A 57,671-nucleotide genomic window follows, 5' to 3' on the forward strand; every position below is an offset into this window, starting at 1 on the left:
TGGCCAAAAAACTTCAAAACAAACTCGACAATCCCGAACTTTTGAACCTCGCAATCTTGAAAAGACAGGCGCAACGGCTTGCAGACAAAATTAGGTATTACATCAAAATTTAATCTGACAAAGTAGAATTAGGTGGTGAAAAAGAAAAAGCTTGTGCGACAAGAATTTTTCACCACCTAAGAAACCCAAGAAACTGTAGATACACCACAGGAAGAGCGACATTTTTTGCGCAATTTCTCACCGCGCTTCCACAATCGTCCGAAAAGTCAAATTCACCCGTGGACTCCCCACCGTTTTAGTCGGCGGCAAACGATGCAACCAGTACGTCTGCGTCGTCCCCTTCATCACCAGCAAACTGCCGTGCTCCAGCAGAACCCCGATCGTTTCTTTGCTCGACTTGTGTTTGAACGCAAACTTGCGCTCCGCCCCAAAACTCAAAGAACCAATCGCCCCATCCTTTTTTAAATCCTTTTCCCCATCGCTGTGCCAGGCCATACCTTCTTCACCACTGTGGTAGAGGTTGAGCAGACAGGAATTGTAGGTTTCGCCCGTTTTTTCTTCGGTGATTTTTTTCAGTTCCAGCAACTCGGGCGTCCAGGGCAAGGCGCGTTTGGTAATTTTGGAATAAGTGTATTCAAAATCTGTCTCAGCGTACCAGGCTACCTTGCGCTTGGTAGTGATCAATTTGCCAAACATCAGGGCTTCATCGTTGCGCCATTCGATCTTGTGCAGCAATTGCTGGTAGTACAGATCGGCCTCCTCCTTGGAGAAGATTTGGCCATAATAATTGACAATCCCGTCTTGTGGTAGCAGGTTGATGGTCGCATCTGCAAGATTACTGAACAAGTCCATGTTTCCATTTTTGGTATTCATTCCTCATACAATGTCCGCAAGGACGGAAGCCACTTTCGATGGCGTCTTCTACGGAGGCAAAAAAGACGCGGTTGGCCCGTTTCATTCTTTTGCCCGAGGCACAATGCAAGGTACCGTATATTTTTAATTGTTTGTTGCCGCCCAAAACGATGGCCTTACTGCGGATAGCCCGCCTCAATTCGGCGTCGTTGACGCATTCATGAAACAGCATCGGCCTCAATTTGTTTGCGTTTTTGCTCCTTCCCATCCAATCATCGCAGTTTTGCGCGTAGGCCCCCACATGTAGCCCCCAAAGGTTCCCGTTGATTGAATCACGCGGTGGCAAGGAATCAAAAAGGCCACCGGATTGCTGCCAATGGCGGTGCCAACGGCGCGCGAAGCATTTGGGTTGCCAATTTTTTGGGCGATGGCGCCATAGGTGGCCAGTTGCCCCATGGGGATTTTGAGCAGGGTTTCCCACACTTTGAGTTGGAAGTCGGTGCCTTTGAGGTGCAACTTGATTTCATGCAACTTGCTCCAGTCATTTTGAAAAATGAACAGGGCATTTTGCTGAATCATGTCCAGTTTACGGCTGAATTGTGCGTGGGGAAAATGCGCCTGAAGCGCCGCAAAGGCAGTGGGTTCGTCTTCATAAAAGCCCATGAAACAAACCCCTTTGACGGTCGAGGCCACGATCAGATTGCCAAAGGGGCTTTCGGCAAAACTGTAATTGATGTCCAGATTTTTTGCGCCGTTTTTGTACTCCGCAGGCGTCATGCCTTCGATGTTGATGAAGAGGTCGTGGAGCCTGCTGGTGCCCGAAAGCCCGGTTTCATAAGCGGTATCAAACAGGGTCGCCTGTTCTTCTTTCAAGAGTTTTTTGGCGTGCTGCACGCTGATGTACTGCAAAAACTTCTTCGGACTCGTCCCCGCCCAGTCGCTAAACAAACGCTGAAAATGAAAAGGGCTTAGGTGTACCTTCTCGGCTACTTCGTCCAGATTGGGCTGGTCTTTGAAGTGGGTGCGGATGTAGTCAATTGCCTCGGCAATGCGGGTGTAGTTGAGTTGATCTTGTGTGTTCATCGTTGGTGCCTTTTACGATACAAAGATCGTGGGAATGGGGCTGGGATAAAATCCGAAACTTGCGGAGGTTGTGGGGATGTTCATTTGAGTGACGTGAATTTTGAATTTTTCCCTTGAATACCAGGGTGTTAATAAGTTTTTTAAACAATTTATCTCGCATTTTAAATTAAACATATTTTACCGCAGAGTTTCGCTGAGTACCCACCGAGTTTCGCTGAGTTTAGGCCACCTTCGGTGGCAAAACTCCTAAAAACTAAAAACTCTGTGAAACTCGGTGGGTACTCAGCGAAACTCTGCGGTAAAATAATTCAAAGCTCACATTTGAGTAAGAATTTTTAGTTGATTTTTCCCAAAAACCAATCGTAGCCATAAATCCCTTTGTACTCTATCGGAACACTTTTTAGCCGAATTTCTTGCACGTCATCAGCGTCATATGGCTCTGTCGCTGATTTTAGATATTGCCCTTTTCGTTTTTCATCGGGGAAAATGTATTCGAGGGTGTCAATATTGAAACCATCCCAATGAAATTTGTATAAGTAAGTTGCTCCAGGATGACCATAGCCAACTCCTCTGACCATTTTTTCTTTGGCTGAAAAGGTGGGATTAATGAATTCATACCCTTTTGAAAATTTATTAGCATTTTTTTCAAGCAAATAAACATCATAAAAGTTCTTTAAGCAGCAACCAATGCTACCGTACCAATTGATGAGAAAATCTGGCTGTTGGTCACCATTTACATCTTGAATGGTATCAGAAACATATTCTAACCCGCCCTGCTCATAAAATAACGCGAGCATAGGTTTTTCCTTCGAAATGCTATAGATATTTAAAAAAACATCCATTTCACTTTTTCTTCGAATTATGATATGGCGCTGTTCGCTCGAAAATAAATGCCCAATCTCGATACTTGTGGAGATATTAGCAAAACCCTTGATTTTGGTTTCAAATGTTTCAATGAAATTCGGTGAGTTGATGTTTTGTTGTGCAAGATTTAAAGCCTTTTCTAATGCTCTCTCTTGATTTAAACTGTATATATCTGTACTTGCCTCATTTTGGATGTGCTCTTCTTTTTTGTCTACAGAGGTTGCCGAAATGTGATCCTGAACAGCCCTTTTACCACAAGAACAATTGGTGATAATTACAAACCCGGTTATGGCCAATAACTTCAATCCGTTAACCATTGTATAGATATTTTTCAGGCATTCAAATGCAATTAGGCACCTTGTTTAAACGCTCTTAAGCTCCCTGAATAGTTCTTTTTTACAAAACAAATCTATGCAGTTAGGCACAAAAAAGCTACTGCCACCGTGCGATCTCCAAATTTCCCCAAAATCCTTAACTTACCACCCGAAAAGAAGATGAAAGCCCTGCCCCTTTCATCTTTCATCTTTCATCTTTCATCTTTAATTAATGCAGTACACCGAGTCTTTCCTTCGCGAGTTAGAAAAACTCAATCCTGCCCAGCGTTCCGCCGTTGAGCAGATTGAAGGGCCGGTGATGGTGATTGCGGGGCCGGGCACTGGGAAGACGCATATTTTGGCCTCGCGGATTGGTAAAATCCTGATCGAAACCGATACCCAGGCGCAAAACATCCTTTGCCTCACCTTTACCGATGCCGGGGTGACCGCCATGCGCGAGCGCCTGTTGCAACTCATCGGGCCAGATGGGCACCGGGTACACATTTATACCTTCCACTCCTTTTGCAACGCGGTCATCCAGGACAACCTCGAATTGTTTGGCCGCCAGGATTTGGAGCCATTGGGGGATTTGGAAAAGGTGGATCTCATCCGTGGCTTGCTGGACCAATTGGACGTAGAGCACCCGCTCAAACGTGGCCAAAGCGACATCTACTTCTACGAAACCCACCTACAGGATTTTTTCCAGCGCTGCAAAATGGAAGACTGGACTGCCGAGTACGTCATCCAGCAAATCGATGCCTGGCTAGCCAGCCTACCCGAACGCCCCGAATACCGTTACCAGCGCAACCAGGGTGCTATGCGCAAGGGCGACCTGAAGGAAGCCAAAATCAAGGAAGAGCAAATCCGCATGCAACGCCTGCGTGCCGCCGCCGAACTCTACCCACGTTACGAAGCCGCCAAACAAGCCGCCCGCCGCTACGATTATCAGGACATGATCCTTTGGGTGCTCCGCGCCTTTGAAACCCACGACTACCTCCTGCGCAGCTACCAGGAACGTTACCTCTACGTGTTGGTCGACGAGTACCAGGACACCAACGGTTCCCAAAACGAAATCCTGCTGCAATTGATCAACTACTGGGAGACCCCCAACGTGTTTTTGGTGGGCGACGACGACCAGTCGATTTTTGAATTCCAGGGTGCCCGCCTCAAGAACCTCACGGACTTTTATACCCGCTACGAAAAGGATTTACACACGGTGGTGCTGGCGGAAAATTACCGTTCTGTCCAGCCTTTTTTGGATAGTGCCGGGCAACTCATCCAGCACAATCAACTGCGGGTTATCCAGCAATTGCAGGCACTGGGTTTGAATAAAAACCTCAAAGCTGCAGCCGCCAAAGGACAAAACCTGCCCCACATCGTAGAATACCCCAATCGCATCAGCGAAGAAAGTGACATCGTGCGGCAGATCGAGGAGCTGCAAAAAAGTGGCATTCCACTTCAGGAAATCGCGGTGATCTACGCCCAGCATCGTCAGGTACGCAATTTGCTGGGTCTATTGGAAAAAAAAGGCATCCCTTACCTCACCCGGCGGGATGTGAACATCCTGGAACTGCCACTGATCCAACGGCTGCGCAACTTGTTGGACTACCTGCACCACGAAACCTTGCAGCCGCATTCGGGGGAACAGAAGTTGTTTCAAATCCTGCACGCACAGTTTTTGGGCATTCCACCCGTGGAACTGGCGCGGTTGAGTACCCACCTGTCGCGCTTCCCTACCGATGCCCGCCCGCCCTGGCGCGAGCTGCTGCTGGATCAAGGTGCCCTGGCGGAACTGAATCTGGAACATGCCAATACCCTGAGCAACTTCGCCATTTTGCTGGAGGAACTCATCTCGGATAGTTTGAATGAACCCTTGCCGGTTTTATTGGAAAAATTGCTGAATCGCTCGGGCTTTTTGCAATTCATCCTGGCGCAGCCCAATCACGCCTGGCAAATCCAGGTGCTGCACACCTTTTTCCAATATGTGCGGGAAGAATGCCAACGCCAACCCCACTACAGCCTCAGCGAACTGCTGCACAACCTGCACCGCATGGAGGCCAACCGCCTGCCCTTGGCCCTGAGCCGCCTGAGCGACGATCAGGTGGGGGTACAACTCCTCACGGCGCATGGCGCGAAGGGCTTGGAGTTCAAGGCTGTCTTTATGTTGGATTGTGTAAAAGACTACTGGGAGCCTTCCAATGGGCGCAACAGTTACCGTTTTTCCTTGCCGGAAACTTTGACGTATTCGGGGGAAGAGGATGCCACGGAGGCGCGTCGCCGCTTGTTTTATGTGGCGATGACCCGGGCCAAAAGCTTCCTGCACCTGTCTTACGCCCGGCAGGACGATACGGAGAAAGAATTGCAACGGGCCTTGTACATCGACGAGTTGTTGAGCACCGAGGTGCTGAGTTTGGAACAAAAGGTGCTGCCCGCTGCGGATATCCTGGGTACTCAGTTGCTGCGCTTGCAGGAACAGGAAAAGCCAAAAATTGCCCCTCAGGATCGGGGCATGGTGGAGGCGCTGCTACGCGATTTCCGTATGAGCATCTCGGCCTTGAATACCTTTTTGAATTGCCCCCTGGCTTATTATTACGAGTACATCCTGAAGGTGCCGGGCTTGCACAATGAGGCCACGGCATACGGCACTGCGGTACACAATACTTTGCAACGATTGTTTTTGCGCATGTTGGCCTCCCCACAACGGCTCTTCCCCTCAGAAAAAGAACTGCTCTACTTCTTCGAACAGGAACTGAACCGCCAACGCCAACAACTCTCCAACGCCTCCTTCGAGCGCCGCCTGGAACTGGGCAAACGCCAACTGAGCCGCTACTACAACTATTACTACGGCCGCTGGCACAAACGAGTGAAGGTGGAATACACCATCCGCCAGGTGGAGGTCGACGGGGTACCGCTCACGGGCACCATCGACAAAATTGAATACTACGACCAGCTCCGCGTGGGCATCATCGACTATAAAACGGGTAGCCACGATACCAGCAAACTGCGCCGACCCAGCGATACCAACCCCCACGGCGGCAGCTACTGGCGGCAACTGCTTTTTTACAAACTGCTTTTTGAACATTTCGACCGCTCGTCCCGCCGGGTCACCTTCGGCGAAATCGCTTACCTGGACCCTACGCCGGATGGGCAATTCCCAGTGGTACAATTGAGCTACACTGCGGATGATACAGCCTTTATGCGGCAAATGATCCGGGAAGCCTACACGAAAATCCGCAAGCAGGAGTTTTATGAGGGCTGCGGGAAGCCGAATTGTGCCTGGTGTAATTTTGTGAAACGGGAAGGGGGCGTGGATCGAATTGAAAGGGTTGTGGTGGGGGAGTTGGATGATGAGGGGTAGGGGGGGCTAATGACCAAATCTATACTTTGCTAAATCTATCTATTTTTACCTGCATTTAGCAGAGTATAAATTTGTATACTTTGCTAAATCTATCTATTTTTAACCACATTTAGCAGAGTATAAGTCGAAATTATGCAACAACTCATTGGCAGAATCGAGGAGCAAAAATCATTAAAAAACCTGCTGCAATCACCAGAAGCAGAGTTGGTTGCGATAACGGGTCGGCGGCGTGTTGGCAAAACGTTTTTAGTGACGCAGTGTTACCAAACTCAAATTGTTTTTGATCTGGTGGGTATACAGGATGGAGCTTTGAATGTACAATTGCAAAACTTTGCTGACCAGTTTTCGGCGTATTCACAAAGTGAGCACCCGATTAGTACGCCCCAAAGTTGGGCCGAAGCCTTTAAGATTTTGCGCAATTTTCTCCAAAAAAGACTCTCATCAACCGAAAAGAAAGTTGTATTTTTTGATGAACTGCCCTGGCTGGCCACCCAAAAATCAAGTTTTTTACAAGCTTTCGGGTATTTTTGGAACAGTTGGGCTTCTCGTCAGAATTTAATCATTGTGATTTGTGGCTCTGCCGCCTCGTGGATGATTCAGCGCATTGTGAACGACACAGGTGGTTTGCACAATCGCATCACCAAACGCCTGCACCTGGAGCCTTTCACCCTGAGCGAAACCGAAGCTTACTTAAAAACGCGCCATCATTCCTTTAGCCGCTACCAAATCACCGAATTGTACATGGCAATGGGTGGCATTCCTCATTATTTAAAAGAACTCAATTCAGCATACAGCATTGTTCAAAATATTGACCGCATTTGTTTTGCCAAACAGGGCTTGCTGAGCGATGAATTCAATCGGCTTTATTTTTCGCTATTTACGCATGCAGAAAGACACATCCAAGTGGTGCGTACTTTGGCCAGCAAAAAACAAGGCATGACGCGTAGCGAATTGGCACAGCAGGCCAAATTAGAAGCAAGTGGTGGTTTGACTAAGGTGTTGAATGATTTAATCCAATCCGGTTTTGTTGCTGAGTATTACCCTTTTGACAAAAAGAAAAAAGATAAAATTTATCGGGTCTGCGATGAGTATTCCTTATTTTATCTTCAGTTTGTGGAGCAAAATCGTTTTCAAGGGGGCAATATCTGGCAGCATTTGAGCCAAACTGCGGGCTATAAAACCTGGACGGGTTATGCCTTTGAAAACATCTGCCTTAAACACATTGAGCGCATCAAACAAGCGATGAGTATAGCGGGGATTTACAGTCGGGCAGCATCGTTTTACAAAAAAAGCACCAACACTGAGCAAGGCCTGCAGATTGATCTCGTCCTCGAACGCAATGACCATACGATCAACCTGTTTGAAGTCAAATTTTACAACCAGGTTTTTACCCTGAGTAAAGAATATGCCGATCACCTACGTCAAGTGATGGGGCGTTTTCAAGAGCTTACGGCTACTAAAAAACACGTAGCCTGGGTGTTAATCTCCACTTTTGGCCTGGCAGAGAATATGCATTCGCGGGGTTTGGTGAGTCAGTCTTTGAGTTTGGATGATTTGTTTTGAGACGACTAAATTGTAGCTATTTCACTCCATAAAAATTTTATTTCGATAGATGATCCCCTAACTCAAGAATTGCAGCCCTTATTTTTATTTTCTGTATTTCGATTTCTTCTGGCTTCGCAGTTCCCAACCTTTCCTGTCTTTCTAGTTCATTGAGTCTGGCTTTTTGAAGAATAACTTCTTTTTCAAGTTTTGAGTCATCTTGAGTTTCATGTTCAGCTAATTCTAATGCTTCTTTTAACCTGTTTTCAATAATTAGAGCATTTAGATTACCTATAAATGCTTTTTTAGATTTGGGAGTATTTTGACTAGATGCAGCTATTTCTAAGGATAGCATCCTTTCTAATGTTTCCATTCTAACTCTATCAAGGATATTTTTTAAAGCTGCTACAGGAAATTTAAAACATTGAATTTCAATATTAAAGTACTGTTTAAGTAGATATGATGCATCATAATTTATGATCTGAATGAAACCCGTTGACTCCTTTCCTAGTGCTTCAATTTCGGATATACTGTTCCTTAATCTGGTTTCATTAATAAATGAATATTTAGGGTCGTTAAGAATCAATGGATTCCCGAACTTGTCGTAATAAATTCCTGCAACAGTTCGATATTGGGGTACTTCATCTTTGTCAGTCATTTCTGGATTTGTACTGAAATACCCATGAAGTTCTAACTTCAACCATTTTATAAGTTCCTTTTGATTTAATTTCTTCGCAATCAAAATTGCTTTTGGGAGTAAATCACTGATTTTATGTCCAGAACTCAACTTGTCTATTAATTCTTCAAGTTCTACTTTCATCTACATTGTTTTCGACCTTATAAATATTGCTGATTGCTTGCATGTTGTGATTGTTCGTAGGGCAATTTAAGGTGTTTTGGGCAAGAATCAAAGTGGTAAGCTGCAGTTTGTTTTTTACCCTGGCGATCTTGAATAAAGCAGCGGAGTCTAAGGAAACGACCAGCGGCAGCGCCGCAAAACGTCATTAGGGAAAATGGTAAGATGTTAGGTCAAAGGTGCAGCACCGGAACCCACTAAATGGATCTTGATATCATTGAAGAATCTTCCGGTGCGCACCTTTATTCAACATTTGCACATCACCTCTATCGACGTTTCGCGGCTATGCCGCTGGTCGTAAGCCTGGAATTTGGGCAATGAGTACAAAAATCGAATGCCCCAATTCCCCCCTTTCCTCCAGAAAAGTGTATCACGCCCCATTTTTTCGTACGAAAAAATGTAAAAGCCCCATGCCATGCTGGGAAATGCCCACCTGAAAGCCTTCAAGCGCCATTCGTACTTCGATGAGCCGTTTTCGAGCACAAGACTGGATGATGAACATCCCACGCTACGGGATTGTTGGAATCTAAACCGAATGAACATTTAAGCGATGAATCGACACAAAACGCTACTGTTGCTGGTACTTTACGGGATCAGCACTTGTCTTTTTGCCCAAGACAAAATCAATGCCTTTTACATTGGGCATAGCTTGTCCGATCAGATTCCGGATATGGTTGCTTCCCTGTCCAATCAGGCTAAACCGGGCAGCTTCAACTGGACCTATCAGGGCATACCCGGCGCACCATTGCGCTGGCAGTGGCAACGCAAAACGGCCAGGGATTACACCCCCATCCCTCCACATTATCACGGCTTTTACGACAACTCATTTGGATTGTCCACGGGCAAATTTGATGTGCTGGTGCTGACAGAAAGTGTACCCAGGTACCAACGAATCATTGATGAGACCTACCAGTATGCCGACAGTTTTTATGTGTACGCTACCCGGGCCAATCCCAATATCCAGGTGTACTTGTACGAAGATTGGCATTGCCTGGATAGCGGCACACCTACTGGCTGTGACTACGACGTAAATGCAGCAAAATGGCGGCAGCGCCTCAGTGATGATCTGCCCATGTGGGAAAGTGTAGTGAGTTATTTGAACAACAAATACAAACCCCGCAAGCCTGTTTGTATGATCCCGGCGGCACAAGGTTTGGCTCGTTTGTACGATCTGATTCCCAGTGGCGCCTTGCCAGGGATTGGCAAAATTGATGACCTGTTCAGCGATCGCATCCATTTGAATGACGTGGGGAAATATTTCGTTGCTTGTGTGCATTACGCGGCCATTCACCGCAAAAGCCCGGAAGGTTTGGGGAACCAACTTCAGGTATGGTGGGGTGGAAATTTTACTGCACCATCACCCGCTTTGGCCGCTAAAATGCAAAGCATCGCCTGGGAAACGGTGAAAAACTACCCAAAAAATTGCTTCAATCAAACGACGGTGGCAGTGAATTCTCCCCAAATAGGTGCCGTTCCCCTGGAAATTTGGCCCAATCCAGCGAGCGATCAAGCCGAGCTGCGTGGATTGCCTGCTGGCGAATTTTACCACTTATACAATGGCTTGGGGCAGGTTGTCTACCATGGCAAGGACAAAATGCTGGATGTAAGCAGGTTGGAACCGGGGCTTTATGTGCTTCGCTCCAGGTACGGGAGTGTACGGTTGGTGAAGCAATGATAGGAAGGGGGATAGCAGTGATTTCAACCTGGTTTTTTACAAACTAACCTCACCTACCGAAACCAATCATTATCCCTCGTCTCCTTTTCCCGCTCCGATTTCGTTTTCAAAAACGCATCGCGGTTCAAAAAGAACTGTTCCTGGTTGTAAGTCGGGTCATTCTCCCAGGAGGGAATTTCCCGATGCTCATCCCGTTCAATGGAGTTTTTGAACACAAAGGAAGCAAATACCCCAACTACTGCGCCCAACAAATGGCTTTCCCAACTCACGCCTTCCTGGCCGGGGAAAACGCCATAAATCATCGAGCCGTAATAAAAACCTACGATCAGGGCGAGGGCGATCGATTTGAGGTTGCGGCGGAAAATGCCATTGAATACCACAAACGCGGCCAAACCATAAATCACCCCGCTGGCACCAATATGGAATACCGGGCGGCCGAATACCCATACCGCAGCCCCAGTGAGCAAATAGATCAGCGAGATGCTGGAGATGGCCACCGAGCGGTAAAAAAACAGCACCATTGCGCTCAGCACAAACAAGGGCGGGGTATTGGACAACAAGTGTGGAAAATCGGCGTGGATCAGGGGCGCAGTGATGATGCCCGGCAATCCAAAGGTCTCCCGGGGGTAAATGCCCCAACTGCCCAGATTCAAATGTAAAATGCTCTGGGCAAAATGGATCAGCCAAATGCCCACCACAAATTTAAAGGGAAGCGAAAGGCTTTCGTATACGCGCTGCTGGACTACTTTTTTTGATGACATGATTTCCTGTTTTCAAATGACATTATGAACAGAAGCTGCATTATGCAGATTTTAACGGATAGATGCAAGGAAAAGTTTTTGGGCATAGCCCGTTCGGGATTTTGGATCAAAAAGGGATTTCAATAGACGACTTTAGCATTTCACTGACAAAATCTTAAGCTTTTCTTTTCACCTCCAAAATGAGAATTGTCGTTTTTAAGTCTAATCAACCCATTCTCCTCACCAATCTGAGTACATGGCTCCATGCTTTACCCTTATTCCATTGTTTGATTCACCCGGTAAAAAAGGAAATTATGTCAAGGGTAACTTATTTAGCAGTGCTCATGCTGTTGGGTTTGTGGGCTTGTACCCCCGATGCAGACGACAGTTTGACGACTACTCCAGCCGAACCCGATGATTGTTTGGTCAAAGCTTCGGCGACCAGTGGAGCCATCATTGTGGATACCTATATCGTAGTGATGAAAGAAGGTAGCCTGCGCAGCAGTGCCAGTGCGGCATCAGTACAAGCCCAAGCCGAAGACCTGATGCAACGCTACAGCAGCACACAGGAAGAAAACATCGAAAGTAGTTTTCACGGTGCTGCCATCGATGGCTTTGTGGCCCAACTCAGTGAAGCCACCGTTCAACGTTTGCAAAATGACCCTGCCGTTGATTTTGTTGAGCCCGACCGCATTCTGGGGCTTTGTGCCTGTGTAGAACTGGTGAGTGCCCGGCAGGTGGTGTGGAATGTGCGCAAAACGGGCTACGGCAACGGCCTCAATTTCAGCGATAAAACCGTCTGGATCATCGATTCTGGCGTCGATTTGGACCATCCCGACCTCAACATTGATATTGAACGCAGCCAATCCTTTGTTTCTGGCGAAACCACGGTGGATGATGTGAACGGACACGGCACCCACGTGGCGGGTATCATCGGGGCACTTAATAACAACCTGGGGGTTTTGGGCGTCGCTTCGGGTGCCCACATGGTGGCACTCAAAGTTTTGGACAAAGACGGTGAAGGCCGGGTTTCGGATATCTTGCGCGCCGTGACTTATGCCAGTCAGAATGGCCAGGCGGGCGATGTGGTCAACATGAGTCTGGGGGGCGAAGGCACCTCTCTGGCCTTGGAACGCGAAATCCGCGCTGCTGCCGAAAAGGGTATTCTATTTGCCATTGCCGCCGGGAATGAGGGGGAAGCTGCTTCGGCATATTCGCCTGCCCGGATCAACCACAGCAACGTTTTTACAGTATCGGCGGTAGATAGTACGGATACTTTTGCCAGTTTTTCCAATTTTGGCAATGATGTGGTGGATGTGGCGGCTTATGGGGTGCGGATTACTTCTACCTGGTTGAATGGGCGGTATGCGATTGCTTCGGGTACTTCGGCGGCAGCGCCACATGTGGCGGCCTTGTTGCTGATTCGAGGGGTGGGGATACCAAGGCGAGGAACGGCGAAAAATGACCCGGATGGGGTGGCTGATCCTATTGCGAGAGAATGACTCGCTCCTGAAGTGCCCCTTCAGTGCCTTAGGTTTCTTAGGTGGTGAAGAAAAAAATTTTTCACCACCTAAGAAACTAAAGGCACCGAAGAGGCACCTCAGGAGTTATTTTCTTTGAGTTCGTACCCTGATTTTAAAAGCCTCCTGCGGATTTTTCACCAACATCAAATCAAGTTCTTTTTCCGAAAAACCCCGCTCCCGCAAAACCGGCAAAAGGTGCGTAAAAATCAATGTATACGGCTGAAAGCGCCCACCGCCCGGCACCCCATGCGTATACCAACCCGCATCGTGCGACAGCAAAACCCGCTGCAAACAACCCGCCGCCCTCAATCCCTCAATGGCCTTGACATAACTCATCAAAGCCGTAGAATCCCTGCCTCGTTCAGCAGGATCCACCCAACCCAGGCCATCCAACGAAATCCAGGCTCCTTTTTTGGCAAGGGCAATCCGCGTAGGGTCGGTGCCTTGCTGCGCGTGTGTCCATACCCAGGCATTGAGCGCTACGCCAGCTTGCTCCAGGATTTCTACTTGCCGTAAAGCCAATGCATCAGGGCCTGTATGGGCCACAATCGTCAGGCCGCTACGCAAATGGGTGAGTGCTGCAGCGCGTACAATTTTGGCATCAATCTCGGAAAGGGTTGATTCTCCATCCACGCCAATTTTGATGAAACCGGGCCGAATTGAAGTGCCGTCAATGCCGTTTTTGAATTCATCCAGCCAGCGTTCGGCAATTTGTTCCACTGATTCAGTATAGGCGCTGGCTGGAATGTGATTGTCCCAACGTGCCCCATAATACCCCGTATTGCTCAAAAACTGTAGCCCGGTACTATCCGCCAAACGCGCCAGCAATCTGGGGTTGCGGCCTATGAATTTAGGGGTGCATTCCAGGATGGTTTTGACTCCATATTTTTGGACTGCCCGCAAGTAGGGGAGGATGACCGCTACTGCTGAGTCGTTGTTCCAAAGTTCGGGTCGAGTTTTTTCGGCTCCTGACCAATCGAGAAACACGTGCTCGTGGATGAGGGTAAGGCCCATTTTTTCAGGGGAAATGCTACCAGCAATGGTTTGGATTTTTTGTGCATTCAGCACAAATCCACTTTGGAGGAAAAGCAGAATAAACAAGACAACGCGACTGGACATGGTGAAATTTTTACGTTTGGATGATAGATATTATGCCAAATTGCATCATTTTTTTAGAATCGTTCAACCATACTGGAAACTTTTTGCCCCTATTTTTGGCTTTTGATCAAAACTACTTTAAGCAATGGACACCATCCTGGAACAACTCCACGCCACCCGGCAGGCGGCCCGCAAACTGAATCAACTCAGCAATGCGGACATCAATACCATCCTCAATCGCCTGGCCGATGCCTGTGTTGCCCAAACGCCCACCCTTTTAGCCGCCAATCAACAAGACCTGGATCGTATGGACCCCGCCGATCCCAAGTACGATCGCCTTTTGTTGAATCCCCAACGCCTCCAGGACATTGCCAACGACATTCGTAAAGTAGCTCAATTGCCTTCACCGCTGGGGCGGGTATTGGAAGGAAAAACCTTGCCCAATGGCCTGGAGATCAAAAAAATCGCGGTGCCCATGGGTCTGATTGGCATCGTATACGAGTCCCGGCCCAATGTGACCTTTGATGTGTTTGCTCTTTGCCTCAAATCGGGGAATGCCGCAGTATTGAAAGGTAGCCGTGATGCCCATTTTTCCAACCTGGCCATTGTTGAACTGATCAAAAACATCCTGGCTGATTATCAATTGGAACAAACGGTGTACTTCGCCCCCAGCGAGCGGGAAGCCCTTCTGCCGATTCTGACCGCCAACCAATACATTGACCTGGTGATTCCCCGGGGCAGCCAGGGGCTGATCGATTTTGTACGCAAAAACGCTACGGTGCCTGTAATCGAAACCGGGGCGGGGATTGTCCATACCTATTTTGATGCCAGCGGAGACCTGGCCAAAGGCAGTGCCATCGTAAACAATGCCAAAACCCGGCGGGTCAGTGTATGCAATGCCTTGGACACTTTGATCATCCACGAAGCCCGTTTGGGAGATTTAGCTGCCTTGGTGCAACCTTTGGCCGCAAGCCAGGTGGAATTGTTTGCAGACGAAGCGGCACTGGCGCAACTGGAAGGTCATTACCCTGCGGAATTGTTGTCCCTGGCCGGTGAGGAGCATTTTGGGACCGAGTTTTTGTCCTACAAAATGTCGGTAAAAACGGTGGCCAACCTGCAAGCTGCCTTGGACCACATCGATCAGTACTCTTCTCGACATAGCGAAACCATTGTAGCGGAAGATCCCGAGGTACAAGCGCAATTTTTGCGCGATGTGGACGCGGCGGTGGTTTACACCAATGCTTCTACTGCCTTTACGGATGGTGCCCAATTTGGAATGGGTGCAGAAATTGGCATCAGTACGCAAAAATTACATGCTCGTGGGCCGATGGCTTTGCCGGAATTGACCAGTTACAAGTGGGTGGTGAAAGGGGATGGGCATATTCGGGCGTAGGTTCAATCAGATCTTAGGTTCAGCGCTGCGCTGGTACAAGTCTCCAGACTTGTACCATTATCGGCACGTCTCTGACGTGTTTTTTCCCAGTGTTTCCGCGTTGATCGTGCGTCAGAGATGCGGAAATAATGGGTTCAAGTCAGAGACTTGAACCAGCGAGCCCTACCTTAGGTGTTTACTTTAGTGCCTTAGGATTCTTAGGTGGTTAAATCCTTTTTTCTTCACCACCTAAGAAACTTAAGGCACTAAAGCTACACCTAAGCAGCGACAAGGTGAAAAAGTACCTTATCTTGTTTTCTTTTCCTAGGTAGCCCATCAAATTTTTACCATGCAAAATCCCTTCCTTACCGCCGAGTGGCGTCGCCTTCTAATGTTCAATTACGCTGTTGACCCAGCGGTATTGGTGCCATACATGCCAGCCGGAGTGGAACTGGATTTGTGGAATGATACCTGCTACGTCAGTTTGGTCGGATTCCGTTTTGTGAATACCAAGGTGCTGGGTATGGGTTTCCCGGGGCATCGCCATTTCCCAGAAATCAACCTGCGTTTTTATGTACGCTACCAAGACCCGGAATTGGGTTGGAAAAGGGGCGTAGTATTCGTTCGCGAGTTGGTGCCTGTACCCACCATCACCTGGGTAGCCAATACCCTCTACCGCGAACGCTACAAAACGGTACCCATGCAGTACCAATGGAACGAAACGCCCGAGCAACTACAAGTGCAATATTCCTGGACGCAAAAAGGCCGACAGCACCAATTTTCTGCCACAGCCCAGGCTCAAGGTGTGGATTTGGTGCCCGGCAGCGAAGCCGAATTTATTACTGAGCATTACTGGGGCTATGCTCGCTGGGATGCACAACAGACAATGGAATACGCGGTGGAGCACCCGCGCTGGCAAACCTATGCGGTACAAACTTTTGATTGTGGCATCGATTTTGGCGATGCCTATGGTGCGGAATTTGCCTTTTTAAATAGCCTCGAACCCAAATCGGTGTTTTTGGCCGAAGGCTCGGAAATAGCTGTAGGTAAAGGGAGTTTATTGAAAAAATAGTGGGCTTGAATTTTTTTTGAAAAAAACTGCGCAAACGAGCGTAAGAAACAAACGGCTTTGGAGATGAGTAGATGAAGCCTACTTATCAGGCTTTAAGAACAGAAGCTCACTTGGCCAGAACGAGGTCTTTTTGAGCTACTTTTCGGCTATTTTTTCGTCCGTAGCGCTGCTACGCACTCAAAAATAAGCCTCAATTAGTTCAAAAATCCCTTCGTTCTGCCTCAAGCAGCTTCTGTTCTTAAAGCCTATTTCGTCCAAATTTTTAATTCTATGAACATGAAAAAGATCCAAAGCCGTTTGATGTGGACATTGTTGAGTGTCCTTTTCCTGAGTTTCTCGGGCCAATTGTTTTCCCAAAATCAACCAACTGTAACCAATACCGCTACTGCCAATGGTTTTGCGGTGAAAAAACAAGTCAGCAACTCTACCGTACCTTCGGGCGTCGTTTTTACCTACACCATTTTTTACACCATTCCAGCTGGTGCCACCAGCATTGCCATCACCGATCAGGTGCCAAGTAGTTTGGTGATTGATGGAGTGATTCCCGGTTCCGGTTGTGGTACGCCAGTGGTAAGTGTGAGTGGCAACCTGGTCACCTACAGCCTCGCCTCGGTAAGCTCCGGTTGTAGCGGCACTTTCCAAATCAACGTTCACTTCCCGGCGGGCACCACTTGCCCCGGCACAACCGCGCGCAACCAGATATGCCTGGAAGCCAAAAACCAATCCAAAATATGCACCGAATTTATCTCTACGACCGCTACTGCAAATAATCCCTTTGCCGTAAGTAAGGGAGTAACAGGTTTGTCCTGGAACCCTCAAAACAACGGCTGCCAATACATCATGGCGCTCGGTGGCAATGTCACTTACAACCTGATCGTGTACAAAGCGAGCCCTTACCAAGGCAACGACGATGGCCAAATCAACCTGAACAGCGCCGTTGTAACTGATGTACTACCTGCTGGCGCAACCTTGGTATCCAGCACTTGTGGCATCACCCAAAGTGGCAACACCCTTACCTGGAATGTGGGTAACCTCAACGCCGCCAACCCCTGGGTGTATCAGGTTTGTCAAGTGACGGTGAATTACCCGGCTGCTTCCTTTCCCGTAAATACTCAAATTCCCAATACCGCTACCCTTTCTGGCACCAATGTTTGTAACCAACAGTTCAGCGCCACCAGCAACACCACTTGTGTACAGGTAGCCGCGCCCATCAGTTCTGGCACTTTTAGCAAAGGTTTGTATCTTAACAACAAAATGCCCGGCTGTCAAGGCATTTACTACCTGACCACCTGCAACAATGGCAATACCCCACTTACTTTTTCGATTCAGGACGTTTTGCCCGCCGGAGTTACCGTTAACTCAATTGTATTCAATGCTTCTGCTCCAGTTACTGCCACCGCTACTTTGGCCAATAGTTCGGTTTCTACCATTGCCAGCAGCCAAACGGGGAACATCAACTGGACCGCCCCGATCAGCAGCCCGGTTGCAAGTTTGAATTTTAGCCAAACTGGCCTGGCCGCTTCCGCTTGTTTACAAATCCAGATTTACTTCACCATCAATGCCAACGTCGCACCCAATACGACAATTACCAACTGCGCCAGTTTGACATCAAGCCAAATTTCTAATCAACAAAGCTGCGTGAGTTTTGTAACTTCTACTCCAGCACCAGATTTGTGCTTGTACAAAGAAATTTGCAGCCCACAGGTGGCTTACCAACCCGGAAATACCTTCCGCTATCGTTTGCGGGTGCAGAACATCGGTTCCCAAAATGCCACGAACTTCAACCTCAGTGACATCCTTGATCCCAGTCTGGCCTATGTCGGCAACCAAATTGCCTATTCCAGCAACAATTACAATCCTGCCTGCGGTGGGGTAGGAGCGACCCCCTGGGCAATCAGCAGCCCTAGTGTAAGTGGCCAAACCCTGAACTGGAACAACCTGAATATCGCCGCTGAATGCCAGGACTTTTACTACGCCAATTGTGGGGTGTACGGCACCCAGGGTGTGACTTTTTACTTCATCGAATTTGATGTACAAGTATCGGCCGACGCAGCGAGTGGCATTGTTCCCAATACCTTCAAAGGTTCTGGTGGCAACCTACCCGTAGGTGAAACCTCCAACGTGGTGTACACCATCATCAACGTAACCCACGGCACCGAGTTGACCAAAGAAATCAGCAAAGACAACGTGACCTGGGCAAACAGCACAACGACCACTGCTGGTGGCAACCTTTGGTACCGTTTGAACCTCAAAAACACTGGCACCGGCCCATTGTACGATGTACGTAAGGTTGACCTGCTGCCCATGAATGACGGCACCAATGACTGGAGAGTGATGAACCGCTCCTTGACCCGTGGCTCGCAGTTTGGCGTGAGCAACCCAACTGGTTACGCTTATGCAGTTGTGGCTACACCTCCGGCAACGGGTACCGCAGGCACCATGGCCGGCAACAACCTGAGCATCCTGAACTCGATGGGCATCAACATCGGTAGTACTGCCGACGCCTGGCCTTTCACCGGATCCGGCAACAATGTTGGCATCGGCTACGGCGCGGCTTATGGCCTGATCAGTGGAGGTACCTTGCGCTCCAGCTTCAAAGTGACTACAGCGGCCAATGCCCAAACCAACCAGCAAGCCTGCAACGATTTTGTGTCCCGTGGTTCGGGCAAATACATCATCAACGGCAACCTGACTTATACCCCGCTGACTCCGGCTGCTTCCAACACCGTTTGTGCTTCAGTGGTATCCAGTGGATGTTGTGAAAAAACGACCTTGCAAGCGATTCAGGGCAAGTGCTGCCTGAAACTGGTAACGCCTTGTGAAGTCAAACTGATTCAAGTCACAGTACAAGGTGGAGTGATCAGTAGCGCCAACTGGAACTGCGCCGCGAGCCTAGGTGCTTATCAGGGCCAAAGCAACTTCAACTTTATCCCCAATGGTTGTGCACCAACGATGGATATGTGTTTTGACGCCAGCCCCAACAATACCACCGGAAGTATGGTGGTCATGTTCAGCATCACGTTTGCCAATGGTGAGCAGTGCTTCAAAGAAATCAAACTGGATGGTTGCAAACCACAAAAACCTAGTGATTGCTGCGGCGAATGGGACTTGAAGTTCAAGAGCTCTCATTTCAAAAAGACGGGCATTTTCACTTACACCAATCCTTCGACCAAGCCAATTTGCTCGGTGAATATTTTGGCGGCGGCTGGTTTGAGTGCCGGAAGTTACACTGTGGATGGTGGCTTTGCTCAGCCGATGACTAGTAACAGCCTGATTACCTTGAGCCCTCCTGCCTACAATAGCCTGGTATTTTGGATGAGCGCAAGTGTGGTCTATAACAGCAACATCGTGTTGCAAGTGAATTACTGCGATGGCACTTTCTGCCGCGATACCCTGAAATGGAAGGGCAACATCATCAACCACGATGTGCCTACGCTGAGCCATGCCATCCAGTCTAAATTGTACGCAGTGCGTTTGCAAGCAGATCCAAACTCAAAGTACCACAGCGAAATTGCCGCCATGGCCGTGAGTCTGGATCAAGCCGATCCTGGTACTGGTCGCTTGTCTTCTGCACCCTACATTTTTGCTGCGAATGCTGGCAAAATTGAAGGTGAAGGCCTGCGCGATGATCAAAACTGTGCAGTCAGCACTTCGATGGGGACAGATTATGTGTACAGTAGCTTCCCATCCGTTGAAGATCTGGAATACTGTGGAACGGCCATCGAAAAAGGCATCTCTCTGGTGATTGCTGATAACAGTGGTGCCAAAACCGCGCCTACCTTGCTGATCACTTACTTCGATGGGGAAGGCAATATCCTCAGCACCCGCAAGTTCAGCAACTACATCAGCGGCGACATCAGCACTTCAGCAGTCGATCTTAAGAACAACGAAACGGACTTCGTACAACTGAGTGTATACCCCAACCCGGCTAAAGAACAAGCTACTTTGACTTATGCTTTGGGACGCTCTCGCACCTTGAAAATTGACCTTTACGATTTGAATGGCAAATTGGTTCAAACCCTGGATCAAGGGCAACAAACCGAAGGTTTCCACAAATTGAATGTGAATACGAGCACTTTGCCAGCAGGCATGTACCTAATCCGCTTGTTGAGCGATGGATTGGTGCAGACGCAAAGGTTGAGTGTGGTGAAATAACCCATGATAACCCACGAACCCACGAATGAATTCATGGGGTAGGCTGGGTTGGGACGAAAAACCCTTCGGGGTGGATAGGTAGGTAAATTGATCCCGCAGCGCGAGGGGCGCTGCGGGATTTTTTAGTTTAACCATTACTGAACCAAGTAAATGGTTGGCTAGCTAGGAGGACCGTGTCAGGTAAGAATTTTGGTTTATGTTTATTACTTTGTGTTAATAACTCAACGCTGCGAAGCTGCTTGCTGCGTAATGTGTGTTACTAATGAAGCGTTATGCTAACTTGTTGTAAGCCTTGCTCTTTTGGTTTTATTGGCGTTGTTGCTAAAGTCTTTTCCTATTTGATCACGGCTCTGATTTTTTCCCAAAGTGCATCATCAAAACCGGATACAGCAAAATTGGGATTTGTAGGGTCTGATGCTTCACCCATTCTTATGACCACCATTTTTTTACTCGGAACCACATAAATGCGTTGATCATTGGCGCCCATGGCAGCGTACATATCCGCTGGTGCATTTGGCACTAAATATCCTGGATAGACGGTTTGTTCGCCAGGAATCATAAAACTCGCTTTCCCGTTTAGCCACCATAAGTACCCATAAGAAGGATTGATGTTTTGAGAGGTGGAAATGCTTTCGTTAAAAAATGCCTCATTGATGATTTGTTCACCATTCCATTTTCCTTTATTCAAAGCCAAAAGGCCAAATCTTGCCATACTTTTTGTGGTACTGTGGTAAACCGTGAAAATTGTCCCAAAATTCCAATATCCGTCCATTCCTATTTTGTGCTTCAATTTTTCATTGAAATAGGGTTCAAAGGATTTCTTGCTTGACTTGGCAACTACATCTGTCAATTTCTGGAAAACATTACTATAAGCCCATCTGGTTCCTGCATCAGCGACATAGGTCAAATTTGATTTAATCACATATTGCTTTGTGTCATCATTACCTGAGGTCATTGTTAGCAAATGTCTTACAGTGATTAAATTTTCTTTTGGCAATGGCATACTCGTCCATGCTGTTCCCAGATAATCAGATGCTTTGTTGTTAATATTCAGCAATCCTTCTTGTTGCGCAATTCCAGTAGTTGTGGCTACCAAGGTTTTTCCAGCACTATTCCATTCCCAGTTACTGCTTGCCGAGTGTCCATCGAAATACTCTTCCATTACAATTCTGCCATTGACAAGAATCATAAATGATTTTGTATTTTTTTGAACAAGGAAATTTTTTAATGCTTGAACAGCATTTTGGTCCCAACCCAAACTTGAAAGGGATTTGGTTTCCCAAGAAGAATTTGTGTTGGAAGGAAAATACATAGATTCAGTTGGTGCTGGTTGGACATTAGCATCGTCTTTACTGCAACTTACAACGGATAAAAAAAGCATCAAAAAACAAGCCCAATTTTTCATGATTAATTTTTTGCATTGGACTTGTTTTTTGTCAAATGGTTTAAACTATTTCTGTCCATTAGACCATCAGAACAACATCGGTGCAAATAGGCTCAAATAAGTCCGCCAATTCGCCCAGGTATGTCCACCCCCGTTTTCAAAATACTCATGCTTGATTCCGGTCTTATTCAGCATATCCAAAAGGCGTTTATTGGATTCCATAACAAAGTCATCTTTTCCGCAGGCGACCCAGTATTTGTTGAAGCCCGCCTTTTTAAGCGCCATAAATTTGGCCTCTTGATCCGGGCTTGGCTGAAAAATCCCGCTGCTAAACACCCCGATGTACCCAAACACCTCCGGATATTCAATGGATGCAGTGATGGTATGCATGCCCCCCATCGATAGGCCAGCAACCGCCCGGCTTTCCTTGGCGGCTTTTACGCGGTAATTTTTTTCAATGTAGGGAATGACATCCTTGACCAGGCTCCCTTCAAATAGTCCTGCGTATTTCATAAATGTTTCACGAGTCATTACGGGTGCGTTGGGTGCAGTACGCAGAGATGAGGTCTGAAAAGCATTTCCATTGGTCATCACCACAAGCATTGGCTTGGCTTTGCCCTGGGCAATGAGGTTATCCAGGATATAGTTTGCCCGTCCCAAGGAAGTCCAGGCATCTTCATCTCCACCGCCGCCGTGCAAGAGGTACAATACAGGATATTTATCCTTGCTGCTATCGTATCCGGGCGGCGTATACACGTACATCCTGCGAGTAAGGTTGAGCGAAGGGGAGTTGTACCACACTTGTGATAAGGAGCCATGAGCAACATCATTCACCTCAAACAATTTTGAACCCTCGCCAGGTACAAGGAGCATGCTTGCATAACGAACCCCATCCCGCAGTGCATGGGCATTTTTGGGGTCAATGGTACTTACACTATCAATAAAAAAATTGTAGTGGTACATACTGGGCTCCAGCGGACCAACGGTGACAGACCATACATTATCTGCACCCTTGATCAATGGAGTGGTCTGGCCAAATCCCATCCAGCTTCCATTGATCGTAACCGACTGGGCCTTCGAGGAATGAACTTTAAAGGTTACTTTGTTACCTGCCTCCACTACAGGGGAGTTGAATTGTGGGCCACGTTGTTGGCCAAGTTCCTGAGCCATTATCAAGCTACAGGTAAGCAAGGAGAGCAGAAGCAAACTGATTTTTTTCATGACGACGATCATTTTGTAGGATTGTAAACAACAAAGGTGGGAAGAAATATAGTTTTCTGCGAGCCCCTAATTGTTTGATCCATCGACTATTTTGCCTGATTTATCTAATATCCCTTGAATTGAATTTTTTAATTGAGAAAACAGGGAGCCTGATAAAGACTTTTCATGTTTATAGCTTTCCAAAAAAACTGGAAAAATGCCTTGGAGAAAATGTAAACTTAACTTTTATTTTTGTTCCCAGCTTTTACCCAACCATAAAACCGGAAGTATGAAAAACCTGCTACCTTTTTTTACGCTGCTGCTCTTCCTTTTGGGTCAAACTTTTTCCCTATCTGCCCAATCCTACGTGCCCATCGCCCAAGAATCCAAAATAAAGGTCAAACCTGTCATCGCCCTGCAAGCCTATGGCTTTCCATTGGAAGATGTACGTCTGTTACCCGGCAGTCCATTTTACAATGCAATGGAAAAAGATGCGGCTTATTTGCTCAAAATAGAGTCCGATCGCCTTTTGCATCGTTTTTATGCCAATGCAGGTTTGCCTACCAAAGCTCCAGTGTACGGCGGTTGGGAAAGTGAAGGCCTGTCGGGGCATACCCTCGGCCATTACCTGTCCGCTTGCGCATTGATGTATGCGGGCAGCAAAGATGAAAAATACAAGGAGCGAGTCACTTATCTGGTGCAGGAACTGGCGCGTTGTCAGGAGGCTCGCAAAACGGGTTACGTGGGGGCTATTCCGAAGGAAGACAGCATTTTTGCTCAGGTGGCGCGTGGAGACATCCGTTCCTCCGGCTTCGACCTCAACGGAGGCTGGTCGCCCTGGTACACCATCCATAAAGTGATGGCGGGTTTGGCCGATGCCTACCTGTACACCAACAATAACCAGGCCTTGCAAGTGCTCAAAGGTATGTCAGACTGGACGGGATCAGTGGTCAACAAACTCGACGATGCCCAACGCCAAAAAATGCTCAAGTGTGAATATGGCGGCATGAATGAAATCCTGGCCAACGTGTATGCTTTTACGGGCGAAAAAAAGTACCTCGACCTCTCCTACAAATTCTTCGATGACTTTGTGATGGAACCCCTTTCCAAAAAAATCGACCCACTGCCTGGCAAACATTCCAATACCAACGTACCCAAAGCCATCGGCAGTGCCCGCCAGTACCAGCTGACTGGCAATACCCGGGATCAAACCATTGCCTCCTTTTTTTGGGAAACGATGGTGCACAAGCACAGCTACGTCATTGGTGGCAACAGCAACTACGAATACTGTGGGGAAGCAGGCAAACTCAACGACCGCCTCAGCGACAATACCTGCGAAACCTGCAATACCTACAACATGCTCAAGCTGACCCGGCAACTCTTTTGCCAGGAGCCTACAGCTGAGTTGGCCAATTATTACGAGCGGGCTTTGTACAACCATATTTTGGCTTCACAAAACCCGGAAACGGGCATGATGACTTACTTTGTCCCTTTGCGGATGGGTAGCAAAAAGGAGTTCAGCGACGAATTCCGCACCTTCACCTGCTGTGTGGGCAGTGGGATGGAAAACCACGTCAAATACAACGAGAGCATTTATTACCACAGCGCTGACGGCCAAGGCCTTTACCTCAACCTGTTCATTCCTTCCGAATTGAATTGGCAGGCCAAAGGAATGACCGTTCGCCAAGAGACCAACTATCCACAAAGTGGGAAAGTAAGCGTCAAGTTTAGTGGCAAAAAAGCCCAGAAATTCAGTCTGCATCTGCGCCGCCCCTGGTGGATGAACGCCAACTGGCAACTTAAAATAAATGGCAAACCCGTCGAAGCCATTGCCCAAGCCAATGGGTATTACAGCATCAGCCGCAAGTGGAAAAACGGCGATGTGCTCGAACTGGACATGCCCATGCAACTCTACACCGAAAGTATGCCCGACAATCCCAACCGTATTGCCTTCCTCTATGGACCCATCGTTTTGGCGGGTCAATTGGGCAACAAAATGCCCGACCCCTTGTATGGCACCCCCGTGATTTTGAGCGCCGAGCGCAAAGCGGATCAATTGGTACAGCCCGAAGACCTTGCTACTTTGAAGTTTCAGTTGAGCCCGGCGGTAGCCAAACCCCTTGCACCAGTGTTGATCCCATTTTTCCAAAGCAATAAAGAATATTACAGCGTATACTGGGATTATTTCACCCCCGAACAATGGACGGCTCGCCAGGCCGAATACGAAGCAGAAAAACAACGCCAACAAAAAATCGAAGCTCAAACCCTCGACAATTTCCGCATCGGCGAAATGCAACCCGAACGCGACCACAAACTGGAAGCCAGTGAGCGCTCCTATGTAAGTGATGCCCTGGGGGTCAATGGCCGGGAAGCGCGCACCGGGCACTATTTTGCTTTTGAAATGAAGGTACAGACCAGTGGTAAAAACCGCCTGCTGTTCACCTACATCGGCGACGACAAAGACCGCAAGTTCGACATTAAGGTAAATGGGCAATTGCTGCTCACCGAAACCTTGACGGGTGGGCAAACCGGGCGTTTTTACGATCGGGAGTATGCGATACCCGCCGAAATGTTGACCACCGGGGATAAAATTGTGGTGCGGGTAGAAGCCAATTACGGAAAAACGGCGGGCAGGGTCTTTGGGGCCAGGATATTGCGGGATTGATTTTTTAAACCTGATTTAGGTGGATTTCCAAAGATTTTGTACTCTTGCCTTTCCAAATTCGTAACTACACAGCCATGCGCAACTATATTTATTTTACTCTGGCTCTGGCCTATGCTCTTTTTTCTTGTACAAGTGATCAAAGTAGTTCAGAAGTGCAAAGTGCTCTGGATGAATGGTTTCCCAAGCAGTACAAAGTTGTGGGGGGAACCGAAGTGAATACTGCCGACTCCCTGGTGTTGATTCCCATTGCATCAGTTGCTGATCCCAAAATTCAGTTTACGGTCGATTATCAGCCCAAAAAGGAAAAAGGCGGCCTGGTCAAAGAGGCTATTCAAAGCGCTTTTGAGGCTGCCAAGGTAAACGCTGAAGCGGCGGGCGATTTATTGGACGCCTTGCAAAAAAATGGCTTCAAAAATGTGGTAGTAGGGACCAATCTGGCCCAAAACGCAGTGGAGATTCAACTGTATGAAGAGCCTTTTAACTCGATTTTTACCTCCCGCATCAAGCAAATTCAGAAAGCTAGTGCAGCCTGGGCAGCTCAACGCAACATGGTACCCTGCCGCTTGAATTTAAAGGTAATGGACCCCAAGGCCTGGGGAAAAAGGTTTGATAAAATTCTGGATGCCCGCTTTGTTAACCGGCAGGATTCCTGGGTTTTCGAAAATACAATCGCTACTGCCAATGCTGATTTGGCTGACCCGGGATCAGCTGAATTTTTGCCCGGGAGCCTGAGTTTGAGTGGAAAAAGAGAAATGGAAGTCCGCAAAAAAATCCACGCTGATGTGGTGGACTTTTTACGGACTTCCAAAAAACTGGACTTCCACGTTGAACTAATCGCCATGGTCAATACCGAATGGGATTTGCGCAACATGGAAACGATCCGTTACTATTTTCCTTATTGCCAACAGAGCGAAACCACCAAAACCAACGGAAGTTGTATGGGGAATTTTGATGGCCGTATTTCTTGTGTCTACGATTTTAAAACGGGGAGGACGCAGGTGGATTTTTAGTTCAATAAATTCGGAAACTGCTCTTTCAACTGATCATCCAGCGTATCAGCCCAGTGCTCAAAATCACTGATGAAAGTGGAGAGTTCATTAAAATCGATGCCTTTGATGTCGCGCTCAAAGGTGGCCCACACCTTATTGGCATTGGGTAAGACGCTGAATTTGATGCCGAATTTTTCATCGTTCAACTCCAACAAGCGGCGGTAAAACGTAAGCAGTTGATTGGTAGCTGGCACATCCATTACCGGGCAGAAGATGCGGATGAAGTCCCGCCGTGACCCATTGTCGTAATTGAGCTTGTGGATCATGATCTGGATGGTTGCACTACCTTTGGTCCAGGTCCAAAAAAGCTTCTCCGCATTGTATACGGTATGCCGATCCAGGCCAACGGACTCTGCATAGCAGTGTACCATTTCTACTACTTTGTTGTACTGCACATCGGCAGGGTGGGATGGGTTTTGTGTGTTTTCCATGGGTGTCGCAATTGGATTATGAAATACCCACAATATCGGAGTTTTTTAAAAATTATCCCAATTTCACCGAAGTCATTGTCAAAGACCCACCCACTGCTTTATCGTTAAAAAACTGCACTGGATCATTTTTATCCTGCAAGCCCAAAATGTACAACAATGGATAATAGTGATCAGGCGTAGGAATGGCCAACTTGGCCGATTTGTTCAAATTTTCATAATTGATCAGCGGCTGGTGATTGCCATCGCTGATGTGTTTTTTAAATACCTCGTTCATCTCAATGGCCCAATCGAAGCCGTAAGACTCTTTTTGCAGGTGCTCCCAAGCGACCATACGCAGGTTGTGCACCATATTGCCACTGCCCACAATGAGTACGCCTTTTTTGCGCAGTTCCGCCAACTCCTGAATCAGTTCGTAATGGTACTGGGGTGATTTGTAATAATCGATGCTCAGTTGCAAAACCGGGACGTTGGCCTCCGGATACATGTGCCTGATGATGGTCCAGGTGCCGTGATCCAGGCCCCACTCGTGATCCAGTCCTACCTCGGTTTTGGTGATCAGTTTGCGGGTGTTTTCTGCAAGCACCGGGTCGCCAGGGGCAGGGTATTGCACGTCGAACAAGGCTTGGGGAAATCCCCCAAAATCGTGAATGGTTTTAGGCGTGGGCATCGCTGTGACATGGGTACCCCTAGTAAGCCAGTGCGCCGACACCACCAAAACCGCCTTTGGCGTGGGAATGTCTTTCGCCAGTTGTTTCCAACTTTGGCTAAACTGATTGTCTTCAATGCCGTTCATGGGTGAACCGTGGCCCAGAAACAAAAGTGGCATTTTTACGTCCTGTTCTTCCAACTCGTCGCGGAAGTTTTTGAAAGATCCCATCGTCATCATAAGCGCAGCTCCAGATACAGTTTTGATGAATGTTTTGCGTTTCATGCGCAAGTTTTTGGTAAAAACGCTGCGAGATGAAAAATAGTTGTATATACATTGAATTTTGAAAAATTGTCAATTATGCCGCTCTAAAGTGAATCTACAGCCGTTTTGATCCAATCGGCATGGGCTAAAATTTTGCCCCGTTCTTCGGCATCCATTTTGTCCCAAACCTGATAAGCCATACCAATGCGGGGATTGCCGCGCAGTTTGGGGGCGTGGCGATCATAAAAATCCCAATAAAGGGCATTGAAGGGGCAAGCCTGGTGGCCATAACGCAAGGACTTATCGTAGTGGCATTTCCCACAGTGGTCGCTCATCTTGTGGATGTAATTGGCACTGGAAACATAAGGTTTGGTGCCAACTATGCCACCATCGGCAAATTGACTCATGCCCCGGGTATTGGTAATTTCAACCCACTCTATCGCATCGATGTATATGCCCAGGTACCAGGCGTCTACCTCATCGGGATGCACGCCAAGTAACAATGCGAAATTGCCCGTAAGCATCAAGCGTTGAATGTGGTGGGCGTAAGCTCGGTCTAGTGATTGGCCGATGGCATGGGCCAGGCAACGCATTTTGGTTTGGCCAGTCCAATACCAGTTGGGCAGCTTTGCTTGATGATCAAAGTAGTTGAGCTGAGCAAAATTGGGCATCTCCGCCCAATAAATTCCGCGCATGTATTCCCGCCAACCGATGATTTGTCGGACAAAACCTTCCAGTGCTGCATAGGACACATTTTGCTGATTTTTTTGCCAATAATTGATACAGGCATCCACTACTTCGCGGGGATGAATCAACTTCACATTCATGGAGAAGGACAAGCGGGAGTGAAACAACAACCAATCCCGATCGGTCATAGCGTCCTGGTAAGCGCCAAAAGCCCGTAGGCGGATTTTGATGAAATGATCCAGCAAGGACAAACTCTCAGCTCGGGTGATGGGCCAGTTAAACCGTGTGGGATCAACTGACCCGATGGTTTTTACCCCCGTTTTTTCCAAAAGAGTAAGTAGTTCCTGCACATCCCGGTATTGGGCCAGGGTTGGAGGGACAACCTGGGTTGCAGGCATTTTTTTGCGGTTCTCTGCATCGTAATTCCAGCGTCCGGTAAGTGGGGTTTTGCCATCTGGCTCCATCAAGATTTGGTGTTTCTCCCGCATTTTGCGGTAAAAACTTTCCATCAGGTAGGTCTTTTTTCCCTTGAATAAATTGGCCAGTTCGTAGCGGCTACTAAAAAAATGTTCAGTGTCATGAACCTCGTGGGGAATGGGCAGGCTTTGGCAAAACGATTGCAGCAATTGATCTACTCGCCATTCGTCTGGTAGCTGGTATTCAAATTTATGGATGGAATGGGTTTCAATCAGTGCCTGACAATTCACCTCAAAACTTTGTTGGTTATCGCTGTCGTCCAGTTGGAAATATTTTACCGAATGGCCTGCTTCCTGTAGATTTTCAGCAAAAGCCCGCATGGCGAGGAAAAAGGCACAAATTTTTTGGACATGATGCTGAACGTATTGGGTTTCAGGCAAAATTTCCATCAACACGTACAAAATAGAGGGGTCTTTTTTCTGTAACCAGGAATGTTGGCCATTGAGTTGGTCTCCCAAGATGAGTCTTAAAGTATGGTAAGCCATTGGATGTGGTTCGATGAGTTGCTGGTTCTAAACAAAGCGTCACGAAGTTTGTTCTTAGCACCATATCAAAAGGATTGAGCCATGTCAAAACATTACCTGGTAGTGGGTGGAAGCCACGGAATTGGATTGGAAATATGCCGAAAATTGGTGGAACAAGGTGATGAAGTCACCGTCATTTCACGTACCCTGGGCGAATTGAGTGAATTGCCAGGGGTGACTCATCATGTGCTGGATGTGAGTACGGAAGAGATTCCGGTTGGCATTATTCCTGAAAATTTACAGGGTTTGGTGTATTGCCCGGGCAGCATCAATCTGCGGGCTTTTGCCAGTCTGCCACTTGGAGCTTTCAGAGAGGACTTTGAGATCAATGTGATGGGTGCCATCAAAAGTATTCAGGCTGCACTCAAAGCCCTGAAAAAGAATCCGGGAAGCAGCATTCTGTTGTTCAGCACCGTAGCTGTAGGTCAGGGTATGCCTTTTCACAGCAGCATCGCTGCGGCCAAGGGCGCGGTAGAAGGATTGACTCGCTCCCTTGCGGCCGAACTGGCTCCAGGTATCCGGGTGAATTGTATTGCTCCTTCTTTGACCGACACTCCGCTGGCCGCACGCCTGCTGAGTAGTGATGAAAAACGGGAAGCTGCCGCCAATCGCCATCCCCTCAAAAGAGTAGGAGCCGCCAGCGAACTAGCGGCCCTGGCTACCTTCCTGTTGACTGCAGATGCTGCGTGGATAACGGGTCAGGTCATCCACGCAGATGGGGGGATGAGCGCAGTAAGGGTATAAGCTTTATTGGTTGACAATGGGGAGGCTTAAGCTGGCTGTATTGTTGTTTTCGGATATTTCTGCTACAACACTTGTGGCGTCTATTTTGAAACTCAGATTGACATTGGGCGAACCGTAGGGGGCATTGCGGTGGATCAAATTATCGGGCACCACAAATTCTACTTGTACTTGTTGGCCAGCAGCCAATGTGCTGATGTTTTGGGTTCTTTTCAGGCTTTGGGCAGTGAAGGATTCATGATCTACCCGCCAATTGTAGGTTACTTCCATTACAAAGCTAGCGGTGGCTATGGGGCCGGTATTGCGTACAGTGAGCAGCACCACTCGGGATTGTGGTGAGCGGTAAATCTGTTGGGGTTCACCATTGAAGTTCAACTCGGGTTTGAGGCTTAGGTCGACTGCCCGCACTTTGGGTTGAACTACCAACTTGGGCGACTGAATGGGCTGGCTTTGGGCTTGTAAACTTTGAACAGCGCAATAGAACAGTGTGATGAGCAGGAAAATGGGTCGCATAGCTAGTTTGTTTTTGTTGGAACAAAACTGCGGCTTTGCAGCAACAAAAACATCCTCATAAAGGGGGATAGCTGGAAAATCCTGTCAAATAAGGGCTAAGCAGTCTGAGTCCATTTTACCGTTTACCCAATCCCTTAATCCCCCACACAATCAGACCAATCACACTCCCTCCGATGGTCGCAAACACCAGTATCCACTTGAAGAAGGTAAAAATACCACCCAGTTTTGCTACACCCATCAATTGTGTTGGATAGGCATTGAGCAGAGCAATGATCGACGCATTTTCTGCGTAGTCAAATACTACCGCAAGCAGTGGCAAAAAAGCCAGATAGGGCAACCACTTGTTACTCGGTGCAATTTTGCGCATCAAAAAGGTAAGCAACAAAGCAAAAGCAATGCCATAGATAATCGGGTAAACCACATCAGCGGTCAGATCTATGATTCGATACAAGGATCGACCAGTGTCGCCGTAAGATTCAATCAAGGCAAATCCTTGCTCCGGCGTCCAGGTGGGAATACTCAGGTCAATGGGGACGACTGGCTTTCCGGCGGCCTTGGACATTAAGGATTGCATGTAGGGCATTACGCCCATCATAAAAATGACATCCAAGATGACAAAGATGATGACATTGCGGCCTGTGGCCCATTGTTGCAGTTTGGCAAGCATGGTTTCGGGTTTTGGTGTTTGTTATTGCACATGTGTCCAAAATATAGATATTTGTGCCTTCAACTACAAAAAAAATGGCAGCATTTATCTTTGACATGGACGGTACGATGGTGGACAACATGATGGTACACCACCGCGCCTGGCAAATAAAACTGGCTGAATTGGGCCTGGAAATGGAGTTGGAGACAGTCCGACAAACGATTCACGGCAAAAACGAGGAAATTTTGGCCAAACTTTTCGGCGACCGCTTTACCCCCGAAGATTTTAAACGCATCGCCTGGGAAAAAGAAAATGCCTACCGCAGGCAGTTCATCTCGGAACTAAAATTGATTGACGGATTACCCGATTTTTTACAAAAAGTCCATTCCAAAGGTATCCCGATGGGAGTTGGCACTGCAGCACCCGCCGAAAATGTCAATTTTGTGCTGGACAACATCTATGGGTTACGCAATTATTTCCAAACGGTAGTTCATTCAGGAATGGTTAGCAAAGGCAAACCTGATCCTCAGGTTTTTCAAATGGTGGCTCAGGGCATGGGCGTGCCCATTGAAGAATGCCTGATTTTTGAAGATTCACCAACGGGGGTGGAAACGGCGCATCGGGCCGGATGCCAGGTGGTCGTGGTGACTACGACTCATCGTCAGGAAGAGTTTGTTAGGTTTCCGAACGTGTTGCGCTTTATTGACAACTACCTCGATTTAGACGACCTACTGTAGTGAAAACACCACTCTTTGGTAGTCAAATGACTTAAAAGTGTGAAAATCAACGATGAGCAACCGAAACACCTCGTTTTGCTGCGTATTTCTATTGTTTGACTGCGGTTTATCGAAATATTTTTCCTGAGTTTCCATTAAACGAAAAAAATTTCGTCCTTCGCGTGACTTTTCGAGGCGGGGGCGTCAAAAAAAGCATACATATTGATGAATGTGTATTTTTGACACAATGAAAAGCTTTGAAGGCCAACTTTAGAAATTTTTTTAGCAAGAAAGAAAAAAAAATCATTCTAAATGGGTGACTTCAAAATGCAACTGCGTCAAAAATACAAACAAGCGAAAAAGCAAAGGCTTGATTAGCTTATAGATAGACTTAAGTTTTTCATGATAGGTTATGGGTTTAGGTGTTATGGTAGGGGAGGATTTAAATTCTTCCCCTTCTTTTCAACCTTGCTCAAGTGAAGCGCGATCGATGGACACTTTTGAACTATCCAGCTTGACAGAGAATAAAAAATAAGAGTTTTTTCATGAGATAGGGTTTTTAGTGCTTAGTGGGGGAGGAATTCCCCCTTTTTTCCTACTCAGGTCACAACTCTACGAATTTGTAATATGGGTTTTAGGTGTTTTTCGAGGGGGAGTTTTTAAGCTCCCCTTACTTTAAAACTGCCCAAAACCACAGGCATAATGCACGTTCACAGGCTTAGTATAGCCTTTCCTGTGATTTGTTTTGCAAGGTTTTCATGATATGAATATGGGTTTTAGGTGTTTTTTATGGGAAGTCACTCGACTTCCCTTTTTTATTTCCACTCTTTTGCTTATTTTCTCAGCCGATTTAAACAGGTTGCAAGGGCATAACTTCATACCCTTACCTCCTACTCTTTAGGTCTCAACTCTTGCCACATGATGATTGAATTATTTTTTGCCGTATTGGGTGCCCTTTTTTCAGTGGTCAACCCCTTGGGTGCAGTTCCGGTGTTTTTGGCGATGACTCCAAATTACACACCGGTAGAGCGCAACCAAACTGCCCGCAGCACCGGGATCTATTTTACCATCATTTTATTGTGTTTCTTTTTTGCCGGAACCCTTATCCTTGAATTTTTTGGCATCCGCATCAGTGCCATGCGTATTGCGGGTGGAGTGATGATTTTGAGTTCGGGTTATGGTTTGATCAGCGGCAAGTTTGCTGAAAATCGGGCAGTCAATAAAGAAGTGGAAGAAGAAGCCCTCCAAAAACAGGACATTTCTTTTGCACCATTGGCCATGCCCCTGCTGTCGGGCCCTGGCTCCATTTCTTACCTCATTACCCAATACAATGAAAACAACAGTTGGGAAGCGCACCTGGTAGTCGCTGCCGTGATCGTCTTTTTGGGTATCCTGGTGTATTTGATCTTACGTTCGGCGCCTTACTTGTATCGCCTGTTGGGAGAAGCGGGATTGAATGCACTTTCCCGCATTATGGGTTTTATTGTTATGTCTTTAGGGGTTCAATACATCATTTTTGGCATCATCCAATTGATTGAAGGGATGAAGTAAACCTCTTGTCATGATTGCTTGTCCAAATTTGGGGAGCGAAAATAGGCTGTCTGCAACCGAATTCCCAAAATTTGGACAAGCAATCAACGCATTGCGATTACCCTTGCAAAGCATATACCTCTTCGCCCCGATGCAACACCTTTTTAAGTTTGCCTTCTTGCTCCATGGTGCTTAAAATGGGCTTTACAACTTCTGGACTCATGCCCAATACTTTACAAATGGATTCGATTTTTTGCAGTGGATATTTTGCAAAAGTAGCAGCTATCTTTTCCTGAGGACTACGATTGGCCGTTACGGGCATATTTTCGAAAATGCTGCGGGATTTTAAATCTTCGGTAGCCAATTCCGGAACGTTTTCCGGCTCAGGAGTGACTTGTGCGGGGTCTGGGATCTGGGTATCCAACATCATGTCGGTTTTGTCGGCAGTTTCATTGATTTTCACTTCCTGTTCCTGCACGGCAGCACTGGTGCGGTCCACTTTTTCCTGTAAATTTTGAATGATTCGGCTGGACAGGCCTTCTAGAAACCTGGCTGAATAGAAAGCAGCTACAACACAGCAACCAGCGTAAATGAAATAATTGAGGATATCACCTTTGGTGTCGTTCAGGATATTGCTGTCCACTACTTTGAGGAACAAAGGAATGGCAATGGTGGCGACCAGTCCCATAAACATACTGCGCCAGAAATTGCGTTCTTCTTTGGGTGAGTTAAGGAAATTGGCAGTTCCTCCCAAGATACCCGTTACCAGCATAATGCCAAGTAGGGTAAAAACGTAATTCCAGTCAAGGGAGGCCGCTTCAGATTGGCTTTCAATAGCAGGCTGAACGCGCTCTAAAGAATCGTTGATGCTTTGTGAAATAGAATCGGCTATGGTTTGGCGTAAGGAATCTATCAATAAAGATAAAGAATCTGGCATGGCTTGTAAATTTTGGTGTTTTTTACGAATATAGCAGGAAAAAACGACAAGTAAGTACTTTGAACAACATATTTAAACTGTAGCAATGGACACCCATGGAGATATAACACCTTTTACCCTGGTTTTTCCTACCGAATTCTAAAAAAAACTGCTTAGAAGGTTGCATGCTAAACAAAAAAGTCACATTTTTGTAAAAGTTCTATACAGGCCATTCCCCTTAGGTCTGCTCAAATACGTGTCAAACGAATCAAGTCTCGGAACGACTGTTGTTTAAGAAACAGTTGAAAAATCAGTTAACCGAATAAGTATGCAAACACCTATTACTTTTTGTGACTTTCTACGTCTAATGTAAAGAATACAAAGGAGCAGAATTTGTAATTGAAGGTGCAACTGAAAACAACCATGAACAAAACCTATACGGCCACGCTGTGTAGAGAGTTAAACACGTAAACATGAGAAAACTATTTCTTGCGATTGTTTTTTTAGGTTCCATTGTTGTCGCAGGATCCGCACAAGAGTTTCAAATCGCCTGTACCAATGGGTACACCAACAACAACACTTTCTGTTGTGGTTACACCAAATCTAATCAAGCCAATGTCGGCGTGATCAAGTTCCCAAAATTTGCCCCCCCTCTGAATGTAGGAGTTGTCTACACTTGGTACGCACTCCATCCAGATGGCCCCAAAACATGGGATACACCGGTTTCTTCCCGGATGGTTCCATTACCTTGGTCCGGGGAGTACAAGGTCTTCGTCATGATCCATTTTATTGACAAAACAACCTTGCGGAGGGTAAGCAGTTATCGATCCAATACAATAACTGTAAAGGCTGTGGCTTGTGAGGAAACCAAAGACGGAGGAACGCATTAAGACCTAACCAAGCTTCAATGAAAAACAGTATCGCGGAAGGAGCAAAATGCATTCGCGATACTGTTTTTATTTTCCCTATCATAGATTGGATTCACTGGCTTTTTCCAATCCTTTTTTTGGAAAGCCATAATCCTGCATGCGGTTCAGGGTGAAAATTAAATTTTTCGTCAACCCAATAGTAGATCTGCTGATTTTTTTACCTTTATTTTTCTACCTGTATAGGGCAAAAGAACAACTATAAATGAACAAATACAGCACATTAGCCTGTCTGCTGTTTTTAAGCGGCATTTCAAGCTCTCTCCTTTTTGCTCAGGATCGGGCACTGTTGACTTTTACCGTTGCGAGTGGCGATTTTGAGCGCCAAAACAGCCCAATCAGTTTAAATCTGGACGGTGTTGCCCTCCCGGCCAGTACTTTTCAGCTTCTGGAATTGACTCCAAAAGGCAAAATCTCCGTTCCTTTTCAGTTTGAACAGGGGACAACGAAACAATTGTGCTGGATTTTAACGGGTACAACCCCAGCCGGAACCAAGCGGGTATTTGAACTACGAACGGGTACAGCTAGTGCAGCTGCTTCCCCCATCGTAGCCATCCGGGAAAAAGGAGCCATCGTTTTTCAACGCAAGCAACGCAATCTCTTGCGGTACCAATACGCCGAAGCCAACGTGCCCGAAGGCAAATCCGAGCTTTTTCGCCGTGGCGGCTTCATCCATCCCTTGTGGTCACCGAAAGGTGAGGTATTGACCCGCGTACAGCCCCCTGATCACATCCACCATTATGGCATTTGGAATCCCTGGACCAGCACGGTTTTTGAAGGTCGTAAACTGGATTTTTGGAACCTGAACAAAGGGGAAGGCACCGTAAAAGTTCCTTCTTTGCCCGCAGTTACCCAGGGCCCGGTACTGGGCACCCTCAGCACCCAACATGAACACGTTGACCTGACTGCCCCCAGTCCAACGGGTTCCAGGGTTGCGTTGGAGGAAGAGTGGAACATTAAAGTGTGGAATACAGGGCCGGACGATGGTCCCCAATTGGTCGATTTTCAATCCATTCTCCATTGCGCCAGTGACAGCGTTTTTACCATCAAAGCCTATACTTATCAAGGTTTTGGCTTTCGGGCCACGGAAAAGTGGGATGATAAAACTGCCCGCTTGTTGACCTCAGAAGGTAAGAGCAAAGGCGATGGCAACGGTACCCGTGCCCGCTGGATCGATGCGCGTGGGGTATCGGGTTTTGGCAAATCGGGCATCCTCTTTATGACTCACCCGTTAAACCACAACTACCCCGAACAACTACGCCTTTGGGCAACCGGGGCCAATCAGGGCAAGGAGAACGTTTTCCTCAATTTCAACCCGGCTCAGGAACAAGATTGGGTGCTTCAGCCCGGCAAGGCTTACACCCTAAACTACCGAATGTTGGTTTACGATGGGGAAATTAGCCAGCAACAAATGGAGCAATACTGGCAGGATTACGCTCACCCGCCTCAGGTCGAAATCATCCTGCGCCAACTCGACACCAACAAAAAAGTGTTGCTATACACCAAAAACGGCAAGGGCTATGTGCACGACAACATCGCCAGTTCGATCGTAGCCATTCGTAAATTGGGTGCCGAAAACGGATTCAGTGTGGATACCAGCAGCAATCCGGCCCTCATCACCGAGGCCAACCTCAACAAATACCACGCAATCATCCTTTCGAATACCAACAACGAAACTTTTGATACCGAAGCCCAAAAACTGGCCTTCCAGCGCTATATTCAGGCGGGTGGAGGTTTGGTGGCCATTCACTCCGCTTCGGGATCGGAGCGACAATGGCCTTGGTTCTGGCGCACCCTTGGTGGCAAATTTAAACGGCACCCACCATTGCAAAAATTTGAGATTCAGGTGATCGATCCTCAACATCCCTCTACCTTACATTTGCCCAGTACCTGGGCCTGGGAAGATGAATGTTATTACCTTGAACACCTGTATCCGGGCAAACATGTCCTGCTTGCCGCAAACATGAATAGCGTTGTTGATGATAAAAAAGTGGAATACCCGGGCATAACCTTTGGGAAACTGTTCCCACTCTGCTGGTCAGAAGAACAGGGCCTGGGGCGTAGCTGGTACACTGCTCTGGGGCATAAGAAAGAATACTACTCGGATCCAACTTTTACAACTCACCTGCTGGGCGGCATTCTGTGGGTGCTGGATGGCAGTGATAAGTTGGACTACAGCAAAGCGACAGATAAACTCATTACGGAATAAAAGTTGAAGAGTTTAGGGTTGAAAAGAACCGTCACTTCGACGGCACTTCGACTACGCTCAGTGACCGACTCAGTGATCGTTCTTTTCAACCCTAAACTCTTCAACTCCTTAACCTACAACCATGCAAAATCACAAAAAGCGCGGCATGACCCGCCGCGAATACCTCAAAACCACCATCACTGGTTCGCTTGGGGCGATGGTATTGCCTACCATTGTTCCCGCTTCGGTCTTGGGCAAAAGTGCACCGAGCAATAAAATTCAAATTGGCCAGATTGGTTTTGGCCGGATTGCTATGGGGCACGACCTGCCGGATACCATGCGTTTTGACCAGGCCAGGGTGATGGCGGTATGTGACATAGACAGCAATCGCAAGGAGTTTGGCAAAAAATGGATCGAAAAATGGTACACCGATAAGAAAAAAACCAGCGTCAATGTCAAAATGTACGACGACTACCGTCAAATGCTTATGGATCCAGAGATCGATGCAGTAATCGTCAGTACACCCGATCATTGGCATGCTCAACCCGCGATTGAGGCGGCCTATGCAGGCAAACACATTTACCTGCAAAAACCGGCAGCCTTGACCATTGCCGAAGGGCGCAGTATGAGTGATGCTGTGCACAAATCCGGAGTGGTTTTCCAAATTGGTAGCCAGCAACGCTCTCAAAATCCCTGGCCACAGTTCAAACGCGCCTGTGAACTGGTGCGCAACGGCCGCATCGGGAAATTGCATACCGTTAAAATTGGCTTACCCGGCGACCCTGGGGGGGAAGTGGAGCCAGAAATGCCCATCCCAAAAAACCTGAATTACGAGATGTGGCTGGGTTCTACGCCATATGTGTACTACACCGAAAAAAGGGTACATCCACAAGTGGGATTTGACCGTCCGGGTTGGCTGCGTTGTGAACAATTCGGAGCGGGTATGATTACAGGCTGGGGTGCGCACCACATCGACACTGCCCACTGGGGCATGGGTACCGAATACACAGGCCCAATCGAAATCAAAGCGGACGCGAAGTTCCCCACGAGTGGACTTTGGAATGTCCATGGCGACTTTTTGGCCGAAGCCAAATACGCCAATGGTGTAAACATGCAAGTTAGCGGTGCATTCCCGAATGGGGTGCGTTTTGAAGGCAGCGAAGGCTGGATTTTTGTATCGAGGGGTAACGTGGGTGTAACGGCCAGTGACCCGGGCAGTGCTAAAAACTCGGATGCCTTTAGTGCCAGCGACGCCAAAATTTTACAATCGGTCATCAAGCCCGAAGAAATTCACCTGTACAACTCCCCAGACCAACACGGCAACTGGTTGGATTGTATTCTAAATGGCCAACAAACTATTGCTCCGGTAGAGGTGGCGCACCGCTCTACCTCGGCTTGTTTGCTCATTCACGCGGCCATGAAATTGAAGCGCACTCTGCATTGGGATCCAGTTCATGAACGTTTCAAAAATGACGATGAGGCAAATGCGTTGCTGGCTCGGCCACAGCGTTTTCCATATGGGACTGAGTATGTGAAATAAGTCACATTAAGTAGTAAGCAGCTCCGCTGCTTGTTTTTTTTGTAACCGCGACGACGCGACGGCGCGACGGTACGTATGCTTCGCACACTTTTACGTCGTTTTACGTCACACATTTGGCGGAGCCAAATGAATCGTCGTGCCGTCGCGCCGTTGCGGTTATAAAATATTTGGCGCAGCCAAATCAAACAATCGTTGCCTTTGCTAAAGAAATAGATAAATGAAAAAAATGCACAAATCATTCCTTTTTCTCCTCCTCGCTGGCCTTTGCGCCTGTTCAAATTCTCAAACCCAAGAGAAAACCAGTAGCATGAAACTCAGTGGTGCCGCCAACGAAATCAAGCTGATGACCCTCGATCCCGGGCATTTCCATGCGGCCTTGGTGCAAAAAAACAATTACACCCAGGTTGATTCAACCGTTTATATCTATGCGCCAGATGGACCCGAATTGAAAGCCCACCTGGCGCGCATCGACAGCTACAACAAACGCCCGGAAAACCCGACACATTGGAATTCCAAAGTTTATACCGGGCCGGATTATTTGGCTAAAATGCTCAGTGAAAAACCTGGAAATGTAGTGGTGATCTCTGGGAACAACGCCCAGAAAACGCATTACATCCAATCCTGTATCGATGCCGGTGTAAATGTACTGGCCGATAAACCGATGGCTATCAAACCTGCTGATTTTCAGCGACTCAAGGCGCTTTTTCCGTTGGCTGAAAAAAAAGGGGTACTGCTCTACGACATCATGACCGAACGCTACGAAATCAGTACCATTCTGCAACGAGAACTTTCTCAAACGCCTGCGCTGTTTGGTACACTGGAAAAAGGAACGCCAGATAATCCCGCCATCACCAAGGAAAGTGTACACCATTTTTTCAAATTCGTATCGGGTGCACCGCTGATTCGTCCAGCCTGGTTTTTTGATGTAGAGCAGCAAGGCGAAGGGGTGGTAGATGTATCGACTCACCTGGTGGACCTCGTGCTCTGGGAATGTTTCCCTGAACAAAGCATCAGTTACACCAAAGACATTCAGTTGCAGGCCGCCAAACGCAGTGCCACTGAGTTGACGAGTCAGCAATTCAAACAGGTAACCGCCCTGCCCGGCTTCCCTGGTTTTTTGAAAAAAGACCTGACCAAAGACTCAACAGTAAAAGTGTTTGCCAACGGCGAAACCCATTTTAGTGTAAAAGGTGTCCACGCCAAAGTATCGGTGATTTGGAATTTCCAGGCTCCAGATGGCGCGGGTGACACCCACTTCTCCATCATGCGGGGCACCAAAGCCAATCTGATCATCCGCCAAGGAGCTGCGGAGAAATACCGCCCAGTGCTGTATGTTGAGCCCCTGGCCAATGTGGACCGCAGTAGTGCAGAAGCCGCGCTAAAAGCCGCCATAGCGAGCTTGAACAGTGGAAAATTCAAAGGACTAAGCTACGAAGCAACCGATAAGGGTTGGAAAATCATCATTCCCGAATCCTACAACGTTGGCCACGAGGCACATTTCGCTCAGGTAACCGAAAAATATTTGCAATATTTGACGCAAGGTAAATTGCCCGAATGGGAAGTACCCAATATGCTGGCGAAGTACTACGTTACGACTAAAGCGTATGAGTTGAGTAGAAACAAATAGCATAATCATGGACCCTTTGGACTTAAACAATGCTTCTGAAACCCATCCGCTCTTTCCCAGCGGGGAATGGGAAGGTTTTTATACCCACGCTCAAGGCCCAGGCGCGGAACAATTCAAGATGTATTTTTCGCTCAATTTTGCCAACAATGAAGTCAGCGGTGGTGGGAGCGACAACATCGGGCCATTTGTGTGGAAGGGCATTTATGACACCGAAGGACTTTGGTGCAAAATGACCAAATACTACGCGACCCACACCGTTTTTTACGACGGCAATGTGGATGAAAACGGCATTTGGGGCAATTGGGAAATCACCCCAAGTATGACGGGTGGGTTTCACCTTTGGCCTAAAAAAAATGAAGAAACTGCGCAGGTGGAAGCGGTGGATAGTTTGGTGTTGGAGAATTTGGTAAGGGTGCCGAGTGGGGTGCAATAGGCAAATCGTAATATTCAAGTACCGAAATTCTTCACAATGTTGTTCAAAAGATACTTTGCCCGACTCAAACTCCAACAAAAAATTCGTTCCTTATCTCCAGATGAGCGCACCCAAATCCTGGAAGCTTCGCCCTATGAAGCTGTGCCTTTCCAGGGGGAAGGATACCACGTCTTTTTAAAATCTGAACCTGATTTCCACAAAGGATACGTCAACTCCCTAGGCGAAATCTCACCGGTGGAAGCAGAAGATTGGATCATTCAACAGTATTTGGAAACCAAGCCATGATCAGCCTCCAACGCCTCAACCAAGACACCACCTGGAAAATCGCCATCGCCAACCGGACTCTTCTCCTCGATCCCTGGCTCACAGGCAGTGAAATTGACGGCTTTTCCTGGTTCAATGAGCAATGGCATGCGACTCCACCTGTGCCCATTGAGGACTTGGGGAAAATCGATCACATCATCATTTCCCAACCTTTTTCCGACCATTGTCACGAAGAAACTTTACAACTACTCTCTCCTGAAATCCCCATCGCCGCGGTACCCGCTGCGCGTAAAAGGCTGGGGAAAACCTTTGGGCAAAGCCGGGCATTCCAAACGATTCCTGAATACAAAAATGGCTTTTGGAATTTGGGTGAGCTGCGCTTTGCCCAGTTTCGCATGGCTTCTTTATTGGACCAGGTGCACAATGCCTTATTGATCTTGAGCCCGAACGAGGAGAATGTTTTTTACGCGCCACATGGCTTTGTACCCAACGCCAAACAAATCGCAGTACTGAAACAATACCCGATTCATGTGCTCATCACTACTGTTTCGGAGTACCATTTGCCTTTTTTTCTGGGTGGAACGGTCAATTTAGGGCTAGGCGTTTTGCAAAAATTGGCACAAATTCTGAACCCCCGACACATCATCAGCACCCACGATGAGCAAAAGTATGCCAAGGGTTTAGTTCCAAAGATTGCCCGTACTTTTTATCCTGGTGCGGCCACAGTATTGGAAAAGCAGGCCAATTACATGGCTGTTGAGGATTACGGAGTAGTTGAGTTGTAAGGCAACCTTTTGGCACCTTTGTTTAACACCTGAATGCCTGGGACATGAAAATCTTATTCGCCCTCTTCCTCTGCATTGATGCCATTATTCTATTGATGTTGGGCCACGAAGCCTTTGTGGTGAAATCCAACAAAAGACGAATGTACCGCCAAAGGTTCATGGGCTTACTTGGGCTGATGGTGGCTGCCATCGTTTTGAGTTTTTATCGGTTTAATCTGGCCTTGTGGTTGGCGGGGGCACCGGCAATAGGGGTTTCACTTTTTGCATTGTTGTTCTTCATTGCCATGATTACGCACAAGGGACCCTGGCATTAGGCCCGATTTGCAACTGCTTAAAGATTGGTTGATGGATAACGTTGCTTGAGGTCGCCATAAATTTTGTCTCGGGGCAACAACTCCGTTCTATCCCCAAATTGAACACGAAATAGTAATGGGTCTGACCCGATTTTTTCAAGTACAATTCCCAAATTATCAGGATGAAATCTTAAAGGCTTTTCGCCGATGAGGTAAACCTGATCACCCACCTTTACGTCCAGCCAGCAACCTGGGCAAAGCATTTCTTTTTCCTGATGAGGCTCATCTGGCCAGACAGGAGTGTCTTTTATGTGTAAATGAAAACCTTGACCACAATTTGGGCATTTGGCAAATGGCATTTAAGTCAATTTTAGTCCTACTCATCAAAGATAGGTCAATCTTTTTTACGACCAGAATTTCAACGTCATTGATGGCAGTATTCATTGCGTTTACACATTTGAGGGTAGGAATTTGACAAGGGTCGTTACCCCTCCATCGTCCTGAATTTCAACCCGCCCATTGAGTTGAATGGCCAATAATTGGATCAAACGACTGCCGAAACCAGTTCCATTTTCATTCCCATGATCCTGAATGCCCAGCCCATTATCGGCAACCCGCAGGCAATACTCTTGGTCGTCCTCCAAAATTAAACTCACCTCAATCTTGCCCTCGCGACCCTCCAGGAAAGCGTACTTCAGGGAGTTGGTGATCAGCTCATTGGCAATCAAACCTAGCGGAATGGCCGTATCCACATCCAGTTCCAGCTCAGTCATTGGGAAGTGCAGTTTTACCCGCCCCTCCATATTCCCGTAGGTATCCAGCAGGGTTTGAGCCAGGGCTTCCAGGTAGTCTTTCATTTCTACGGTAGCTAGGTTTTTGTCCTGGTACAATTTTTGGTGGATGAGTGACATGGAGCGCACCCGGTTCTGGCTTTCCTGCACGGCCTTGAGGGCTGCGGGGTCGCTGATGGTAGCCGATTGGAGGTTGAGTAAGCTGGAGATGGTTTGCAGGTTGTTTTTGACCCGGTGGTGAATTTCTTTGAGTAGCAATTCAATTTCCTGGTTTTTTTTGGCGAGTTCCTGGGTACGCAGGTTCAGGATGCTGTTTTCCTCGATGGCCTGGTAGGAGGTTTTGAAATGCTCGACAAATTGTAGCGTTTTGGATAAGGTGTTTTCAAAATCCTCAAAATCGATGGGCTTGCCAATGAAGTCAAAAGCACCTCGGTTCATGGCCTGCCGGATGTTGGCCATGTCACTGTAGGCTGAAATCATGACCGTACGCAACAAGGGGTTGACACTGTTGATTTCGCGGAGCAGGCTAAGGCCATCCATTTCCGGCATGTTGATGTCGCTGAACACCATGTCCAGGTCGGGGTGTTCCCGGAGTTTGTTAAGGGCTTCGATGCCATTTTGGGCATAGACAAACTCGTATTGATTGTCCCGGATTTGGCGCCGGAACCTGTTGCGGATGAGCAGCTCAATGTCTGCTTCATCATCTACGATCAATATTTTGCGTTTGTTGCTCATGGGCTATTTGGGGGCATTGGGTGGGTTCAGGTGGGGAGCTAAAAATTTGTAAATCTCTATTCGGGACTCTTTGGCCAACTTGGTGTCAATGCGGTTAAAAATGTGCCCTCCCGGCGCATCCTGGTAAATTTTGTAGTCAAATTTTTTACCATGGGCTTTTAAGGCATTGATCAGGGCTTCCACTTCCAGGGAGTTGACGTCTTCATCGTTGGTATTGGTGTGAATCAGGAGGGGCGTTTTGAGCTTTTGGGCATTCCAGACCGGAGAGCGGCGGCGGTATTCGGCCACATTGTCGTTGGCATCCTTGCCGATGTGGTAAGGGGCCGCAAATTCATCGCGGTAGCGCTGTGTTTTGTAGCCCATGCGGGCAATCAGATCACTGACGGGTACTCCGGCATAAGCCACCTTGTATTCTTCGGGATGTTCAAAAATGTTCATCAACGTAATCATGCCCCCATGGCTCCAACCCATGATGCCGACACGAGCGGGATCGACTTGGGGCAGGTTTTCTACGGCCCATTGTTTGCCCGCCAGCACGTCGTCGTTTTCGTAATCGCCGTAGTCGATTTGGCGGTAAAAACCCGCGCCATACCCAGTGCTGCCTCGGTATTCTGGCGCGATCACGATGTACCCCTGATCAATCAATTCAGCAACGATGTGGGCATTGAAGGTATTGAAGTCGCCATGTACGCCCCCGTGGATCAGTACCATTAATGGCAACTTGGTGGTCGAGGGGAATTTTTTGGGAATAAAGGTGTAGGCCTGGATCACCAGTGGGTTTTTGGCCCCTTGGCCCGTAGGGTTGCTCACTACGTGAGGTGGTTTGCTGGTGTACCGCACTTTGTCGATGGTGGCGATGTCGCCCAATTTTTGGTGCCACATCAGGTCGTCTACCTGTTTGGATAAACCTTGTTCCAAAAATTGCAAGCGGTCTTCGAGGGCTTTGATCTGCGCGGAAAGGTCGGGGGTTTGGGCAACGCCGATTGAGCTGATCAAACTCAATACAAAAATGAAATTCAATGCACGCATGTGTTGGTGTTTTTTTGTCAAAATAAACATTTTACGGTAGAGTGGGAAGGCTTAGGATAAAATTGCTGCCTTCACCTTCAGTAGAGTCGACGTTGAGAGTCCCCCCATGCCCCTTGGTCACAATGTCATAGGCTAAACTCAGCCCCAAACCGGTGCCTTGCCCAGTAGGCTTGGTGGTGAAAAAGGGCTGGAAAATTTTGTCGCAGATGCTTTCAAACATTTATTCTGTTTTTTGATGATCGCCTTCTTCACTGCGCAAGGTATGGTTCACCAGCGCAATCAAATCAGCTTTATCTGGCAAATACAACTGATATTTACTCACAAATAACTGACTGCTCATGCCATAAGTAGCATATTCGATCAGTAGTTCATCTTTGTGTTTGGTCAGGATGATGCCAATGGGCGGGTTGTCACTTTCGGTGTTTTCTTCATTGGCGAAATAGCCGAGATAAAGGTTCATTTGGCCGATATCACCATGCTGCACTTCATTTATTTTGAGATCGAACAGTACAAAACAGCGGAGTATCCGGTGATAAAAAACCAGGTCAACCCGGTAATGCTTGTTGTTGATGGTCATGCGGTATTGCCTGCCTACATAGGTAAAACCTTTACCGAGTTCCAACAAAAACTGTTGTAGGTTGTTGCTCAAGAGGTTTTCAAGTTCCTGCTCTGAAGGGAGTTGTTCTTCAGGGATTTTGAGAAACTCAAACACATAGGGGTCTCGCAGAATATCAGTGGGTTTGGATATTTGCTGACCTTCGGCTGAAAGGTTTAAAATTTCTGCTTTATTTTTGCTCAGCGCGATTCTTTGGAAAAGTGCAGTATCTTTTTGTCTTTTCAGTTGTGGAACCGACCATTTTTCAGCGATGCTTTGATTTTCGTAAAATTTTCTTTCCAGGTCATCATCTATTTTTAACAACTCCACAAAATGTGACCAACTCAATTGGTGAGAAGGCTTCTGACTTATTGGGGAGCGAAGGTACAACAACCTCATGTACACGATGTTGCTTCGACTGAATCCTTTACCATGCAATAAAGTCAAATCTCTGGACAAGGTGCTGATTAATGCTTTACCATAAGTTGCCCGCACATTACCGCCTTGTTCAAACTCTACAATGTGTTGACCAATTTGCCAGTAAGTTTCGAGCAACTGAACGTTTACAGCATGGGTTGCTTTTACCTGCCCATATGTATAGGTTTCCGAGATTTTGCCCGGCAGGCTTTTATACGCCGGAGTAGCATCTGGATCACTTACTGGAAAATTATCGTCCATGACTGTTGATTTTGTTTACCCTGAAATTGGTTCTTGTTTATCGAGACAACAAAATAATAAATTCCGATCCTTCGCCTGTTTTTGAATTCAGGTCCAAAGTCCCGCCATGCCCTTTGGTCACAATATCATACGCCAGACTCAGCCCCAAACCTGTGCCTTGCCCGGTTGGCTTGGTGGTGAAGAAGGGTTGGAAGATTTTGTCGCGGATGGCTTCGGGTATGCCATTCCCATTGTCTTCAACCCGAATTTCAACGGCATTTTCCAGCTTTCGAGAGCCTATCGTTACAGTAGGTTGATAGCCTTCAATTCCTTGTTTTGCCCTTTCCGTTACAGCATAAAACGCATTGTTGATCAAATTCAGCAGCACCCGGCCAATATCCTGGGGGATGATAGAGACTTTGGGCAAGTCAGGATCGAAATGGGTTTCCATCGTCGCTTTAAAACTATTGTCCTTCGCTCGCAAGCCGTGATACGCCAGTCGCAGGTATTCATCCGCCAGTGCATTGAGGTCGGTTGGCTCTTTTACCCCCGTACTCGCCCGCGAATGCTCCAGCATGCCTTTGACGATGGCGGAGGCGCGCTGGCCGTGATGGTTGATTTTCTCCAGTTCAAAATCGAGTGCGTTGCTGTCTATGTCGATGTTCAATGCCAGTCCGTCCTTGTCGGTAGAGGGGTTCAGGTCGTAAGCAGGGCTGAGTTTCCAACCATTGGGAGACAACAAAAAACCGTGGTTACGCAAGTGGTCGTCGGCATTGGAAACGGCAATGTGAAAGACGATCCGCCGCCACAACTGCTGCAAATCGGCTTTGATATTTACACCAGAAAACCGGATGAACTCTGCCAGGTCGAGGTAACTCGGGGTATAGGTTTTTAGGGATTCTTCGTTGTTTCCGGTCATGGTCATCGCCGAGGCAAAGTGGATGCGTTCACCTTGCGCCCGGTCAAAACGTTTGGTTAAAAAAGTATGGTGTTTGCCGCTTACTTTCATGATTTGAGATTCGGCCATCACAATCCCGGCAGCCAGGGCCAACTTATAGAGCAGGAATTCCCAGGCACCTTTGTCCACTTCATCGTGTTGCGAAGGAAATTTTGCGATCCAGGGATGGCCTTGTTCATCCCGCACATTGGCCTTGGGGCGGGCACCGCCCAGAGATGAACCCGGAGCAACCAGAATGGCCAACCATTTTTTGATCTCCTTGTTTTCTGCATCCGACTCAATGATCTGGGCAGCCTGTTGTAACTCCCGGATCGATGAAATGGGGGGGGATTGGGTAGTGTGTCGCATCGCTCAAAAAAGGGCCATCAGGATCAGTTTTAAAGCGCAAGGCACCCATCCGGCTCTCATCTTGTACGCCGAGTAAAAAATCAATGTCGTAGAGGGTTGGAGTGGGTTTACCAGCCTCTTTTGCCAATTGTGCAGCCCTCCGTTTCATGAGGGTGCGCCCCCAGCGGTCGGGCATGGAATCAAGAAAAACGCCGAAGTTTTCTTTCCCATTGGGGAATTGTGGTCCGGAAAACCATCCGATGTCAGGGTCGAGCAGCAATTGTTCTTTTGATTGTACCCAATCCCGGGCGTATTCAAAGCCAAAAGCTTTTTTGCCTTTCGCCTGATGTGCCGAAAGTATACCCACCATTTTGGGCGTTTTCATCCCCAACCAATGGGCATACACCCAAATATCCGTTTTGTTTGCACTCATTTCTCTTTGCTAAGTAGTGGGGCAAAATGAACACTTATTTTTTTATTGCCCCTAATAGCTCCAAATCCTGAAGTTTTCGACCTAATTCATCGTCCGCAGCCAGCTTTAAAAAGTCATCCTGTAGACCCAGTACCCGCATCACATTGAAATAAGCACCCATGGACACTCCTGGGTTCCCTTTTTCTATTTGATAAAGTGTAGCACGGTTGATGTCGGCTCGTTCGGCTACCTGAATGGTGGTCAGTTTCCGTCTTTTCCGAGCCAACTTGATGTTCGCCCCAACTTGTTCGAAGATTTTTAAATGCTTTGGAAAAAGTACTTGTTTTTTACTTTTCATAAAATGTTGTTTATTATTAGCAAATTTAATCTTTTTGCATAAAATACGCAACATATTTTTTCTCAATTTTGACCCTTAACGATTATTTACAGGCAAGGAAAGGATGAGTTTTGAGCCTACCTGGTTTTGACTTTCGACGGCTAAAATACCCCCATGTCCCTTCGTCACAATATCATACGCCAAACTCAGCCCCAGGCCCGTTCCTTGTCCAGTCGGTTTGGTGGTGAAAAAGGGTTGGAAGATTTTGTCGCGGATGGATTCGGGAATACCATTGCCATTGTCTTCCACTCGGATTTCAATGGCATTTTCCAGTTTTTGGGACCTTATGGTTACAGTAGGTTGATAACCTTCTATTCCTTCCTTTGCCTTTTCTGTCACCGCGTAAAAAGCATTGTTGATCAAATTCAGCAGCACCCGCCCAATGTCTTGTGGAATGACCGAGACTTTGGGCAAATCTGGATCAAAATGGGCCTCCATCACCGCATTGAAGCTACTGTCTTTTGCCCGCAGGCCATGATACGCCAGGCGCAAATATTCATCGGCTAGTGCATTGAGGTCGGTGGGTGCTTTCACACCTGAGCTGGTTCGCGAATGTTCGAGCATCCCTTTGACGATGGCGGAGGCGCGTTGGCCGTGGTGGTTGATTTTGCTGAGGTTTTGCTCCAAGTCATCGGCGATAGCAATAACTTCGGAAGTATTGCCAGCCTTTATTTCTTCTTTCATCTCGTCCAGCATTTCTACGCTCACTTCGGCGAAGTTGTTGACGAAGTTCAGCGGGTTTTGTATTTCATGGGCGATGCCCGCGGTGAGTTCACCGAGGGAGGCGAGTTTTTCGGATTGGATGAGTTGGGCTTGGGTGGATTTGAGGGTTTCGAGGGATTGGTTGAGCTCGGCCGTGCGAGTGGTAACCTGGCGTTCGAGCGTTTCGTTTTGGGCGATTAAAATCTCTTTTTTTTCCTGTTCTTGTTCTAAGTTTCTTTTTGAAAGTTCGTGTACTTCTTTCAATTTAAGTTTGAGTACCTGGTTGGTATAAGCAAAATCAAATCCTAAAAAGATGGCAGTAGCGAGGGGAAGACTGGCGTAATACAGGATATACAGTATGGCGGAAACAGCTGGAAAATTTGTCAATAAATTTGCTGTCCATACAAATAGAAAATAGGTGCTGAAATGAATCAAACTGGCTACTGTAATTGGCCAAGCCCCCTTTTTTTTGTCGTGTACAGCTTGAAAAGTAATGTGTATAATCTTTAATTTTACAAGAACTCCGAAAAATGACGTACCAAAATGCCACCCCCAATTATACCCTAGATTGAGAAATTCTGCTGGAAGTACTAAAAAAAATAAAAACCAAAAACTCCAGTCTTTTTGGCTCTTGAACAATTCATAGATCGCAGCGATCAAGCTAAGATTGGAAGCCATATTTGTGATAAAGGCTAAATTGAGTGAATAAAAGCGTAGACTTAGTTGTTTTTGATCAATGTAGACCTGAGCAATAAAAAAGCACAATTGAAACAAAAAAAACAAACTTAAATATAGACTGGTTTTTTGATCCTTGTAAAAGAAAAATATGATAAAATAAATTATGCTCAATAGTGAAAGCACGCCAACTGCGATCCCAAAATACCTGGCAGCGATATTGGTATCTTTGGTATAGTCTTCAAAAGCTAGATCGAATTTTTTAATACTTGCTGAAAAGCATGGATTTTTGGTATTGAAAATAGAAGTATACTTTATACTAGATTGAAGTGCAAACCTTACAGCCAAAACTTGGTGTTCATTTTTATTAATCGGGAACAATATGGGTTTTAAATTAGGATCAAAAGCTTTTACTTTTTGTGGATCATCATCCAAAATGCCAAATGTTTGAATCTTTGTATCGTTTAGATAAATTTCAGTCGCACCAGATTGTTTAACCAACAATGCAAGTATGTCCTTTTGCACTTTACTGTCTACCGAGAAGCGAAGTCGCATCCAGCATATACCAGATTTAGGTATCTGGACTAAAGAATTCTGAATGTCTAAACCTGGATTTATTGATGGCCAATTTGCATCATCAAACTCAACCTTCGCCCATTCCGGATTATCCCCTGCATGCCATTTCCAGCCCTGGTTCAGCAAAATCCCTTCTTTAGGCAGGCTGTCGATGCGAAAAACTTCCCTTTTTTGAGCAAAGGCAAGCGAGGGAAATAAAAACAAACAAAGCAGTGAAATTCGCATGGCATAGGGTTTTAGGGGGTGGATTATCGGAGTAAATGCCATTTGCAAAATACACAAATAATGCCGTTGATGGTACAAAGATGCCCCGTAGTAAGGAGGGATACAAGGCGGGTCTTCCGAATGACAGGAATCTGTTTCCGGATGGCAGGAAATGGCCTCCGAATGGAATGGAACAAACAGTAATTATTGATCCGGCACAAGGCAGTCACGCACCCACACTTACACACTCACACTTTCACACCCTATTTTCCCCATTCTCGCCATTGGTATACTTCGCCGCCCAGGAAAACCACATAAAAGCCAAGCACATCGGGGCGCGAAAAACGTTCGCTGCGCATGTATTCCCCTAGTTGACTTTCGGCTTGCTCGATCACCTTTTCCAGGGTGTTTTTAGCTGATTTTTTGACGTATTTCAGTTCCAGAACAATGTCGTATTTAATGGGACGGTTGGGCATTCTTTCCAGGAAGATGTCGGGATAGCCTTTTTTGCTTTCGTATTCACTATGGATGTAATAGGATTCATAAGGGAACAGGAGGCCAATCATCAAGGTTTGTAAATGTTTTTCGCCGTAGGACAATTCATCCCGGTTGGAGTGGTTTTCGGCTAAAACGTATTCTACAATTTTGAAGAAAGGTTCAGGATTGCCTTGACTGATGAGAGCTGAAATGGTTTGGGCAATCGGTCTTTTGGTTTTGGCGAAGCGGGTTTTGGCTAAAAAAATGGCCGTGAAATACTCAAAGTAGAGTTTTTTGATGACATAATTGGGCACTTCGAAGCGCCAGCCGATGTCGGACACCTCTCTAAAACTGAGCATGCCCATATAAAAAAGCAAGCTTAAAAAATCGTCTTCCGTAAATTCTGCTTCCAGATTATACAAATGGGTTAGGGGGAAATCAATGTATCCTTTTTCCACTAGCGTTTCCAATATCTCATATTTAGCTTCCTCCTCGCCGCCTATTTTAAAAATATTTTTGATTTTTCGATAATCTGAGATCACGTTGGTATCCAGCATGACCGCAGGATATTTGTTCATAATGCCGTATTCTCTCAAAAAATAAAGCACCATATCGGGGTTAAACAACAAGGTATGGGCATCTTCTGTAAACAAATAGCCGTCATACCAAGCTGCTAAATCCGCCATCATTTCGGGTATTTTCTCGCTTGGAATCGACGATTTGTGTAAAATGGCTTCCACTTCAGGATGCGTAAAGCCCATCATGTTGTGAAAAATGGGATTCAGACTAATATTGCTACTGATGTTAAACCCACTGGTCAAAGAATCTAAGGTGATTGGAGAAACGCCAGTGATAAAAATCCGGTCAATAATTCCTTCCCCCGTTGCTGATTTCAGGCTTTCATAAAACTTTCGAACAAAACCATTTCGACTCACATCACGCTTGAAACGGGATAGATCAAATGACAATAGTTCATTGGCAAAATGGTCGTATTCGTCAATCAACAAATAAACTTTATGCTTTACATTATTGGTTTTTAGTGTTTTAAAAATAGACTTAAGGATGGCTTCAGGGCTTTGTTCAGCTAAAATGAGTTGCTTATCGGATTCACTAAAGAAGGAAGCATACGCTGCCAAAAACACCTGTGTGCCATAAAGTACATTCGTCAAAAAACCTTGATAAGTGCTTTTATGCGATTCTGTATTGATTCCACTAAACTCAAAGCGCAAGACCAGATAACTATTTGCGGCTTCGGTTGGATGTTGTCCAATGTACAAATTGCCAAAAAGGTTTTGAAATTCGTCTTTATGCTCCAATCCATAATAGTGATGTAAGGTACTAATAAACAAACTTTTACCAAATCGGCGTGGGCGTAAAAAAACGGGATATTTAGAATTCCATTTTTCGAGCTGCTCCATAAATTGAGTTCGATCCTGATAGAAATATTCACCTGCTATCAAGGTTTTAAAATCACTTTCTCCGTATGGAATCTTGATCATCGATTGAGTATTTATTTCGTAAAAGTACAAAATGTTGGCAGAGCTTGCAAATTTACACTAAACGAATAATGAAGGTAGTGCCTTCTCCAACCTTACTTTCTACATCCAAACTCCCGCCGTGGGCTTTAATGATGTCATATGCCAAACTCAAGCCCAGCCCCGTTCCCTGCCCAGTCGGCTTGGTGGTGAAAAAGGGCTGGAAGATTTTGTCGCGGATGGATTCGGGGATGCCGGGGCCATTGTCCTGGACGCTGATGATGATTTGATCGGCTGTTTTTTGTGTGGAAATGGTGACCGTGGGTTGGTATTGGGGTTCCTGTAGAGACGTTGCATGCAACGTCTCTACGTCGCGTTGGTGTATGGCCCAGAAGGCATTGTTGATCAAATTCAACAGCACCCTCCCAATGTCCTGCGGAATGACTGAAACCAGGGGCAAATCTGGATCAAAATGGGTCTCCATCGTCGCATTAAAGTTATTGTCCTTCGCGCGCAAACCATGATAGGCCAGGCGCAGGTATTCATCAGCCAGTGCATTGAGGTCGGTAGGCTCTTTTACCCCTGTACTCGCCCGCGAATGTTCGAGCATCCCTTTGACGATGGAAGAGGCGCGTTGGCCGTGGTGGTTGATTTTTTCCAGGTTTGTTTTTAGATCAGTAGCAATGGCAATGGCCTCGGTAGTATCGCCTTTTTCCAGCTCTTCGTGCATCTCATCCAGCATCTCAGCGCTGACTTCGGCGAAGTTGTTGACGAAATTCAAAGGGTTCTGAATTTCGTGGGCGATACCTGCGGTGAGTTCGCCGAGGGAGGCGAGTTTTTCGGATTGGATGAGTTGGGCTTGGGTGGCCTTTAAGGTAGTAAGGGTATGTTCTACCTGGAGTTTGGCTGTTTCAAGTTGAGTAAAGTCCTGGTACCGAGCATAGGCACCAGAAAAAGCATTGGCCAACTGTTGGACAACCTGGATTTGCTCCTGATTCAGGGGTGTACTGTTTCCAACATATATCATCCCCTGCAAGAAGGGTACAAAATGCAAGTACAATTGTTGGGGAGGAGCAATTGAGAGAAAATTTTCTGTGGATTGGAGCAAACCTTGCGTGACGAGGTTTTGAGCCCAGGTGCGGAACTGCTCCTCACTCCAATGATCCAGAAAAATGTGCTGACTGCGCCAATGTTTGACCAACCCAGGGGTAATGCCCTCGCTTTCAAAGGCTAGATGAAAAGAAGCCAAAGCTTCACCCTCGGGTGTGGAGAGATAAGTATACACTTTTTGGCTGTCCTCCTCTACGATAAATACGCCACAACGGATGAAGGGCAGTTTCAATGTGATTAGTTCTTTCCAGATTAAGGGGGTGATGCGTTGCAAGTCTGCGGGTGTGCGCATGGAGGCGATTTCGGCGCGTACCCTTTCCAGGGAAGCTTCGAGGATGGCTTCCTGGGCTTGTTTTTCCGATTTTTGGAGGTCGAGGAAACGGGTGTAAGCCTGATCAAAAACTTTAGCAATACGTTTTAAAGTGTCTAATTTTTCAGGGCTGTAATTTTGCCCAAACCAATTATCGGCAAACAACGCGGAGTGTTTTTCAAGGATTAGATTGCAAACCTGATTGGGTGCTTCTCTAATAAAATCTCTTGCTACTTGTGGTATTGCATCCAAATCATTATGGGCAAACACATAGTCAAACCATTCGTTTTTCTGTTCGTAAGTATAGTGTTTGTTAATAATGTTTTCACCTTTATTTTTGGCCTCCCAGCAATCCACCATGTAATTATTGCCGCTCATTATTTTTGCATCGTAAGGTTGCTTAATTTTACTAATGTGTTGGATATCGTTGCTCACCCAAAAGTCGCTGTCTTTGGTTTCATCATCAAAAAATTGGATTGCAATAGAGCCCATGGCGACGTCTAATTCTTTCGTTTTTTGCAGCATAACCTCCATCACTTCTTTAAGCTCCTCACTTCGAAACATGGCTAGGGAACGGCTTCGGATTTTTTCCAAAGCTGCTTCAATCAGTGCTTCCCTTGCCTGTGCTTCAGCTTTTTGAAGGTCGAGGAAACGAGTGTAAGTTTGCTCAAAAACCTTGGCGAAGCGTTGTAGAATATTTGCTTGTTCATTACTCAGCGGGGATGGCGACCAGGATAAAGCACCAAATTGCATGTAGGCCATTGACCATTTAACGGCTTCATACTGCATCATAAATTTCTTGGTTTGTTCGGGTACACGGGCAAAATCAGTTTCATTGAAAATGAATTTGTCAAACGTCTTCTTTTCGTCTCCTGAAACTTCTATTACTGCATAAGGAATCCCTTTTCTCCAATGCTCCAATTGCTCCATATGACCTGGATGGTCAAAGTATTTGACATGATATTTTTCCAGAAATTGATATTCAACTCCAAATCCTTCTAACCACCATTCCGTATCGCCTGTATCAGCATCCATTAAAGTGATAGAAGCTGCCCCAAAATTGAAACCTAAGTTTTTTAACTGCTCATAGAGTACCAAGGTTACTTTTTGTAATTCTTCACTCTTTTGCATAGCCATGGTTCTGCTTCTCACTCGCTCCAAAGCTGCTTCGATTTGCGCTTCCTTTGCCTGTGCTTCGGCTTTTTGAAGGTCGAGAAAGCGGGTATAAACCTGCTCAAAAACCTTAGCGAAACGTCGAAAAATCTGTGCTTTTTCTTCTGGAAGTGGGATTGAAAGTGGAGTAGCTGCTCCCCAAAGCAAAACACCATATTTCATGTATGCCAAAGAGAAGGTGACGGACTCGGTAGCGATCATTCGCGCTTTAACGTCCTCTGGCATCGTTCGATAGTCAGAATGGGTAAACATAAAATCGTCAAAATCCTTTTTCTCTGATCCTGTCAACTCATACACCAAATAGGGGGTTCCATTTCGCCATGCTTCGATCATCCTTTTTTGATACGGATGGTCAAAATAGGGGATGCTGTAACTTTTTGGGTAGTTATCTTGACCAAACCCAGCTACCCAGGTTTCCGTCACACCAGTTTCCCCATTAATAAAATTTATCCCAATGATTCCATAAGTGAAATCCAATTTTTGTAACTCGTCGTAAAGGGTAGCTGCTACGTTTAGTACTTCATTGCTCACTTGCATAGATAGGGTCCTAGCGCGTACCCGCTCCAAAGCCGCTTCAATTTCCAGTTCCCGGTTTTTACTGCTTAGTTCAAGTGTGCGCTCGGCAACCTGGCGTTCGAGTGTTTGGTTTTGTTCGGCCAGAATTTTTTGCTTTTCTGTTGAAAGCATTTCGTTGTGTGAAATTTCCTTTTTCAGACGAATTGCCATTGTGGAGAAATTTTTTGCTAAAAAAATGGAAATCGAAACAGGCAAAGCCAATGCATGAATGATATAATAGATCATTCGCTGAGAATCGAGCGAAAGCAAAAAATTGTTATTGTGGAAAGTGCCACTTGCAACAAATAAGGCAAAAAATATAAGCGTTATAAAAGCTCCAAGTCCAATTACTGTAGCATCCATTTTATGGACTTTTCTATGCAAAATGGCGATTCTCATTAAATTAAAAATAATGAGTACTTCGAAGGCAGCGGCAATTCGCCAGCCGTTTGGGTACATCAGAAAAATACAGGCTATCACAGGAAAATACAGTGCAATAAAAATTTTATCTATCCAATCTAATTTTCGTTTTAAATAGTAAATAGCGGAAACCATCGTTAAAATAAAGGACAGAACAAATACCGCAAAAGCTATATTGCCGATCCAATATTTTTGCTCTACCGCTCCCAAGTAAAACCAATAAGTGTTTTGCAATACCGCTCCTGCAAGATAAACGATCCTGGATAAAGCAAAATAAAGGTTGGCAATGGCCTCTTTGTAAAGCAAATAAAAAGCGATATGAATGATAAAAATAATTAAGCAAATACCCGACAAAAGGTATTCAAATCGATTGTAATTCACCAAAGTAGATGTATAAAGTTGTTGCCCTTTATTTGCGTCATACAAATAAATGGATACCAATGGATTCGCGGTCTCAAATACGGTTGTATAGTGAATATCAGGCTGAACAGCAAAGTGTACCTCTAACAAATTTAGGGTATCGCCTCTCAGCGGAAAAACGATAGGTTGCCAATAAGGGTCTTTGGCGATCACTTCATTTGGATCTTGACTTAGCTTACCAAACTCAGCTATTTTCTGTCCATTTAAGTAATACTGCCCGGCCACGGAATGCTGAATTTGGATGATTAACGGAATATTTTTTAGCTTTTGGCTTAATGAAAGGTATAGCCGGATAACCCCTACTTTTTCTTTTACCATTAAAGGGATGGAATCCTGGATGTCTTTGGTTGGATCAACAGATATCCAACTTCCATCAGAAGCTTGCCACTGCCAACCCTTTTGAAGCAAAAGACCTTCTGGAGACAGGCTGTCGATGTAGACTACCTGCCCAGGTTGTGCAAAAGCAGCATGAGCAAACAAAATCATTAGCGGGATCAAGAACTTCATGATTGGGTTATTTTTAGGGACAAATAAATGATAAAGGTACTTCCTTCGCCCTCTACACTTTCTACCATTAAACTCCCACCATGTCCTTTCGTCACAATATCATAGGCCAAACTCAGCCCCAAGCCTGTGCCCTGCCCAGTCGGCTTGGTGGTGAAAAAGGGTTGGAAGATTTTCTCGCGGATGGATTCGGGTATGCCGTTGCCATTGTCCTGTACGC

47 protein-coding genes (1 of these 47 running past the window's edge) are annotated in these 57,671 nt (G+C 46.6%); 20 read left to right on the forward strand and 27 right to left on the reverse strand.

The window, feature by feature from the left end; all coding sequences use genetic code 11:
- Positions 1-237: 237 nt before the first annotated feature.
- The 4 genes from SFV55_RS24130 to SFV55_RS24145 form a co-directional block, all read right to left on the reverse strand.
- Complete coding sequence (locus tag SFV55_RS24130) at positions 238-852, reverse strand: alpha-ketoglutarate-dependent dioxygenase AlkB (protein WP_320032133.1); 615 nt, start codon at positions 850-852, stop codon at positions 238-240.
- Complete coding sequence (locus SFV55_RS24135) at positions 836-1,084, reverse strand: Ada metal-binding domain-containing protein (protein ID WP_320032134.1); 249 nt, start codon at positions 1,082-1,084, stop codon at positions 836-838. The genes SFV55_RS24130 and SFV55_RS24135 overlap by 17 nt, the downstream gene beginning before the upstream one ends.
- A 5-nt stretch (positions 1,085-1,089) precedes the next feature.
- Positions 1,090-1,935: a methylated-DNA--[protein]-cysteine S-methyltransferase gene (locus SFV55_RS24140; RefSeq protein ID WP_320032135.1), complete on the reverse strand. Its 846-nt coding sequence runs from the start codon at positions 1,933-1,935 to the stop codon at positions 1,090-1,092.
- Between the two features lie 335 nt (positions 1,936-2,270).
- Complete coding sequence (locus SFV55_RS24145; RefSeq protein ID WP_320032136.1) at positions 2,271-3,116, reverse strand: hypothetical protein; 846 nt, start codon at positions 3,114-3,116, stop codon at positions 2,271-2,273.
- A gap of 229 nt (positions 3,117-3,345) precedes the next feature.
- Between SFV55_RS24145 and SFV55_RS24150 the strand changes: the two genes are divergently transcribed.
- Both SFV55_RS24150 and SFV55_RS24155 read left to right on the forward strand, forming a co-directional pair.
- Positions 3,346-6,471: an ATP-dependent DNA helicase gene (locus SFV55_RS24150; protein ID WP_320032137.1), complete on the forward strand. Its 3,126-nt coding sequence runs from the start codon at positions 3,346-3,348 to the stop codon at positions 6,469-6,471.
- A 132-nt stretch (positions 6,472-6,603) separates the two neighbouring features.
- Positions 6,604-8,034 (forward strand): ATP-binding protein, encoded by a 1,431-nt coding sequence (locus SFV55_RS24155; protein ID WP_320032138.1) that lies wholly within the window; start codon positions 6,604-6,606, stop codon positions 8,032-8,034.
- A gap of 37 nt (positions 8,035-8,071) precedes the next feature.
- Here SFV55_RS24155 and SFV55_RS24160 read toward each other — a convergent pair whose 3' ends face one another.
- Positions 8,072-8,833 carry a hypothetical protein gene (locus SFV55_RS24160; RefSeq protein ID WP_320032139.1) on the reverse strand — a complete coding sequence of 254 codons (762 nt, stop codon included), beginning with the start codon at positions 8,831-8,833 and terminating at the stop codon, positions 8,072-8,074.
- 586 nt (positions 8,834-9,419) lie between these two features.
- Between SFV55_RS24160 and SFV55_RS24165 the strand changes: the two genes are divergently transcribed.
- The gene (locus tag SFV55_RS24165) at positions 9,420-10,544 is read left to right on the forward strand and encodes a hypothetical protein (RefSeq protein WP_320032140.1); all 1,125 of its coding nucleotides are present in this window, start codon (positions 9,420-9,422) and stop codon (positions 10,542-10,544) included.
- A gap of 53 nt (positions 10,545-10,597) precedes the next feature.
- Here the strand turns inward: SFV55_RS24165 and SFV55_RS24170 are convergent, their stop codons facing one another.
- Positions 10,598-11,305, reverse strand: coding sequence for a rhomboid family intramembrane serine protease (locus SFV55_RS24170; protein WP_320032141.1), 708 nt, complete (start codon positions 11,303-11,305; stop codon positions 10,598-10,600).
- 293 nt (positions 11,306-11,598) lie between these two features.
- Here SFV55_RS24170 and SFV55_RS24175 point away from each other — a divergent pair, with 293 nt between their 5' ends.
- Entirely contained in the window at positions 11,599-12,786 is a 1,188-nt protein-coding gene (locus SFV55_RS24175; RefSeq protein ID WP_320032142.1) for a S8 family serine peptidase, read from the forward strand.
- Positions 12,787-12,891: 105 nt separating this feature from the next.
- On the opposite strand, the gene SFV55_RS24180 is transcribed toward SFV55_RS24175, so the two are convergent.
- Positions 12,892-13,926: a hypothetical protein gene (locus tag SFV55_RS24180; RefSeq protein ID WP_320032143.1), complete on the reverse strand. Its 1,035-nt coding sequence runs from the start codon at positions 13,924-13,926 to the stop codon at positions 12,892-12,894.
- Positions 13,927-14,050: 124 nt separating this feature from the next.
- Between SFV55_RS24180 and SFV55_RS24185 the strand changes: the two genes are divergently transcribed.
- The 3 genes from SFV55_RS24185 (at position 14,051) to SFV55_RS24195 (ending at position 20,504) form a co-directional block, all read left to right on the forward strand.
- Complete coding sequence (locus SFV55_RS24185) at positions 14,051-15,298, forward strand: glutamate-5-semialdehyde dehydrogenase (protein WP_320032144.1); 1,248 nt, start codon at positions 14,051-14,053, stop codon at positions 15,296-15,298.
- A gap of 328 nt (positions 15,299-15,626) precedes the next feature.
- Positions 15,627-16,349 (forward strand): DUF2071 domain-containing protein, encoded by a 723-nt coding sequence (locus SFV55_RS24190; protein WP_320032145.1) that lies wholly within the window; start codon positions 15,627-15,629, stop codon positions 16,347-16,349.
- Positions 16,350-16,625: 276 nt separating this feature from the next.
- Positions 16,626-20,504, forward strand: a complete 3,879-nt coding sequence (locus tag SFV55_RS24195; RefSeq protein WP_320032146.1) for a T9SS type A sorting domain-containing protein — start codon at positions 16,626-16,628, stop codon at positions 20,502-20,504.
- 334 nt (positions 20,505-20,838) lie between these two features.
- On the opposite strand, the gene SFV55_RS24200 is transcribed toward SFV55_RS24195, so the two are convergent.
- Both SFV55_RS24200 and SFV55_RS24205 read right to left on the reverse strand, forming a co-directional pair.
- Positions 20,839-21,909 carry a serine hydrolase gene (locus SFV55_RS24200; RefSeq protein ID WP_320032147.1) on the reverse strand — a complete coding sequence of 357 codons (1,071 nt, stop codon included), beginning with the start codon at positions 21,907-21,909 and terminating at the stop codon, positions 20,839-20,841.
- A gap of 66 nt (positions 21,910-21,975) precedes the next feature.
- The gene (locus tag SFV55_RS24205; protein ID WP_320032148.1) at positions 21,976-23,109 is read right to left on the reverse strand and encodes an esterase; all 1,134 of its coding nucleotides are present in this window, start codon (positions 23,107-23,109) and stop codon (positions 21,976-21,978) included.
- A 268-nt stretch (positions 23,110-23,377) separates the two neighbouring features.
- Here SFV55_RS24205 and SFV55_RS24210 point away from each other — a divergent pair, with 268 nt between their 5' ends.
- A complete protein-coding gene (locus tag SFV55_RS24210) occupies positions 23,378-25,753 on the forward strand; it encodes a beta-L-arabinofuranosidase domain-containing protein (RefSeq protein ID WP_320032149.1) in 2,376 nt (791 codons plus the stop codon).
- 74 nt (positions 25,754-25,827) lie between these two features.
- A complete protein-coding gene (locus tag SFV55_RS24215) occupies positions 25,828-26,763 on the forward strand; it encodes a hypothetical protein (protein WP_320032150.1) in 936 nt (311 codons plus the stop codon).
- On the opposite strand, the gene SFV55_RS24220 is transcribed toward SFV55_RS24215, so the two are convergent.
- From SFV55_RS24220 to SFV55_RS24230, 3 genes are all read right to left on the reverse strand, one after another.
- A complete protein-coding gene (locus tag SFV55_RS24220) occupies positions 26,760-27,233 on the reverse strand; it encodes a YbjN domain-containing protein (RefSeq protein WP_320032151.1) in 474 nt (157 codons plus the stop codon). The two genes, SFV55_RS24215 and SFV55_RS24220, sit on opposite strands and share 4 nt — an antisense overlap.
- Positions 27,234-27,285: 52 nt before the next feature.
- Positions 27,286-28,119, reverse strand: coding sequence for a 4,5-DOPA dioxygenase extradiol (gene ygiD, locus SFV55_RS24225; RefSeq protein ID WP_413776734.1), 834 nt, complete (start codon positions 28,117-28,119; stop codon positions 27,286-27,288).
- A gap of 128 nt (positions 28,120-28,247) precedes the next feature.
- Positions 28,248-29,792 (reverse strand): cryptochrome/photolyase family protein, encoded by a 1,545-nt coding sequence (locus tag SFV55_RS24230; RefSeq protein WP_320032153.1) that lies wholly within the window; start codon positions 29,790-29,792, stop codon positions 28,248-28,250.
- 81 nt (positions 29,793-29,873) lie between these two features.
- On the opposite strand from SFV55_RS24230, the gene SFV55_RS24235 reads away from it, so the two are divergent.
- Entirely contained in the window at positions 29,874-30,575 is a 702-nt protein-coding gene (locus tag SFV55_RS24235) for an SDR family oxidoreductase (protein WP_320032154.1), read from the forward strand.
- A 3-nt stretch (positions 30,576-30,578) separates the two neighbouring features.
- Here the strand turns inward: SFV55_RS24235 and SFV55_RS24240 are convergent, their stop codons facing one another.
- Both SFV55_RS24240 and SFV55_RS24245 read right to left on the reverse strand, forming a co-directional pair.
- A complete protein-coding gene (locus SFV55_RS24240; protein ID WP_320032155.1) occupies positions 30,579-31,085 on the reverse strand; it encodes a CARDB domain-containing protein in 507 nt (168 codons plus the stop codon).
- A gap of 115 nt (positions 31,086-31,200) precedes the next feature.
- Positions 31,201-31,752: a hypothetical protein gene (locus SFV55_RS24245; protein WP_320032156.1), complete on the reverse strand. Its 552-nt coding sequence runs from the start codon at positions 31,750-31,752 to the stop codon at positions 31,201-31,203.
- 74 nt (positions 31,753-31,826) lie between these two features.
- On the opposite strand from SFV55_RS24245, the gene SFV55_RS24250 reads away from it, so the two are divergent.
- Both SFV55_RS24250 and SFV55_RS24255 read left to right on the forward strand, forming a co-directional pair.
- Positions 31,827-32,468, forward strand: coding sequence for an HAD family phosphatase (locus SFV55_RS24250; protein ID WP_320032157.1), 642 nt, complete (start codon positions 31,827-31,829; stop codon positions 32,466-32,468).
- Positions 32,469-33,365: 897 nt separating this feature from the next.
- Entirely contained in the window at positions 33,366-33,998 is a 633-nt protein-coding gene (locus tag SFV55_RS24255; RefSeq protein ID WP_320032158.1) for a MarC family NAAT transporter, read from the forward strand.
- A gap of 97 nt (positions 33,999-34,095) precedes the next feature.
- On the opposite strand, the gene SFV55_RS24260 is transcribed toward SFV55_RS24255, so the two are convergent.
- Positions 34,096-34,914, reverse strand: a complete 819-nt coding sequence (locus tag SFV55_RS24260; protein WP_320032159.1) for a YEATS-associated helix-containing protein — start codon at positions 34,912-34,914, stop codon at positions 34,096-34,098.
- Between the two features lie 452 nt (positions 34,915-35,366).
- Here SFV55_RS24260 and SFV55_RS24265 point away from each other — a divergent pair, with 452 nt between their 5' ends.
- The 8 genes from SFV55_RS24265 to SFV55_RS24300 all read left to right on the forward strand — a co-directional run bounded on the left by SFV55_RS24265 (position 35,367) and on the right by SFV55_RS24300 (position 42,970).
- Positions 35,367-35,783, forward strand: coding sequence for a hypothetical protein (locus SFV55_RS24265; RefSeq protein ID WP_320032160.1), 417 nt, complete (start codon positions 35,367-35,369; stop codon positions 35,781-35,783).
- Positions 35,784-36,024: 241 nt separating this feature from the next.
- Positions 36,025-38,028 (forward strand): DUF6807 family protein, encoded by a 2,004-nt coding sequence (locus SFV55_RS24270; protein WP_320032161.1) that lies wholly within the window; start codon positions 36,025-36,027, stop codon positions 38,026-38,028.
- 121 nt (positions 38,029-38,149) lie between these two features.
- Positions 38,150-39,547: a Gfo/Idh/MocA family oxidoreductase gene (locus SFV55_RS24275; protein WP_320032162.1), complete on the forward strand. Its 1,398-nt coding sequence runs from the start codon at positions 38,150-38,152 to the stop codon at positions 39,545-39,547.
- Positions 39,548-39,773: 226 nt separating this feature from the next.
- On the forward strand, positions 39,774-41,174 hold the full coding sequence (locus tag SFV55_RS24280; protein WP_413776733.1) for a putative oxidoreductase C-terminal domain-containing protein: 1,401 nt from the start codon (positions 39,774-39,776) through the stop codon (positions 41,172-41,174).
- 7 nt (positions 41,175-41,181) lie between these two features.
- On the forward strand, positions 41,182-41,607 hold the full coding sequence (locus SFV55_RS24285) for a hypothetical protein (protein WP_320032164.1): 426 nt from the start codon (positions 41,182-41,184) through the stop codon (positions 41,605-41,607).
- Positions 41,608-41,643: 36 nt separating this feature from the next.
- Complete coding sequence (locus tag SFV55_RS24290) at positions 41,644-41,892, forward strand: hypothetical protein (RefSeq protein WP_320032165.1); 249 nt, start codon at positions 41,644-41,646, stop codon at positions 41,890-41,892.
- On the forward strand, positions 41,889-42,656 hold the full coding sequence (locus SFV55_RS24295) for an MBL fold metallo-hydrolase (protein ID WP_320032166.1): 768 nt from the start codon (positions 41,889-41,891) through the stop codon (positions 42,654-42,656). The genes SFV55_RS24290 and SFV55_RS24295 overlap by 4 nt, the downstream gene beginning before the upstream one ends.
- A gap of 44 nt (positions 42,657-42,700) precedes the next feature.
- Positions 42,701-42,970, forward strand: a complete 270-nt coding sequence (locus SFV55_RS24300; RefSeq protein ID WP_320032167.1) for a hypothetical protein — start codon at positions 42,701-42,703, stop codon at positions 42,968-42,970.
- 17 nt (positions 42,971-42,987) lie between these two features.
- Here SFV55_RS24300 and SFV55_RS24305 read toward each other — a convergent pair whose 3' ends face one another.
- The 12 genes from SFV55_RS24305 to SFV55_RS24360 form a co-directional block, all read right to left on the reverse strand.
- A complete protein-coding gene (locus tag SFV55_RS24305; protein ID WP_320032168.1) occupies positions 42,988-43,308 on the reverse strand; it encodes a hypothetical protein in 321 nt (106 codons plus the stop codon).
- A 90-nt stretch (positions 43,309-43,398) separates the two neighbouring features.
- On the reverse strand, positions 43,399-44,475 hold the full coding sequence (locus SFV55_RS24310) for a sensor histidine kinase (RefSeq protein WP_320032169.1): 1,077 nt from the start codon (positions 44,473-44,475) through the stop codon (positions 43,399-43,401).
- Positions 44,476-44,478: 3 nt separating this feature from the next.
- The gene (locus tag SFV55_RS24315; RefSeq protein ID WP_320032170.1) at positions 44,479-45,504 is read right to left on the reverse strand and encodes an alpha/beta hydrolase family protein; all 1,026 of its coding nucleotides are present in this window, start codon (positions 45,502-45,504) and stop codon (positions 44,479-44,481) included.
- A 31-nt stretch (positions 45,505-45,535) separates the two neighbouring features.
- Positions 45,536-45,724, reverse strand: coding sequence for an ATP-binding protein (locus SFV55_RS24320; RefSeq protein WP_320032171.1), 189 nt, complete (start codon positions 45,722-45,724; stop codon positions 45,536-45,538).
- Positions 45,725-46,777 (reverse strand): PDDEXK nuclease domain-containing protein, encoded by a 1,053-nt coding sequence (locus SFV55_RS24325; RefSeq protein ID WP_320032172.1) that lies wholly within the window; start codon positions 46,775-46,777, stop codon positions 45,725-45,727.
- 37 nt (positions 46,778-46,814) lie between these two features.
- Positions 46,815-48,062 (reverse strand): HipA domain-containing protein, encoded by a 1,248-nt coding sequence (locus SFV55_RS24330; RefSeq protein ID WP_320032173.1) that lies wholly within the window; start codon positions 48,060-48,062, stop codon positions 46,815-46,817.
- Entirely contained in the window at positions 47,992-48,474 is a 483-nt protein-coding gene (locus SFV55_RS24335; RefSeq protein ID WP_320032174.1) for a hypothetical protein, read from the reverse strand. The genes SFV55_RS24330 and SFV55_RS24335 overlap by 71 nt, the downstream gene beginning before the upstream one ends.
- A gap of 34 nt (positions 48,475-48,508) precedes the next feature.
- The gene (locus tag SFV55_RS24340; RefSeq protein WP_320032175.1) at positions 48,509-48,811 is read right to left on the reverse strand and encodes a helix-turn-helix transcriptional regulator; all 303 of its coding nucleotides are present in this window, start codon (positions 48,809-48,811) and stop codon (positions 48,509-48,511) included.
- Between the two features lie 75 nt (positions 48,812-48,886).
- On the reverse strand, positions 48,887-49,939 hold the full coding sequence (locus SFV55_RS24345) for a sensor histidine kinase (protein WP_320032176.1): 1,053 nt from the start codon (positions 49,937-49,939) through the stop codon (positions 48,887-48,889).
- A gap of 1,331 nt (positions 49,940-51,270) precedes the next feature.
- A complete protein-coding gene (locus tag SFV55_RS24350; protein WP_320032177.1) occupies positions 51,271-52,983 on the reverse strand; it encodes an AAA family ATPase in 1,713 nt (570 codons plus the stop codon).
- Positions 52,984-53,035: 52 nt separating this feature from the next.
- Positions 53,036-57,454, reverse strand: a complete 4,419-nt coding sequence (locus SFV55_RS24355) for an ATP-binding protein (protein WP_320032178.1) — start codon at positions 57,452-57,454, stop codon at positions 53,036-53,038.
- A protein-coding gene (locus tag SFV55_RS24360) for an ATP-binding protein (RefSeq protein ID WP_320032179.1) crosses the window boundary here: on the reverse strand, positions 57,451-57,671 show its 3' portion. 2,449 nt of this gene lie beyond the right edge of the window; only the last 221 of its 2,670 coding nucleotides appear in the window; the start codon falls outside the window, past its right edge — the gene reads right to left on this strand; the stop codon is at positions 57,451-57,453. The genes SFV55_RS24355 and SFV55_RS24360 overlap by 4 nt, the downstream gene beginning before the upstream one ends.

This window comes from Haliscomenobacter sp. (assembly GCF_033763495.1).
Classification (GTDB): Bacteria; Bacteroidota; Bacteroidia; order Chitinophagales; family Saprospiraceae; genus Haliscomenobacter.

Coding starts and splice junctions, on each gene's coding strand:
- SFV55_RS24190 (WP_320032145.1), top strand. CDS start 15,627: ATGCAAAATCCCTTCCTTACCGCCGAGTGGCGTCGCCTTCTAATGTTC.
- SFV55_RS24220 (WP_320032151.1), bottom strand. CDS start 27,233: ATGGAAAACACACAAAACCCATCCCACCCTGCCGATGTGCAGTACAAC.
- SFV55_RS24230 (WP_320032153.1), bottom strand. CDS start 29,792: ATGGCTTACCATACTTTAAGACTCATCTTGGGAGACCAACTCAATGGC.
- SFV55_RS24135 (WP_320032134.1), bottom strand. CDS start 1,084: ATGCTGTTTCATGAATGCGTCAACGACGCCGAATTGAGGCGGGCTATC.
- SFV55_RS24255 (WP_320032158.1), top strand. CDS start 33,366: ATGATGATTGAATTATTTTTTGCCGTATTGGGTGCCCTTTTTTCAGTG.
- SFV55_RS24150 (WP_320032137.1), top strand. CDS start 3,346: ATGCAGTACACCGAGTCTTTCCTTCGCGAGTTAGAAAAACTCAATCCT.
- SFV55_RS24320 (WP_320032171.1), bottom strand. CDS start 45,724: ATGTTTGAAAGCATCTGCGACAAAATTTTCCAGCCCTTTTTCACCACC.
- SFV55_RS24295 (WP_320032166.1), top strand. CDS start 41,889: ATGATCAGCCTCCAACGCCTCAACCAAGACACCACCTGGAAAATCGCC.
- SFV55_RS24250 (WP_320032157.1), top strand. CDS start 31,827: ATGGCAGCATTTATCTTTGACATGGACGGTACGATGGTGGACAACATG.
- SFV55_RS24140 (WP_320032135.1), bottom strand. CDS start 1,935: ATGAACACACAAGATCAACTCAACTACACCCGCATTGCCGAGGCAATT.
- SFV55_RS24270 (WP_320032161.1), top strand. CDS start 36,025: ATGAACAAATACAGCACATTAGCCTGTCTGCTGTTTTTAAGCGGCATT.
- SFV55_RS24340 (WP_320032175.1), bottom strand. CDS start 48,811: ATGAAAAGTAAAAAACAAGTACTTTTTCCAAAGCATTTAAAAATCTTC.
- SFV55_RS24260 (WP_320032159.1), bottom strand. CDS start 34,914: ATGCCAGATTCTTTATCTTTATTGATAGATTCCTTACGCCAAACCATA.
- SFV55_RS24325 (WP_320032172.1), bottom strand. CDS start 46,777: ATGGACGATAATTTTCCAGTAAGTGATCCAGATGCTACTCCGGCGTAT.
- SFV55_RS24290 (WP_320032165.1), top strand. CDS start 41,644: ATGTTGTTCAAAAGATACTTTGCCCGACTCAAACTCCAACAAAAAATT.
- SFV55_RS24145 (WP_320032136.1), bottom strand. CDS start 3,116: ATGGTTAACGGATTGAAGTTATTGGCCATAACCGGGTTTGTAATTATC.
- SFV55_RS24180 (WP_320032143.1), bottom strand. CDS start 13,926: ATGTCCAGTCGCGTTGTCTTGTTTATTCTGCTTTTCCTCCAAAGTGGA.
- SFV55_RS24335 (WP_320032174.1), bottom strand. CDS start 48,474: ATGAGTGCAAACAAAACGGATATTTGGGTGTATGCCCATTGGTTGGGG.
- SFV55_RS24245 (WP_320032156.1), bottom strand. CDS start 31,752: ATGCTTGCCAAACTGCAACAATGGGCCACAGGCCGCAATGTCATCATC.
- SFV55_RS24205 (WP_320032148.1), bottom strand. CDS start 23,109: ATGAAAAAAATCAGTTTGCTTCTGCTCTCCTTGCTTACCTGTAGCTTG.
- SFV55_RS24240 (WP_320032155.1), bottom strand. CDS start 31,085: ATGCGACCCATTTTCCTGCTCATCACACTGTTCTATTGCGCTGTTCAA.
- SFV55_RS24215 (WP_320032150.1), top strand. CDS start 25,828: ATGCGCAACTATATTTATTTTACTCTGGCTCTGGCCTATGCTCTTTTT.
- SFV55_RS24235 (WP_320032154.1), top strand. CDS start 29,874: ATGTCAAAACATTACCTGGTAGTGGGTGGAAGCCACGGAATTGGATTG.
- SFV55_RS24160 (WP_320032139.1), bottom strand. CDS start 8,833: ATGAAAGTAGAACTTGAAGAATTAATAGACAAGTTGAGTTCTGGACAT.
- SFV55_RS24155 (WP_320032138.1), top strand. CDS start 6,604: ATGCAACAACTCATTGGCAGAATCGAGGAGCAAAAATCATTAAAAAAC.
- ygiD (WP_413776734.1), bottom strand. CDS start 28,119: ATGATGACGATGGGATCTTTCAAAAACTTCCGCGACGAGTTGGAAGAA.
- SFV55_RS24130 (WP_320032133.1), bottom strand. CDS start 852: ATGGACTTGTTCAGTAATCTTGCAGATGCGACCATCAACCTGCTACCA.
- SFV55_RS24210 (WP_320032149.1), top strand. CDS start 23,378: ATGAAAAACCTGCTACCTTTTTTTACGCTGCTGCTCTTCCTTTTGGGT.
- SFV55_RS24195 (WP_320032146.1), top strand. CDS start 16,626: ATGAAAAAGATCCAAAGCCGTTTGATGTGGACATTGTTGAGTGTCCTT.
- SFV55_RS24355 (WP_320032178.1), bottom strand. CDS start 57,454: ATGAAGTTCTTGATCCCGCTAATGATTTTGTTTGCTCATGCTGCTTTT.
- SFV55_RS24170 (WP_320032141.1), bottom strand. CDS start 11,305: ATGTCATCAAAAAAAGTAGTCCAGCAGCGCGTATACGAAAGCCTTTCG.
- SFV55_RS24310 (WP_320032169.1), bottom strand. CDS start 44,475: ATGAGCAACAAACGCAAAATATTGATCGTAGATGATGAAGCAGACATT.
- SFV55_RS24315 (WP_320032170.1), bottom strand. CDS start 45,504: ATGCGTGCATTGAATTTCATTTTTGTATTGAGTTTGATCAGCTCAATC.
- SFV55_RS24265 (WP_320032160.1), top strand. CDS start 35,367: ATGAGAAAACTATTTCTTGCGATTGTTTTTTTAGGTTCCATTGTTGTC.
- SFV55_RS24300 (WP_320032167.1), top strand. CDS start 42,701: ATGAAAATCTTATTCGCCCTCTTCCTCTGCATTGATGCCATTATTCTA.
- SFV55_RS24165 (WP_320032140.1), top strand. CDS start 9,420: ATGAATCGACACAAAACGCTACTGTTGCTGGTACTTTACGGGATCAGC.
- SFV55_RS24200 (WP_320032147.1), bottom strand. CDS start 21,909: ATGAAAAATTGGGCTTGTTTTTTGATGCTTTTTTTATCCGTTGTAAGT.
- SFV55_RS24275 (WP_320032162.1), top strand. CDS start 38,150: ATGCAAAATCACAAAAAGCGCGGCATGACCCGCCGCGAATACCTCAAA.
- SFV55_RS24305 (WP_320032168.1), bottom strand. CDS start 43,308: ATGCCATTTGCCAAATGCCCAAATTGTGGTCAAGGTTTTCATTTACAC.
- SFV55_RS24350 (WP_320032177.1), bottom strand. CDS start 52,983: ATGATCAAGATTCCATACGGAGAAAGTGATTTTAAAACCTTGATAGCA.
- SFV55_RS24175 (WP_320032142.1), top strand. CDS start 11,599: ATGTCAAGGGTAACTTATTTAGCAGTGCTCATGCTGTTGGGTTTGTGG.
- SFV55_RS24280 (WP_413776733.1), top strand. CDS start 39,774: ATGCACAAATCATTCCTTTTTCTCCTCCTCGCTGGCCTTTGCGCCTGT.
- SFV55_RS24185 (WP_320032144.1), top strand. CDS start 14,051: ATGGACACCATCCTGGAACAACTCCACGCCACCCGGCAGGCGGCCCGC.
- SFV55_RS24285 (WP_320032164.1), top strand. CDS start 41,182: ATGGACCCTTTGGACTTAAACAATGCTTCTGAAACCCATCCGCTCTTT.
- SFV55_RS24330 (WP_320032173.1), bottom strand. CDS start 48,062: ATGCGACACACTACCCAATCCCCCCCCATTTCATCGATCCGGGAGTTA.